At 66.7% G+C, this 54,495-nt stretch carries 63 protein-coding genes and 1 pseudogene (2 of these 64 cut by a window edge); 31 read left to right on the top strand and 33 right to left on the bottom strand.

The window, feature by feature from the left end:
* On the top strand, positions 1–434 hold the 3' end of the coding sequence (locus A5764_RS26615; RefSeq protein WP_067119712.1) for an NAD-dependent epimerase/dehydratase family protein. 1,711 nt of this gene lie to the left of the window's left edge; only the last 434 of its 2,145 coding nucleotides appear in the window; its start codon lies off the left edge, out of view; its stop codon occupies positions 432–434.
* Here A5764_RS26615 and A5764_RS26610 read toward each other — a convergent pair.
* The 8 genes from A5764_RS26610 to A5764_RS26575 all read right to left on the bottom strand — a co-directional run bounded on the left by A5764_RS26610 (position 431) and on the right by A5764_RS26575 (position 8,335).
* Positions 431–1,672: an NAD(P)/FAD-dependent oxidoreductase gene (locus A5764_RS26610; protein WP_067119710.1), complete on the bottom strand. Its 1,242-nt coding sequence runs from the start codon at positions 1,670–1,672 to the stop codon at positions 431–433. The genes A5764_RS26615 and A5764_RS26610 overlap by 4 nt on opposite strands.
* A gap of 24 nt (positions 1,673–1,696) precedes the next feature.
* Entirely contained in the window at positions 1,697–2,422 is a 726-nt protein-coding gene (locus A5764_RS26605) for a DUF72 domain-containing protein (protein WP_067119708.1), read from the bottom strand.
* Between the two features lie 7 nt (positions 2,423–2,429).
* On the bottom strand, positions 2,430–3,056 hold the full coding sequence (locus tag A5764_RS26600; RefSeq protein WP_067119705.1) for an endonuclease: 627 nt from the start codon (positions 3,054–3,056) through the stop codon (positions 2,430–2,432).
* Positions 3,057–3,100: 44 nt separating this feature from the next.
* Positions 3,101–3,433: a TfoX/Sxy family protein gene (locus A5764_RS26595; RefSeq protein ID WP_067119701.1), complete on the bottom strand. Its 333-nt coding sequence runs from the start codon at positions 3,431–3,433 to the stop codon at positions 3,101–3,103.
* A gap of 1 nt (position 3,434) precedes the next feature.
* Positions 3,435–3,842, bottom strand: a complete 408-nt coding sequence (locus tag A5764_RS26590; RefSeq protein WP_231989834.1) for a nitroreductase family deazaflavin-dependent oxidoreductase — start codon at positions 3,840–3,842, stop codon at positions 3,435–3,437.
* Positions 3,843–3,910: 68 nt separating this feature from the next.
* Positions 3,911–4,339 carry a hypothetical protein gene (locus A5764_RS26585; protein ID WP_067119696.1) on the bottom strand — a complete coding sequence of 143 codons (429 nt, stop codon included), beginning with the start codon at positions 4,337–4,339 and terminating at the stop codon, positions 3,911–3,913.
* A gap of 261 nt (positions 4,340–4,600) precedes the next feature.
* Positions 4,601–6,940, bottom strand: coding sequence for an endopeptidase La (gene lon / locus A5764_RS26580; RefSeq protein ID WP_067119693.1), 2,340 nt, complete (start codon positions 6,938–6,940; stop codon positions 4,601–4,603).
* A 159-nt stretch (positions 6,941–7,099) separates the two neighbouring features.
* Entirely contained in the window at positions 7,100–8,335 is a 1,236-nt protein-coding gene (locus A5764_RS26575) for an alpha-hydroxy acid oxidase (protein WP_067119690.1), read from the bottom strand.
* A gap of 18 nt (positions 8,336–8,353) precedes the next feature.
* Between A5764_RS26575 and A5764_RS26570 the strand changes: the two genes are divergently transcribed.
* Positions 8,354–8,779, top strand: coding sequence for a DUF1810 domain-containing protein (locus tag A5764_RS26570; RefSeq protein ID WP_067119684.1), 426 nt, complete (start codon positions 8,354–8,356; stop codon positions 8,777–8,779).
* On the opposite strand, the gene A5764_RS26565 is transcribed toward A5764_RS26570, so the two are convergent.
* The 3 genes from A5764_RS26565 to A5764_RS26555 are packed head-to-tail and all read right to left on the bottom strand — an operon-like array spanning position 8,776 to position 11,251.
* Complete coding sequence (locus A5764_RS26565; protein ID WP_067119681.1) at positions 8,776–10,107, bottom strand: alpha-amylase family protein; 1,332 nt, start codon at positions 10,105–10,107, stop codon at positions 8,776–8,778. The genes A5764_RS26570 and A5764_RS26565 overlap by 4 nt on opposite strands.
* A 10-nt stretch (positions 10,108–10,117) precedes the next feature.
* The gene (locus A5764_RS26560) at positions 10,118–10,654 is read right to left on the bottom strand and encodes an alkyl hydroperoxide reductase (RefSeq protein WP_067119676.1); all 537 of its coding nucleotides are present in this window, start codon (positions 10,652–10,654) and stop codon (positions 10,118–10,120) included.
* A gap of 9 nt (positions 10,655–10,663) precedes the next feature.
* Positions 10,664–11,251: a peroxiredoxin gene (locus tag A5764_RS26555; RefSeq protein ID WP_067119674.1), complete on the bottom strand. Its 588-nt coding sequence runs from the start codon at positions 11,249–11,251 to the stop codon at positions 10,664–10,666.
* A gap of 103 nt (positions 11,252–11,354) precedes the next feature.
* Here A5764_RS26555 and A5764_RS26550 point away from each other — a divergent pair, with 103 nt between their 5' ends.
* From A5764_RS26550 to A5764_RS26535, 4 genes are read left to right on the top strand one after another with little or no spacing between them, the layout of a single operon-like run.
* A complete protein-coding gene (locus A5764_RS26550) occupies positions 11,355–12,299 on the top strand; it encodes a hydrogen peroxide-inducible genes activator (protein ID WP_067119670.1) in 945 nt (314 codons plus the stop codon).
* A gap of 26 nt (positions 12,300–12,325) precedes the next feature.
* Positions 12,326–13,027: an EthD domain-containing protein gene (locus A5764_RS26545; RefSeq protein WP_067119662.1), complete on the top strand. Its 702-nt coding sequence runs from the start codon at positions 12,326–12,328 to the stop codon at positions 13,025–13,027.
* A 9-nt stretch (positions 13,028–13,036) separates the two neighbouring features.
* Complete coding sequence (locus tag A5764_RS26540; RefSeq protein ID WP_067119661.1) at positions 13,037–13,480, top strand: PPOX class F420-dependent oxidoreductase; 444 nt, start codon at positions 13,037–13,039, stop codon at positions 13,478–13,480.
* An 18-nt stretch (positions 13,481–13,498) separates the two neighbouring features.
* Positions 13,499–14,251, top strand: a complete 753-nt coding sequence (locus A5764_RS26535; RefSeq protein WP_067119660.1) for an enoyl-CoA hydratase/isomerase family protein — start codon at positions 13,499–13,501, stop codon at positions 14,249–14,251.
* On the opposite strand, the gene A5764_RS26530 is transcribed toward A5764_RS26535, so the two are convergent.
* A complete protein-coding gene (locus tag A5764_RS26530) occupies positions 14,248–14,433 on the bottom strand; it encodes a bacterioferritin-associated ferredoxin (RefSeq protein WP_067119803.1) in 186 nt (61 codons plus the stop codon). The two genes, A5764_RS26535 and A5764_RS26530, sit on opposite strands and share 4 nt — an antisense overlap.
* Positions 14,434–14,679: 246 nt before the next feature.
* On the opposite strand from A5764_RS26530, the gene bfr reads away from it, so the two are divergent.
* From bfr to A5764_RS26515, 3 genes are all read left to right on the top strand, one after another.
* The gene (gene bfr, locus A5764_RS26525; RefSeq protein ID WP_067119801.1) at positions 14,680–15,159 is read left to right on the top strand and encodes a bacterioferritin; all 480 of its coding nucleotides are present in this window, start codon (positions 14,680–14,682) and stop codon (positions 15,157–15,159) included.
* Between the two features lie 71 nt (positions 15,160–15,230).
* Positions 15,231–17,312: an MDR family MFS transporter gene (locus A5764_RS26520; protein WP_067119658.1), complete on the top strand. Its 2,082-nt coding sequence runs from the start codon at positions 15,231–15,233 to the stop codon at positions 17,310–17,312.
* 44 nt (positions 17,313–17,356) lie between these two features.
* Positions 17,357–17,851, top strand: coding sequence for a carboxymuconolactone decarboxylase family protein (locus A5764_RS26515; RefSeq protein WP_067119657.1), 495 nt, complete (start codon positions 17,357–17,359; stop codon positions 17,849–17,851).
* A gap of 56 nt (positions 17,852–17,907) precedes the next feature.
* Here A5764_RS26515 and A5764_RS26510 read toward each other — a convergent pair whose 3' ends face one another.
* Positions 17,908–18,921 carry an NAD(P)-dependent alcohol dehydrogenase gene (locus A5764_RS26510; protein WP_197501738.1) on the bottom strand — a complete coding sequence of 338 codons (1,014 nt, stop codon included), beginning with the start codon at positions 18,919–18,921 and terminating at the stop codon, positions 17,908–17,910.
* 450 nt (positions 18,922–19,371) lie between these two features.
* Here A5764_RS26510 and A5764_RS26505 point away from each other — a divergent pair, with 450 nt between their 5' ends.
* The 6 genes from A5764_RS26505 (at position 19,372) to A5764_RS29040 (ending at position 26,215) form a co-directional block, all read left to right on the top strand.
* Positions 19,372–20,253: a TIGR03854 family LLM class F420-dependent oxidoreductase gene (locus A5764_RS26505; RefSeq protein WP_067119651.1), complete on the top strand. Its 882-nt coding sequence runs from the start codon at positions 19,372–19,374 to the stop codon at positions 20,251–20,253.
* Between the two features lie 30 nt (positions 20,254–20,283).
* Entirely contained in the window at positions 20,284–21,636 is a 1,353-nt protein-coding gene (locus tag A5764_RS26500; RefSeq protein WP_067119647.1) for a glutamine synthetase family protein, read from the top strand.
* 11 nt (positions 21,637–21,647) lie between these two features.
* Positions 21,648–22,766, top strand: coding sequence for an amidohydrolase family protein (locus A5764_RS26495; RefSeq protein WP_067119798.1), 1,119 nt, complete (start codon positions 21,648–21,650; stop codon positions 22,764–22,766).
* 31 nt (positions 22,767–22,797) lie between these two features.
* Positions 22,798–23,631, top strand: a complete 834-nt coding sequence (locus tag A5764_RS26490) for a lysophospholipid acyltransferase family protein (protein ID WP_067119644.1) — start codon at positions 22,798–22,800, stop codon at positions 23,629–23,631.
* A complete protein-coding gene (locus tag A5764_RS26485) occupies positions 23,631–24,065 on the top strand; it encodes an SRPBCC family protein (protein WP_067119641.1) in 435 nt (144 codons plus the stop codon). The genes A5764_RS26490 and A5764_RS26485 overlap by 1 nt, the downstream gene beginning before the upstream one ends.
* A gap of 131 nt (positions 24,066–24,196) precedes the next feature.
* The gene (locus A5764_RS29040; RefSeq protein ID WP_197501737.1) at positions 24,197–26,215 is read left to right on the top strand and encodes an adenylate/guanylate cyclase domain-containing protein; all 2,019 of its coding nucleotides are present in this window, start codon (positions 24,197–24,199) and stop codon (positions 26,213–26,215) included.
* A 125-nt stretch (positions 26,216–26,340) separates the two neighbouring features.
* On the opposite strand, the gene A5764_RS26475 is transcribed toward A5764_RS29040, so the two are convergent.
* Positions 26,341–27,885, bottom strand: coding sequence for a serine/threonine-protein kinase (locus A5764_RS26475; protein ID WP_369807371.1), 1,545 nt, complete (start codon positions 27,883–27,885; stop codon positions 26,341–26,343).
* Positions 27,886–28,072: 187 nt separating this feature from the next.
* On the opposite strand from A5764_RS26475, the pseudogene A5764_RS29615 reads away from it, so the two are divergent.
* Positions 28,073–28,419 (top strand): annotated as a pseudogene (locus A5764_RS29615) (protein kinase); the annotation flags it as partial.
* Positions 28,420–28,518 carry a helix-turn-helix domain-containing protein gene (locus A5764_RS30205; RefSeq protein ID WP_369807372.1) on the top strand — a complete coding sequence of 33 codons (99 nt, stop codon included), beginning with the start codon at positions 28,420–28,422 and terminating at the stop codon, positions 28,516–28,518.
* A gap of 66 nt (positions 28,519–28,584) precedes the next feature.
* On the opposite strand, the gene A5764_RS26470 is transcribed toward A5764_RS30205, so the two are convergent.
* Entirely contained in the window at positions 28,585–29,160 is a 576-nt protein-coding gene (locus A5764_RS26470; RefSeq protein WP_067119633.1) for a TetR/AcrR family transcriptional regulator, read from the bottom strand.
* Positions 29,161–29,242: 82 nt separating this feature from the next.
* Here A5764_RS26470 and A5764_RS26465 point away from each other — a divergent pair, with 82 nt between their 5' ends.
* A complete protein-coding gene (locus A5764_RS26465) occupies positions 29,243–30,148 on the top strand; it encodes an SDR family oxidoreductase (RefSeq protein WP_067119630.1) in 906 nt (301 codons plus the stop codon).
* Between the two features lie 46 nt (positions 30,149–30,194).
* On the opposite strand, the gene A5764_RS26460 is transcribed toward A5764_RS26465, so the two are convergent.
* Positions 30,195–30,830 (bottom strand): TetR/AcrR family transcriptional regulator, encoded by a 636-nt coding sequence (locus A5764_RS26460; protein ID WP_197501736.1) that lies wholly within the window; start codon positions 30,828–30,830, stop codon positions 30,195–30,197.
* Between the two features lie 175 nt (positions 30,831–31,005).
* Here A5764_RS26460 and A5764_RS27930 point away from each other — a divergent pair, with 175 nt between their 5' ends.
* Positions 31,006–31,263, top strand: coding sequence for a hypothetical protein (locus tag A5764_RS27930; protein WP_082951928.1), 258 nt, complete (start codon positions 31,006–31,008; stop codon positions 31,261–31,263).
* Positions 31,264–31,306: 43 nt separating this feature from the next.
* On the opposite strand, the gene A5764_RS26455 is transcribed toward A5764_RS27930, so the two are convergent.
* Positions 31,307–31,900, bottom strand: a complete 594-nt coding sequence (locus tag A5764_RS26455) for a TetR/AcrR family transcriptional regulator (RefSeq protein ID WP_067119622.1) — start codon at positions 31,898–31,900, stop codon at positions 31,307–31,309.
* Between the two features lie 192 nt (positions 31,901–32,092).
* Between A5764_RS26455 and A5764_RS26450 the strand changes: the two genes are divergently transcribed.
* On the top strand, positions 32,093–33,307 hold the full coding sequence (locus tag A5764_RS26450; protein WP_067119619.1) for a cytochrome P450: 1,215 nt from the start codon (positions 32,093–32,095) through the stop codon (positions 33,305–33,307).
* Positions 33,308–33,655: 348 nt separating this feature from the next.
* Here A5764_RS26450 and A5764_RS26445 read toward each other — a convergent pair whose 3' ends face one another.
* Positions 33,656–34,099, bottom strand: coding sequence for a nuclear transport factor 2 family protein (locus A5764_RS26445; protein ID WP_067119616.1), 444 nt, complete (start codon positions 34,097–34,099; stop codon positions 33,656–33,658).
* 79 nt (positions 34,100–34,178) lie between these two features.
* Here A5764_RS26445 and A5764_RS26440 point away from each other — a divergent pair, with 79 nt between their 5' ends.
* Both A5764_RS26440 and A5764_RS26435 read left to right on the top strand, forming a co-directional pair.
* The gene (locus tag A5764_RS26440; protein ID WP_067119614.1) at positions 34,179–35,090 is read left to right on the top strand and encodes a dienelactone hydrolase family protein; all 912 of its coding nucleotides are present in this window, start codon (positions 34,179–34,181) and stop codon (positions 35,088–35,090) included.
* A gap of 60 nt (positions 35,091–35,150) precedes the next feature.
* Positions 35,151–35,333 carry a hypothetical protein gene (locus A5764_RS26435; RefSeq protein ID WP_067119612.1) on the top strand — a complete coding sequence of 61 codons (183 nt, stop codon included), beginning with the start codon at positions 35,151–35,153 and terminating at the stop codon, positions 35,331–35,333.
* 15 nt (positions 35,334–35,348) lie between these two features.
* Here the strand turns inward: A5764_RS26435 and A5764_RS26430 are convergent, their stop codons facing one another.
* From A5764_RS26430 to A5764_RS26405, 6 genes are all read right to left on the bottom strand, one after another.
* Positions 35,349–36,671 (bottom strand): cytochrome P450, encoded by a 1,323-nt coding sequence (locus A5764_RS26430; protein WP_067119603.1) that lies wholly within the window; start codon positions 36,669–36,671, stop codon positions 35,349–35,351.
* Positions 36,672–36,830: 159 nt separating this feature from the next.
* Complete coding sequence (locus tag A5764_RS26425) at positions 36,831–37,250, bottom strand: lipoprotein LpqH (RefSeq protein ID WP_067119599.1); 420 nt, start codon at positions 37,248–37,250, stop codon at positions 36,831–36,833.
* 12 nt (positions 37,251–37,262) lie between these two features.
* Positions 37,263–38,096 carry an SDR family oxidoreductase gene (locus A5764_RS26420; RefSeq protein WP_067119598.1) on the bottom strand — a complete coding sequence of 278 codons (834 nt, stop codon included), beginning with the start codon at positions 38,094–38,096 and terminating at the stop codon, positions 37,263–37,265.
* A gap of 19 nt (positions 38,097–38,115) precedes the next feature.
* Positions 38,116–38,589, bottom strand: coding sequence for an SRPBCC family protein (locus tag A5764_RS26415; RefSeq protein ID WP_197501742.1), 474 nt, complete (start codon positions 38,587–38,589; stop codon positions 38,116–38,118).
* A gap of 29 nt (positions 38,590–38,618) precedes the next feature.
* A complete protein-coding gene (gene rpfC, locus A5764_RS26410; RefSeq protein ID WP_082951926.1) occupies positions 38,619–39,053 on the bottom strand; it encodes a resuscitation-promoting factor RpfC in 435 nt (144 codons plus the stop codon).
* A gap of 121 nt (positions 39,054–39,174) precedes the next feature.
* A complete protein-coding gene (locus A5764_RS26405) occupies positions 39,175–39,753 on the bottom strand; it encodes a chorismate mutase (RefSeq protein ID WP_082951934.1) in 579 nt (192 codons plus the stop codon).
* A 41-nt stretch (positions 39,754–39,794) separates the two neighbouring features.
* Here A5764_RS26405 and A5764_RS26400 point away from each other — a divergent pair, with 41 nt between their 5' ends.
* On the top strand, positions 39,795–40,373 hold the full coding sequence (locus A5764_RS26400) for a hypothetical protein (RefSeq protein ID WP_197501735.1): 579 nt from the start codon (positions 39,795–39,797) through the stop codon (positions 40,371–40,373).
* 71 nt (positions 40,374–40,444) lie between these two features.
* Here the strand turns inward: A5764_RS26400 and ag85B are convergent, their stop codons facing one another.
* Complete coding sequence (ag85B, locus tag A5764_RS26395; RefSeq protein WP_067119594.1) at positions 40,445–41,437, bottom strand: diacylglycerol acyltransferase/mycolyltransferase Ag85B; 993 nt, start codon at positions 41,435–41,437, stop codon at positions 40,445–40,447.
* Between the two features lie 687 nt (positions 41,438–42,124).
* On the opposite strand from ag85B, the gene A5764_RS26390 reads away from it, so the two are divergent.
* Positions 42,125–43,243: a hypothetical protein gene (locus tag A5764_RS26390; RefSeq protein ID WP_067119591.1), complete on the top strand. Its 1,119-nt coding sequence runs from the start codon at positions 42,125–42,127 to the stop codon at positions 43,241–43,243.
* A 16-nt stretch (positions 43,244–43,259) separates the two neighbouring features.
* On the opposite strand, the gene A5764_RS26385 is transcribed toward A5764_RS26390, so the two are convergent.
* From A5764_RS26385 to A5764_RS26375, 3 genes are read right to left on the bottom strand one after another with little or no spacing between them, the layout of a single operon-like run.
* Positions 43,260–43,808, bottom strand: a complete 549-nt coding sequence (locus A5764_RS26385) for a YceI family protein (RefSeq protein WP_082951925.1) — start codon at positions 43,806–43,808, stop codon at positions 43,260–43,262.
* 13 nt (positions 43,809–43,821) lie between these two features.
* Positions 43,822–44,835, bottom strand: a complete 1,014-nt coding sequence (locus A5764_RS26380) for an alcohol dehydrogenase (RefSeq protein ID WP_067119588.1) — start codon at positions 44,833–44,835, stop codon at positions 43,822–43,824.
* Between the two features lie 9 nt (positions 44,836–44,844).
* Positions 44,845–46,149 (bottom strand): cytochrome P450, encoded by a 1,305-nt coding sequence (locus A5764_RS26375; RefSeq protein WP_067119584.1) that lies wholly within the window; start codon positions 46,147–46,149, stop codon positions 44,845–44,847.
* A 194-nt stretch (positions 46,150–46,343) separates the two neighbouring features.
* Between A5764_RS26375 and A5764_RS26370 the strand changes: the two genes are divergently transcribed.
* The 4 genes from A5764_RS26370 (at position 46,344) to A5764_RS26355 (ending at position 48,003) form a co-directional block, all read left to right on the top strand.
* Positions 46,344–46,931, top strand: a complete 588-nt coding sequence (locus A5764_RS26370) for a dihydrofolate reductase family protein (protein WP_067119787.1) — start codon at positions 46,344–46,346, stop codon at positions 46,929–46,931.
* A gap of 89 nt (positions 46,932–47,020) precedes the next feature.
* The gene (locus tag A5764_RS26365; protein ID WP_067119784.1) at positions 47,021–47,425 is read left to right on the top strand and encodes a hypothetical protein; all 405 of its coding nucleotides are present in this window, start codon (positions 47,021–47,023) and stop codon (positions 47,423–47,425) included.
* Positions 47,426–47,436: 11 nt separating this feature from the next.
* On the top strand, positions 47,437–47,724 hold the full coding sequence (locus A5764_RS26360; protein ID WP_067119581.1) for a hypothetical protein: 288 nt from the start codon (positions 47,437–47,439) through the stop codon (positions 47,722–47,724).
* Positions 47,725–47,781: 57 nt separating this feature from the next.
* A complete protein-coding gene (locus A5764_RS26355) occupies positions 47,782–48,003 on the top strand; it encodes a hypothetical protein (protein WP_067119578.1) in 222 nt (73 codons plus the stop codon).
* 40 nt (positions 48,004–48,043) lie between these two features.
* Here the strand turns inward: A5764_RS26355 and A5764_RS26350 are convergent, their stop codons facing one another.
* Both A5764_RS26350 and A5764_RS26345 read right to left on the bottom strand, forming a co-directional pair.
* Positions 48,044–49,174, bottom strand: coding sequence for a nitronate monooxygenase (locus tag A5764_RS26350; RefSeq protein WP_067119575.1), 1,131 nt, complete (start codon positions 49,172–49,174; stop codon positions 48,044–48,046).
* 115 nt (positions 49,175–49,289) lie between these two features.
* Positions 49,290–49,748 (bottom strand): hypothetical protein, encoded by a 459-nt coding sequence (locus A5764_RS26345; protein WP_067119572.1) that lies wholly within the window; start codon positions 49,746–49,748, stop codon positions 49,290–49,292.
* Between the two features lie 129 nt (positions 49,749–49,877).
* On the opposite strand from A5764_RS26345, the gene A5764_RS26340 reads away from it, so the two are divergent.
* Positions 49,878–50,123: a DUF222 domain-containing protein gene (locus A5764_RS26340; protein WP_067119569.1), complete on the top strand. Its 246-nt coding sequence runs from the start codon at positions 49,878–49,880 to the stop codon at positions 50,121–50,123.
* A gap of 7 nt (positions 50,124–50,130) precedes the next feature.
* On the opposite strand, the gene A5764_RS26335 is transcribed toward A5764_RS26340, so the two are convergent.
* A complete protein-coding gene (locus A5764_RS26335) occupies positions 50,131–50,631 on the bottom strand; it encodes a universal stress protein (RefSeq protein WP_067119566.1) in 501 nt (166 codons plus the stop codon).
* 121 nt (positions 50,632–50,752) lie between these two features.
* On the bottom strand, positions 50,753–51,001 hold the full coding sequence (locus tag A5764_RS26330) for a hypothetical protein (protein ID WP_067119564.1): 249 nt from the start codon (positions 50,999–51,001) through the stop codon (positions 50,753–50,755).
* Positions 51,002–51,116: 115 nt separating this feature from the next.
* Between A5764_RS26330 and A5764_RS26325 the strand changes: the two genes are divergently transcribed.
* Both A5764_RS26325 and A5764_RS26320 read left to right on the top strand, forming a co-directional pair.
* Complete coding sequence (locus tag A5764_RS26325) at positions 51,117–53,057, top strand: NAD(P)/FAD-dependent oxidoreductase (RefSeq protein ID WP_067119561.1); 1,941 nt, start codon at positions 51,117–51,119, stop codon at positions 53,055–53,057.
* 6 nt (positions 53,058–53,063) lie between these two features.
* Entirely contained in the window at positions 53,064–54,089 is a 1,026-nt protein-coding gene (locus A5764_RS26320; protein WP_067119559.1) for an alcohol dehydrogenase catalytic domain-containing protein, read from the top strand.
* Here the strand turns inward: A5764_RS26320 and A5764_RS26315 are convergent.
* Positions 54,086–54,495, bottom strand: partial view of an HAD-IB family hydrolase gene (locus A5764_RS26315; protein ID WP_067119782.1) — the 3' portion only. Its footprint extends 376 nt past the window's final position; only the last 410 of its 786 coding nucleotides appear in the window; its start codon lies off the right edge, out of view; the stop codon is at positions 54,086–54,088. The genes A5764_RS26320 and A5764_RS26315 overlap by 4 nt on opposite strands.

The raw sequence follows: 54,495 nt of genomic DNA, 5'->3' as shown, positions 1-54,495 counted from the left end.
CCAGTCAGGTGTTCGGTGACGATCCGGGGATGTTGCTCACGGCGGCCGCCGAGGCCTCCGAGGCCTCCGAGGCCGCCGAAGCTTCCGAAGCCTCGGTGGCCGATGCCGTGCCGCCGCCGTCGCTGGCGCGCCGGCTGGCCGCCAACGCCCGCGGTTCGCGCGAGCTGGCCCACGACACCACCATGCGTTTCACCCACGAGCTGCGGATGACGCTGCGCGAGTTGGGATCTCGTCGGGTCGGGGCCGAACTTTTCGACGTCGTCGACGACGTGTACTACCTGACCTGTGACGAGCTGGTCACCATGCCCGCCGACGCGCGGCTGCGGATCAAGCGTCGACGCGCCGAACGGGAACGCCTGCAGGCGCAGCGCCCGCCCGATGTCATCGACGGAACGTGGACGCCCGTCGGCGCGAGCGCCAAGACCGGGGCCTAACCGGCCCTCCCCGGCAAGTCGGCCAGCGGCGATGCCGGGTCGGCCAGCTTGTCGACGTCGACGGGGGCCCTCGAGCGGATCAGGGCCTTGACGTCGTCGAGGACATCCCAGATGTTGACGTTCATCCCGGCCAGCACCCGATTCTCGGCGTCGAGCCAGAACGCGACGAATTCGCGTCCGTCGACGTCGCCGCGGAACACCACCCGCTCGGAGCCGGGCGCGTGTCCGGCGTATTCCATTCCCAGGTCGTATTGATCGGTGAAGAAGTAGGGCAGCTCGGCGTATTCACCTGGCCTGCCGAGCATCCCGGCCGCCGCGACCGCGGGCTGTTTGAGCGCGTTGGCCCAGTGCTCGGTGCGGATGCGGGTGCGCAACAGCGGGTGTTCGGCGGCGGCGATGTCGCCGACGGCGTAGATGTCGGGATCGCTGGTGCGTAACGACGCATCGACGAGCACCCCGCCGTCACCCATCGCCAACCCTGCCCCTTCGGCGAGTTCGACGTTCGGCTTGGCGCCGACGGCCACCAGCACCGCGTCGGCGGTGACGGCCGACCCGTCGCGCAGGCGCAGACCGGTGGCCGAGCCGTTCGTCGTCGTGATCTCGTCCACCTGCGCCTGCAGCCGCAGGTCCACGCCGTGCTCGCGATGCAGGTTGGCAAACACCTCGCCGACGGTTTCCCCGAGCGCCGCCGCCAGGGGTTGTTCGGCCGCCTCGACCACGGTCACGTCGACGCCGCGCTGGCGGGCCGCGGCAGCCACCTCCAGGCCGATCCAGCCGGCGCCCACCACGGCCAGCGAAGACCCTTCGGTGAGAACGGAATTCAGTGCCACGGCGTCGTCGTAGGTGCGCAGGTAGTGCACCCCGTCGGCGCCGGAACCCGGGATCGGTGGGCGCCGGGCGGCCGATCCCGTGGCCAACAGAAGCTTGTCGTAGGCCACCGTGGTGCCGTCGGCGAGCCCGACGGTGTGTGCCCCGGCGTCCAAGGACGTCACCCGCGCGCCGAGCCTCAGGTCGGCATGATTCTCGCGATACCAGTCGGTGTCGTGCACGGTGAATTCGGCGAGCGACTTCTTGCCGGCCAGATACTCCTTGGACAGCGGCGGACGCTCGTAGGGCGGATGGTTCTCGTCGGTGAACAGGATGATGTCGCCGTTAAAGCCATTGTCGCACAAGGATTCTACCGCTTTGGCTCCAGCGAGGCCGCCACCGACGATGACGAAAGTGGTCGAGCTGGCCATGATCGCCAGCCTACTCGCGGCCGCTCAGCTCAACAGTTCTTGCAACGTCAGCGCATTGCGGACGGCGTGGCCGCCGAGATCGTTGTTGAAATACATCCACACGTCCCTGCCCTCGCCATCCCATTCGGTGATCCGGTCGGCCCAGCGTCGCAGGTGGTCGCTGGAGTAGCTGCCTGCGTAGATCGCGTCCTGGTCGGGACCGTGCATCCGGACGTACACCAGGTCGGTGGTGGCGCGCGGGACGCAGGCCAGTCCGGCGCCGCTCATCACCACGTAGGCGGCGCGGCGGCGTTCCAGCAGCTGGTAGACGGCGGGGTCGTTCCAGGACGGGTGGCGCAGCTCGACGGCCACCCGGATCCACTCCGGCACGAGCCGCAGGAAGTGGTCCAGCCGCGCGTCGTCCCGCTGTTGTTCGGGGTGCAATTGGACCAGCAGCACGCCGCGGCGATCGCCCAGCAGTTGCCAGCAGCGCTCGAACCGTTCGATCCAGGGCTCGGGGGAGGACAGCCGGCGGTAGTGGGTCAGTCCGCGATGCGCCTTGACCGACATCTTGAATCCCTCCGGCAGCTGTTCGCGCCACCCGGCGAAGGTCGAATCCTTGGGCCACCGGTAAAAACTCGCGTTGAGCTCAACGGTGTCGAAAACCTCGATGAAGCGGGCCAACCGGCGCGCCGAGGGCAGACCGGGCGGATACAACACGTCCGCCCAGTGGTTGTAGGACCACCCCGAGGTCCCGATCCGGACGGTCAACGGCGGATCAACCGGCCACCCGCCGGCGCACGTCGTCGTCCAGGGAGGCCCTGACCAGCGCGGCGGCCAGTCGCGCATTTGCCTGCGGCGCAAGCGCTCCCAGCTTCGCCGGTTGGCTGGGCAACCCCAAACATTTTGCCGCGGCGGTGGCGCGGTCGTCGAAATAAGGGCGCACCCACGTCCAGACGTCTTGCACTTCGCGCAGATAGATGTCGGCGCCGGTGTCGCCAATTCCCTTGAATTTCTTCAGCATCCGTTTCGCGTGGGCGACGTCGTGCCGGCTGCGGTCGGCAATCTGGCGCAGATCGCCCGAGTAGTCGTCGCGGACCCGTTCGGCCATGTCGGTGAGGCGGGTGGCCGAACTTTCGTCGTAACGCGCGTAGCTGGCGCGGCCGAAAGCGCTGATCATGGTGCGCCGGTCGGATGCCAGCACGGCTTTCGGCGTGCGCAGCCCGGCCTTGAAGATTTCCCGGGCGGCGCCCATCGCGATGGCGGCGTCGATCGGCTTGCTGGCGAGCATGCACAGCACCAGCAACTGGAAGAGCGGCATCGGCTTGTCATTGATCTTGATGCCCGCCTCGGCCGCGTAGGTGGTGCCGGCGACGTCGAGCAGTCGTCGCACACGCTGGTCCATACCGCACCTCGTACCCGCGGCGCCCCGCGGCTAACCCGGGGGCGTCATTTGTGCGGAAGGCTGCGGGCGTAGCCCACCCCACGAGTGACCCAGCCCTGCAGCTGGCGCTTGGTTGCCACGCCGTCGGCGTCAACGCGTAACCAGCCGCGGGTTTCCCGGCCCGCCATCACCATCGGGCTGACGTGGGCGCGACCCAACAGCTTCTCGGTGTCGTCCGGCGGCACCCGCACCATCAGGCCGCCCTGGCCGCTGACCGCCACGGACATGTTGCCGTTGATCAGGAACGCCAGACCCCCGAACATCCGCTTTTCCTCGATACCCCGCTCGACGCCGAGCAGTTCGCGGATCCGGTTGGCCAGCTCTTCGTCGTAGGCCATGTCAGTCGAGATCGATCCGAATGGTCAGCAGGTCGCTGCCCATCAGACGAACGATCGCGCTGTTCAGCCGTGGTAGGTTCCCGAGCCGCTGCAGCGGGTCGTCGTCGGGCAACAGGTGGGCGGTTCCGGTGCGCCACCGACCGCCGATGCGCACCCTGACGGCCGGGTTCGCCTTGATGTTGTGAACGTAGTCCGAATGTTCGCCGTGCTCGGAGACCATCCAGAACTGGTTGTCCACCATGCGGCCGCCGACCGCGGTGCGCCGTGGCTTCCCGCTTTTGCGGCCCACGGTCTCCAGGCTGACCCCCGGCATTTGGCGACCCACCGGATTGACGAGAAGCCGTTGAACGCGGTGGACCACTTGCCGTTTCAAACTCACCGCTCTATTGAACGCCGAGCCCGAACGCAGGGAAATACCGGGTCACGCGCAAACGAGAACAGCCGCCCCGAGGGAGGCGGCTGTCTCGTTGTGCCGTGTTAGCCGGCGTACGCGACGAATTGCCCGTTGATAAAGACGCCCCACTGGTTTACCGCCGGGTTGAAGACGACCGGATAGTCGCCATCGGGGTAACCCTGCGGGTTATGCCAGGTGGGCGGGAGCCCATAGCGGGCCGGCTCGTTGTAGTGGCCCGGCGGCGGGGCGCCGTGCTGGCCGGGCGGAAGCGGGGAGCCCGGACCATTGCAGTTGGCGCCCGGTCCAGGGTTACAAATGGGCTGTCCCGGCACGTACCCCGGCCCCGGCTGCTGGTCCGGTCCCGGCACATTCGGGCCAGGCACATTCGGGCCCGGTCCCGGCACGTTCGGGCCATTCGGATCGGCTTGCGCGAAACCGGCGCCGATCCCCAGTGCCGCGGATCCCAGAGCGCCGGCCATCGCCGCGGTAGCAGCGAGTTTGTTCAACTTCATGTGAACTCCTTGTCGAACGGTTGGACTGCCCCGCAAGGAGCAGAACAGCCTCGGACCTTTATGTCCCTTGATGTGCGGTTGGCCCCCGCCCCCGGCCCAGGCTGTAGGGATGACCCCCCGACCTCTCGTGGCTACCCGGGCTGTCGGAGACGAAAACGGGTTCGTCCCAATTTCTTCGCAGCAATTTCCAAGGCGTTCGACATGTGACCAACAGGATTGATGTCGGTCGGCCGACCGGGGAGGCCGGCCGACCGACGGCTATCAGGCGGCGGCCGAAGCGGTCTGCGTGACCGGCTCCAGCGCCTGAGCGACGATCTCGGCAACGTCGGTCATCGGCTTCACCTCTAGCGCGTCGAGCACCTCCGCCGGAACGTCGTCCAGATCCGGCTCGTTGCGCGACGGGATGAAAACCGTTGAGAGCCCGGCACGCTGGGCGGCAAGCAGCTTCTGCTTGACGCCGCCGATCGGCAGCACCCGCCCGTTCAGCGTGACCTCGCCGGTCATGCCGACGTCCGAGCGGACCTGACGTCCGGTGGCCATCGACACCAGCGCGGTCACCATCGTGACACCGGCCGACGGGCCGTCCTTGGGCACGGCTCCCGCGGGCACATGCACGTGGATGCGCCGATCCAGCGGGTTCGGGTCTTTGGTATCAATGCCCAGGTCCGCGGCATGCGAGCGCACGTAGGACAGCGCGATCTGCGCCGACTCCTTCATCACGTCGCCCAGCTGGCCCGTCAGCTGCAACCCCGGCTCGCCGTCGGTGGCCCCGGCCTCGATGTAGAGCACGTCGCCGCCCAGGCCGGTGACGGCCAGGCCGGTGGCCACGCCGGGCACCGCAGTGCGTTCGGCTGACTCCGGGGTGAATCGGGGACGGCCCAGGTAGGCGACCAGATCGGGCTCGTCGATGACGAGCGGACCCGCTGCCCCGTCCGATCCGGGGGCGAGCTTGGTGGTCACCTTGCGCAGCGCCTTGGCGAGCAGCCGCTCGAACTGGCGCACGCCCGGCTCGCGGGTGTACTCGGCGGCGATCTTGCGCAGCGCCGCCTCGGTGATGGTGACCTCGTCGTCGTTCAACGCCGCCCGCTCGCGCTGCCGGGGCAGCAGGTAGTCGCGGGCGATGGCCACCTTGTCGTCCTCGGTGTAGCCGTCGATCTGCACCAGCTCCATGCGGTCCAGCAACGCCGACGGGATGTTCTCGATCACGTTGGCGGTGGCCAGGAACACCACGTCGGACAGGTCCAGGTCCAGATCCAGGTAGTGGTCGCGGAAGGTGTGGTTCTGCGCGGGGTCGAGCACCTCGAGCAGCGCCGCGCTCGGGTCGCCGCGATAGTCGGAGCCGACCTTGTCGATTTCGTCCAGCAGCACAACGGGATTCATCGACCCCGCCTCGCCGATGGCCCGCACGATGCGGCCCGGCAGCGCGCCCACGTAGGTGCGCCGGTGCCCGCGGATCTCGGCCTCGTCGCGCACACCGCCCAGGGCGACGCGCACGAACTTGCGGCCCAGCGCCCGGGCCACGCTTTCACCCAGCGATGTCTTGCCGACACCGGGCGGACCGGCCAGCACCATCACGGCGCCCGAGCCACGGCCGCCGACGACCTGCAGTCCTCGCTGGGCGCGGCGGGTGCGCACGGCCAGGTATTCGACGATGCGGTCCTTGACGTCGCCGAGCCCGTGGTGGTCGGCGTCCAGGATTTCCCGCGCCGCCTTCAGGTCCGTCGAGTCCTCGGTCCGGACGTTCCAGGGCAGGTCGAGCACGGTGTCCAGCCAGGTCCGGATCCAGCCGCTTTCCGGGCTCTGGTCGCTGGCCCGTTCCAGCTTGCCGACCTCGCGCAGCGCGGCCTCGCGCACCTTCTCGGGCAGGTCCGCGTCCTCGACGCGGGCCCGGTAGTCGTCGGATCCGTCGGGCTCGCCCTCGCCCAGCTCCTTGCGGATGGCGGCCAGCTGTTGGCGCAGCAGGAATTCCTTCTGCGTCTTCTCCATCCCCTCGCGCACGTCCTCGGCGATCTTCTCGTTGACCTCGACCTCGGCGAGGTGGCCGCTGGTCCAGTCGATCAGCACCCGTAGCCGCTCGGCGACATCGACCGTCTCCAGCAGCTGCCGCTTCTCCACGTCGGTCAGGTAGGACGCATATCCCGACGTGTCCGCCAGCGCCGACGGGTCGGTCAGGCTGTTGACGTAGTCGACGATCTGCCAGGCCTCGCGCCGTTGCAGCATGGCCAGCAGCAGCTTCTTGTACTCCGCCGCCAGGGCCTTGACCTCGTCGGTCGGTTGCGTCTCGGGCACCTCGGTCACCTCGACCCACAGCGCCGCGCCGGGCCCGGAGGCCCCCGCCCCGATGTGCGCCCGGCGCTCGCCGCGCACCACGGCGGCGCTGCCGCCGCCGGCGATCCGCCCGACCTGCAAGATCTTCGCGATCACACCGTGCGACGGGTACCGGTCGTCCAGCCGCGGGGCGATCAGCAGCTGCCCGGACTCGCTGGCCTGCGCGGCGTCGATTGCCGCCCGGGCGGCGTCGTCCAGCGCAATCGGGACCACCATTCCGGGCAACACGATCGTCCCGGTGAACAACACGGGCACTGACTTGGCTTCAGCCATCAATCCTCCAAAACTTGAGTCTGATGCGCTTAACCCAGCCCGGTACCGATTTGTTCCCGAGGGTGCAGCCGATCAGCTCTGGGAAGAATCTCGGCCGTCGAGATTGCCGCCATGGTCGTGCTCAACACCCCAACCACAGCCCTCAGCGCAATTTCGGCGCTAACGCATAGGCCCCAGCCGCCGCAGCTGGGTCACGTGCTTGGGGGACAGCTCCTCCAGGCAGGTGACACCCAGCAGCCGCATGGTCCGGATCAGCCCCTCCTGCAGGATTTCGATCGCGCGGGTCACGCCCGCCTCGCCGCCGGCCATCAGCCCGTACAGGTAGGCCCGCCCGACCAGCGTGCACCGGGCCCCCAGCGCGATCGCGGCCACGATGTCGGCGCCCGACATGATGCCGGTATCCACCAAAATCTCGGTGTCTTTGCCCAGCTCGCGCGCCGCCTCGGGCAACAGGTGGAAGGGCACCGGGGCCCGATCCAATTGCCGGCCACCGTGATTGGACAACACGATGCCGTCGACGCCGCGGTCGACGACGGCGCGGGCATCCTCGAGCGTCTGGATTCCCTTGACGACCAGCTTGCCGGGCCACTGCGCCTTGATCCACTCCAAGTCGTCAAAGGTCAGACTGGGGTCGAACATGGTGCTCAGATACTCGGCCACGGTGCCCGGCCAGCGATCCAGCGACGCAAAAGCCAGCGGTTCGGTGGTCAACAGATCGAACCACCACTTCGGGTGCGGCACCGCGTCCAGGACGGTTCGCAGGGTCAGCGTCGGCGGGATCGTCATACCGTTGCGGTTGTCGCGCAGCCGCGCGCCCGAGACCGGCACGTCGACGGTGGCCAGCAGGGTGTCGAACCCCGCGTCGGCCGCGCGCTTCACCAGCTCCATCGAGCGGTCGCGGTCGCGCCACATGTAAAGCTGAAACCACTTTCGCCCCTGGGGGACAGCGGTCACCAGGTCCTCGATCGCGATGGTGCCCAGGGTGGAGAGCGAGAAGGGGATTCCGGCGTTCGCCGCCGCCCGCGCGCCCGCGATCTCGCCCTCGGTGTGCATCAACCGGGTGAAGCCGGTGGGCGCGATCCCGAACGGCAGGACGACCGGTTGGCCCAGCACGTTCCAGCCGGCGGTCACGTTGGTGACGTCACGCAGGATCGTCGGATGAAACTCGATGTCGCGGAAGGCCTGTCGGGCGCGCATGATCGACAGCTCGTCCTCGGCGGCGCCGTCGGTGTAGTCGAACGCCGCCTTGGGTGTGCGCCGTTTGGCGATGCGTCGCAGGTCTTCGATGGTGAACGCGGCGTCGAGGCGACGTTTGGTCGCGTTGAACTGCGGGCGTTTGAACTGGATCAGCGGCGCCAGGTCGCGCACTTTGGGCACTCGTCGTTTGACCGCCATACGTGCCACCGTAGTCATATGGAATCGTTCGATCTGAAGCGCTTCGTGGATGCGCAGGAACCGGTCTACCACAACGTCGTCGACGAGCTGCGCCACGGGCGAAAACGCAGTCACTGGATGTGGTTTGTGTTCCCGCAGCTGCGCGGGCTGGGCAGCAGCCCGACTGCGGAACGCTACGGCATCTCCTCGCTCGAGGAGGCCCGCGCGTACCTGCGCCATGACGTGCTCGGACCGCGATTGCGCGAGTGCACACGCCTGGTCAACCAGATCGAAGGCCGTTCGGCCGCCGAGATCTTCGGTTCGCCCGACGATCTGAAGCTGCGCTCGTCGATGACGCTGTTCGCCCGTGCCACCGATGACAACGCGGACTTCCTCGCGCTGCTCGACAAGTACTACGCCGGCCAGCAGGATCAGCTGACCCTGAAACTGCTGGCGGGTTCCTAGGCGGGGCTCAGTATCCGCCAGCCGTGGGGCTCGACGACCAGGGTGTCCACCACCTCGGCCGGCGGTGCGCCCGACCCGCCGACGACATGTGCGCGCGGCTGGCCCAACTCCGACAGCACCAGGCGCCGCGGCTTGTCGTCGATGTTGAGCGCGACCAGCAGCGCGTTGTCGCCGCTGCGGCTCTCATAGACGTAGTGCCGATTGTCCAGGTGCACCGCGGTGGTGGACGCCGCGTGCAGCCACGGGTGGCGACGGCGCAGCCCGATGAGGTACTGGTGCAGCGCCCACACATCCGCGCCGAACGCGTCGGTTTCCATTGGGGGAGTGCCGAACTCGGGGCGCACGGCGTCGTCGCCGCCGCGCCGCTCTTCCTTGACGCCGCGAAACCCGAGCTCGTCGCCGGCGTACACGCAGGGCACGCCCCCGACCGTCAGCAGGATCACCAGCGCGTGGGCCACATGCTCGGGGCGTTCCAGCCGGCTGGCGATGCGGGTGACGTCGTGGTTGCCGATGAAGGTCAGCGGAGCGAAGCCGCTCAGCAAGGCGTTGTGCCGCTGCATCGCCCAGTCCAGCTCGAAGAAGTTGCCGTCGTTGAGGCCGCTCCAGATCGCCTTCCACAGCTCGTACTGGGTGGCCGAGTCGAAGGTGGCCGCCTTGACGACCGAGGCGTAGTCGCCGTGGATCAGCTCGCCGACGAACCACGCGTCCGGGTGCCGCTCGCGCACCCTAGGTAGCACCGAGGCCCAAAACTGTTGCGGGACAGCGTAAGCGGCATCCAGACGCCAGCCGGCGGCGCCGCGTCGCAACCAGTGCGTCATCACGTCGACGGCATAGTCGATGACCTCGGGGTTGTCGTGGTTGAGGGTGATGAGCTCGGAGTGGCCCTCGAAGGTGTGGAAATGGCCGGGGCGGCCGCGAAACCAGCGCGCCGCCGCCTCGTCGTTCGGCACCTCGCGGTAGCGCGGGAAGTCCACGCCGACGTGATTGAACACGCCGTCGAGCAGTATGCGTAGGCCGCGGCGATGCGCCTCAGCGACGAGGTGGTCGAAGTCGGCGTCGTCGCCGAGCCGGGGATCGATGCGGTAGTGGTCGGTGGTGTCGTAACCGTGTGTACGCGAGGCGAAGATGGGTCCCAGCGCGAGGCCGGAGGCCCCCAGCGCGAGGGCGTGGTCGAGCCAGTCGACGAGCCGCCGCAGCCGATGTTCGCTCGGCTGCGGCGGCTGTTGCGACGGCCCGGACGCGGGAAACGCGCCGACGAATCCCAGCGGGTAGACCTGCCACCAGATCGCGTGCTCGATCCAGGCGGGGCCGGTCACCACAGGACTCACGACGCTGCGATCAGCCGACTGCGGCCGGCGTCTGGACGGTCATGATCGCTTGCGCCACACCGGAAACGATCGCCGCGGCCTTGAGCGCCTCGAAAATGCTTTCCCGATCCACGCCCGCCTCACGCAGCGTGTGCTCGTGGGCGACCATGCAGTGCGAGCACCCGTTGATCGACGACACCGCGAAAGACCACAGTTCGAAATTGGCCTTGTCCACACCGGGGTTGGCGATGATGTTCATCCGCAATCCCGGCCGCAGGTCGTCGTAGGCGCCCTCCAGGAAACCGCGGCCACGGTAGAACACGTTGTTCATGCCCATGATGGACGCGGCACCCAGCGCCGCCTGGTACGCCTCGGCCGACAGATAGTCGGCCGCCTCGGCGCCGATCTCGGCCAGCACCTGGATATTCCGCGTGGCCGCGGCGCTGGCCAGCAGCGTGCCCCAGAGCTGCTCCTCGTTCAGCACGGTGCTGCGGGTGATCGAGCCGAGGTTGAGTTTCAGGTCCTTGGCGTACTCGGGCAGCGCGTCCTTGAGGTTCTCCACACTCATTTCGCCCTCCTACGCAGAAGCCTTGAGCAGCTCACCTGCGTCGATCGTCGGGTCGCCCTTGCGCCAGTTGCACGCGCACAGTTCGTCGGACTGCAGCGCGTCCAGGACGCGCAGCACCTCATCGACATTACGTCCCACGGAGCCGGCGGTCGCCGACACGAACTGGATCTCGTTGTTCGGGTCGACGATGAAGGTCACCCGGTCGGCCACGCCGTCGGCATTGAGCACGCCGGTGGCCAGCGAAAGCTCCCGCTTGATGTCCGAAAGCATCGGGAACGGCAGCTTCTTCAGGTCCTCGTGCTGCGCGCGCCACTGGAAGTGCACGAACTCGCTGTCGATCGAGACACCGAGGATCTGCGTGTCGCGGTCCTCGAACTCGTCGTTGAGCTTGCCGAACGCCGCGATCTCCGTCGGGCACACGAAGGTGAAGTCCTTGGGCCAGAAGAACACCACGCGCCACTTCCCGGGGTGGTCTTCGCTGGTGATGGTGGTGAAGTAGTCGCCGGGCTGCTTGGCGTCGACCTTCGACAGGTCGCCGCCGATCAGCGCGGTGAGCTGGTAGTCGGGGAACTGGTCGCCGATTGTCAGCAGGGACATATCGCTCCTTTTCTGGATCCACTCAAGATTAGCTTTACTGTCACCATGATGCCGTGGAGCGACGCCTGAAGTAAAGGTGATACATCACACTATACTTATAGGTATGACCGATAAGAGCTATCAGCCCACTATCGCGGGGCTCCGCGCGTTCGTCGCGGTCGCCGAAAAGCAGCACTTCAGTAGTGCCGCAACCACTCTCGGCGTCAGTCAGTCGACACTGTCGCAGGCGCTGGCGGCGCTCGAGACCGGGCTGGGCACGCAGTTGCTCGAGCGATCGACGCGGCGTGTCTTCTTGACGCCGGAGGGCCAGCAGCTCCTCCCGCACGCCCTCGCCGTCGTCGAAGCGGCGGAGGCGTTCACCGCCGCCGCCGCCGGCGCCTCCGATCCGCTGCAGGCCAGCATGCGGCTGGGGCTGATTCCCACCGTGGCGCCCTACGTGCTGCCGACACTGCTGGCCGGGCTGGCCTCCGAACTGCCTGCACTGACCCTGCGGGTCATCGAGGACCAGACCGAACGACTGCTCGCGCTCCTGCGCGAAGGTGCACTGGACGCCGCGCTGATTGCGCTTCCCGCCTCTGAGATGCCGGCGGCGGGGGTGAACGCGATCCCCATCTACGACGAGGATTTCGTGCTCGCGCTGCCGCCCGGGCATCCGCTGTCGGGCAAGCGCCGGGTGCCGGCCACGGCGCTCGCTTCGCTGCCGCTGCTGTTGCTCGACGAGGGCCACTGCCTGCGCGACCAGGCGCTGGACGTCTGCCAGAAGGCCGGTGTGCGCGCGGAGCTGGCCACCACCCGAGCCGCGTCGCTGGCAACCGCGGTGCAGTGCGTGACGGGCGGGCTGGGCGTGACGCTGATTCCGCAGAGCGCGGTGCCGGTCGAGGCCGCGCGCAGCCGGCTCGGGCTCGCGCAGTTCGCCACGCCCCGCCCGGGACGACGCATCGGTCTGGTGTTTCGCTCCTCGAGCGGCCGCGACGAGTCCTACCGGCAGCTCGCCGCGACGATCGGCAAGTTGATCGGCGCCGAACACCAGGTTCGCCCGGTCAAATAGCCGAACCCCGGCGGTAGGTTCTGCCTATGGAAAAGGTCATCGCCGTGCTGAGGCGCGCCGACGCGAACGACGACTGGTGTGCCCGGCAACGGGGTCCCGTCGCCGACGCGCTCCTGGAGCTGGGGGTGCCGGGGCTCGCGGTCAACGTGCGCGACGACGCCGTGCGCCACTCTCTGATGACCCTGACGACGCTGGATCCGCCGGTCGCCGCGGTGGTCAGCCTGTGGACCCAGCAGTGCTACGGCGACCAGACGTCGGCGGCGCTGACCCTGCTCGACGGCGAATGCGAACGCCTGGCCGCCTACCTGGTGACCGAGTCGGTACCGCTCGCCGCGCCGGTGACCGAAGCAGGTTGCCGCACAACGGGTTTGGCTAACATCGCGTTGCTGCGCCGGCCCGCCGAATTGGACGAGGCGACCTGGCTGACCCGCTGGCAGCGCGACCACACCTCGGTGGCCATCGAGACTCAGTCGACGTTCGGTTACACCCAGAACTTGGTGGTGCGAAGCCTCACGCCGGACGCGCCGGGAATCGCGGGCATCGTCGAAGAGTTATTCCCGGCGGAGGCGATCACCGACTTGAAGGCATTCTTCGGTGCCGCCGACGACGACGATCTACAGAGCCGGATAGAACAGATGGTCGCCAGCACAACCGCATTCGGCGCCAATCAGAACATCGACACGGTGCCCACCAGCCGCTACGTCTTCAAGACGCCGTTCAAGGATTGAGGGATTCCCATGACAACACTCGATGACGCGGTGGCGCTGGCCAAGGGAGAAAGCGGTCTGGCGGTGATCTCCACCGTGCGCGCGGACGGAACCGTCCAGGCTTCATTGGTCAACGTCGGGCTGCTGCCGCACCCGGCAACCGGTGATCCGGCGCTGGCGTTCACCACGTACGGCAAGGTCAAGCTGGCGAACCTGCGGGCCCGCCCGCAGCTGGCCGTCACGTTCAAGAGCGGCTGGCAGTGGGCCACCGTCGAAGGCCGCGCGGAGCTGGCGGGTCCGGATGACGCCCAGCCCTGGCTGAAAGACGCGGACCAGTTGCGGCTCCTGCTGCGTGAGGTGTTCACCGCCGCGGGCGGCACGCACGACGACTGGAACACCTACGACCAGGTGATGGCCAAGGAGCGGCGCGCCGTGGTGCTGATCGCGCCGACCCGCGTCTACAGCAACGGCTGATCTCGTTACGCTGCACCCGTGATCCTGCAGATCGACGACGAAAATCGGGTGCGCACCCTGACGCTGAACCGGCCGCAGGCGCTCAACGCCTTCAACGAAGCCCTCTACGACGCCACGGCGGAAGCGCTGCTGGCCGCCGCCGACGATCCACAGGTCGCCGTCGTCCTGCTGACCGGCGCGGGCCGCGGCTTCAGCGCGGGCACCGACCTGGCCGAGATGCAGGCACGCATCACCGACCCGGACTTCACGCCGGGAAAGCACGGCTTCACCGGGCTCATCGACGCGCTCAGCGCGTTTCCCAAGCCGCTGATCTGTGCCGTCAACGGCGTCGGCGTGGGGATCGGCGCCACCATCCTCGGCTACGCCGACCTGGCGTTCATGTCGTCGACCGCGCGCCTGAAGTGCCCGTTCACCAGCCTTGGTGTGGCGCCCGAGGCCGCTTCGTCGTATCTGCTGCCGCAGCTGGTGGGCCGGCAAAACGCGGCGTGGTTGTTGATGTCCTCGGAATGGGTCGACGCCGACGAGGCCTTGCGGATGGGCCTGGTGTGGCGCGTCTGCGAGCCCGAGCAGCTGCTGCCCGAGGCTCGTCGGCACGCCGAAGTGCTTGCCGCCCGGCCGGTTTCGAGCCTCATGGCCGTCAAGCACACGATGATGTCACCGGTCCGTCCGGAGATCGCCGCGGCGAGCGCGCGGGAAAATGCCCACTTCGCCGAGCTGATGGGCGCCCAGGCCAACGCCGCGGCCCTGGCGGATTTCAACAAACGACGCTAGCGCGAGGAAGTGGGCTCGAGTTCGCGCGCGGCGGCGATGATTGCGCGCAGCGTGCGACGGCAACGCCCGCAGTCGGCACCGGCCCCGCACGCGGCGGCCACCTCTTTGGAAGTGCACGCGCCCCGCGCGACGGCCTCGCACACCGTCTGGTTGGTCGCCCCGACGCACAGGCACACGTACATCAGCACACCCCCCGCGAGCTGACGAAGACCGGGACAAGCCGCATATTAGTGGAGTCTAACCTAAGTAGGTTAGCGATGCCTAAGCCCTGGTCGTGTGACTCAGGCGACACGCTGAGCACAGCATTACCTTGCTGGAAGATTCCAAACCGGCATGGCAAAGTGCTGCTACGGCCTGCCCTCGTGCGCTTCAGCCCAGCGCATCCGACCGCGGCCAGACGTGACAGCCTTCATACCGTAGGAGTGATCGTGCAAGGTGACCCGGAAGTTCTGCGACTGCTCAACGAGCAGTTGACCAGCGAGCTCACCGCCATCAATCAGTACTTCCTGCATTCCAAGATGCAGGACAACTGGGGCTTCACCGAGCTGGCCGAGCACACCCGCGCCGAGTCCTTCGACGAAATGCGCCACGCCGAGGAGATCACCGACCGCATCCTGTTGCTCGACGGGCTACCGAATTACCAGCGCCTTTTCTCGGTGCGCATCGGTCAGACGCTGCGCGAGCAGTTCGAGGCCGACCTGGCCATCGAGTACGAGGTGATGGAGCGCCTCAAACCCGGCATCATCATGTGCCGCGAGAAGCAGGACAGCACCAGCGCCGTCCTGCTGGAGAAGATTGTCGCCGACGAGGAAAACCACATCGACTACCTGGAGACCCAGTTGGAGTTGATGGAAAAGCTGGGGGAGGAACTGTACTCGGCGCAGTGCGTGTCGCGGCCCCCGAGCTGACACCCACGCACTGATTGCCGCCGCCTCGACCTGGGCACCCGTATGGATCGTAGGCCGACGGAAAGGCAGGCATGACGAGCGCGACACCATCGGCGATCCCGGCCAGCCCGACCGCCGAGTCCGCACCCGACAACGTCGCGGTCGATCCGCAGCGGCGGAATTTCATCTTCGTGGCGGTCTTGCTCGGCATGCTGATGGCCGCACTGGACCAGACGATCGTGGCGACCGCGCTGCCGACCATCGTCGCCAATCTCGGCGGGGCGGGCCATCAGTCGTGGGTGGTCACCAGCTACCTATTGGCCTCGACCATCGTGACGGCGCTCGTCGGCAAGTTCGGTGACCTCTTCGGCCGCAAGAGGGTGTTCCAGGCGGCCGTCGTGTTCTTCGTCGCCGGGTCGGTGCTATGTGGACTTTCGGGTTCGATGGGCATGCTGGTGGCGGCGCGCGCGTTGCAGGGCATCGGTGGCGGTGGGCTCATGGTGACCGCCACGGCGTTGATCGGCGAGGTGATTCCGCTGCGGGATCGCGGCCGCTACCAGGGCGCGATGGGCGCGGTGTTCGGAGTCACCACGGTGATCGGGCCGTTGCTCGGGGGGTATTTCACCGATCACTTGACGTGGCGCTGGGCGTTCTGGATCAACGTGCCGATTTCGATTGTGGTTTTCTTCGTTGCCGCGGCGGCCATCCCGGCGCTCAGCCAGCGCACCAAACCGGTCATCGACTACATCGGGATCCTGTTCGTCGGCCTCGGCGCCTCGGGGCTGACGCTGGCCACCAGCTGGGGCGGCACCACGTATCCATGGGGCTCGGCGACGATCGTCGGGCTGTTCGCCGGTTCCGCGGTGGCCCTGGGGATCTTCGTCTGGGTGGAGAGCCGCGCCGCCGCGCCGATTCTGCCGACCCGGCTGTTCGGCAGTCCGGTATTCACTGTGTGCTGCGTGTTGTCGTTCGTGGTCGGGTTCGCGATGTTGGGCGCGCTGACGTTCCTGCCCACATACATGCAGTTCGTCGACGGCGTCTCGGCGACCACGTCGGGCCTGCGCACGCTTCCGATGGTGGTGGGCATGCTGACCACCTCGATGGGCAGTGGTGTTCTGGTCGGCCGCACCGGGAGGTACAAGGTCTTTCCCGTCGTGGGCACTGCGGTGATGGCGGTGGCGTTTTTCCTGATGTCGCGAATGGACCCGTCGACGTCGGCCCTGGTGCAGTCGCTGTTCCTGGTCGTCCTTGGCGCCGGGATCGGGATGTGCATGCAGACGCTGGTCCTCATCGTGCAGAACACGTCGAGCTTCGACGACCTGGGTGTCGCCACCTCCGGGGTCACCTTTTTCCGCACCATCGGCAGTTCGTTCGGCGCGGCGATATTCGGTTCGCTGTTCACCAACTTCCTGCACAGCAGGATCGGTCCGGCCATGGTCGCCAGCCGGGCGCCCGCGGCCGCGGCCGCTTCGCCGGAGGCCCTGCACCGGCTGCCGCATGCGGTGGCGGCCCCGATCGTGGCCGCCTACGCCGACTCGCTCACCCGGGTGTTCCTCTGGGCGGTGCCGGTCGCGCTGGTCGGGTTTGTCGTGGCGCTGTTTCTGCGCGAAGTGCCGCTGCGGGGCATCGGCAACAACCGCGGCGACATCGGCGAGGCGTTCGCCATGCCCACGAGCCAAACGCCCGACGAGATGCTGGAGACCGCAATCGGCCGGCTGTTGCGAGGCGCTCCCGGCATGCGGCTGCGCAGCATCGCGATGCGACCCGATTGCCGGCTCGACGTCGCGGGCCTGTGGGGCGTGCTGCGGATCAACCGCTTCCGGCAGATGAACGGGGCGGCGCGGCTCACCGACATGGGCGACTACCTGCGGATCCCATTCGAGGTGCTAGAGCCAACCTTCTCCCGGCTCGTTGCAACCGGCTACGCGCAGCGCGACGGCGACGAAATGTGGCTCACACCGGCGGGCACGCAACAGGTCGATTACGTGTACTCGCTACTGCTGGCCTGGCTCGTCGACAAGCTGTCCCGGTCACCCAGCTTCGAGGGCCGCCCGGACCACCGACAGGTGGAAGCCGCACTCGAACGCGTCGCGCATCGCGTTCTGGCCCAACGTGATTGGCATGACGAGCCGCCGACGGTGGCTATTCACGCGGCCGCCGGCGCCCGAGGCTAGGAACCGTTCGCCGAAAACCCTGGGCGCGGGCGTAGCATCGCGCCATGAGCCGTATCGGAACGTTCGCCGACGACGACATCTACAGCTGGGCGACGAAGTCGCCCGACCTCGGCGGCGCGATCGCCAACTTCAGCCAGGCGGTCTACACCAAGAACCGGCTGCCCATGCGCACCCGCGAGTTGGCCCGGGCGGTGATCGCCCACGACAACGAATGCACCGTGTGCGTGAACACCCGCGACGCCGACGGGCCCGCCGCCGGCGTCGACGAGGAGCTCTATGAGCACGCGCTGGACTGGCGCACCTGGCCGGGGTACAGCGAACAGGAGCGCCTGGCGGCCGAGTTCGCGCACCGCTTCGGCACCGAGCACACGAAGTTGCGCGACGATGAAGACTTCTGGAGCCGGTGCAACGAACACTTCTCCGAAGAGCTGCTCGCCGACCTGGCGATGTCCTGCGCGCTGTGGGTCGGCATGGGACGGATGCTCAGGACACTCGACATCGGCCAGGCCTGCAAGCTGACCCTGCCCAGCCGCGCCTAGCCGCGCGCACCCCTTTCTCGACTCACCGCGACGGCGGGCGGCCTGTGCGCACCGCCTCAGTTGACCCTGATGACCAGCTTGCCGAGGTGCTTTCCGTCGCGCAGTCGCTCGAATGCCGCCCTCGCCTCGGAGAATTCGAAGACGTGGTCGATCACAGGTGTGAGCCCGGCGGTGGTGACGGCCCGCACGAGGCTTTGAAGATCTGTTCGGTCCCCGACCGTGATGGACCGCGTTGTTGCGCCGGTGCCCTTGAGCAAGAAATAGTCGATGCCGGGATTGTCCTCGCTCAGGAAGCCGATCAAGGTCACCTCTCCGCCCACGGCGACCGCCCGCAACGACTGCTCAATAGTGGCCGGTCCGCCAACTTCGACGACGCGGTCGACGCCGCGACCTTCGGTCAATTGGCGCACCTGTTGGCCCCAGTCGGGGTCGGTGCGGTAATTGATGACATCGTCAGCGCCCAGCGATTGCAACACCTGCGCCTTGGCAGTGCTTGAGGTCGTCGCGATGACGCGAGCCCCGAGCAGTTTCGCGAGCTGCACGGCGAAGACCGATACCCCGCCCGAACCGAGCGTCAATACGGTTTGGCCGGCGCGTATCGGCGCGGGACCGCCTAGCGCATTCCAGGCGGTGACACCGGCACAGGGCAGCGTGGCGGCTTGTTCGTCCGGCAGAGCAGGTGGCACGGCGACGACCGATTCCTGCGATACCACTTTGTATTCGGTGAGCCATCCGTCCTGCCCGCTGCCGTAGCTGTCGGAGTCCGCGCTCGCCGGCATTGGCCCACCGAACCACCTGGGCTGAAACGTCCCTACCACCCGGTCGCCGGGGCGGTAGTCACCGACGCCTTCGCCCACTTCGACGACTTCGGCGACGGCGTCGCTGCACGGCACCAGACCGGTTTTGGCGTCACGCACGTAGCGGCCTAGCGGGATCGCTATGTCGCGGTAATTCAGCGAGACCGCTTTGATCCGCAGCAGGACTTCTCCTCGTTGCGGCGACGGAAGGGGTTCGTCGTGCAATCGGAGACCGTCTAGCCCGTCGTGGTTGTCGAATCGGTATACGCGCATAGCGATAGTCCTTTCAGTCGGATGAGGAGCTGTCAGCAGGTGTCAGCAGGAACGACCGCCGCCGCCTGCACACGGACGCGCACCTGCCCACGCCCCGCGTGGGGCTCCGGCAAGTCCAAGACACGCAAGACTTGAGAACCACCGAATTCGGTATAGCCGATCGCTTTCATCCCCCACCACAACCAGTGATGCGCGCTCCTATTCCCGCGCATCGGCGTTTTCCACCCGACAACGAACATGAAAAGGGCAGGGAAATAAGGGGTTTAGAATCGCTCTGCTCACAACCTTCCCTCGTGCGATTGGACCGCCTTCTTCGCCGAATTGATTGACGCCTTCGATCTCCATGAGGTCGTTGGACGTTGCAGCGCTGAGGAGTGTCGCGGGCACAAACGGCGGCACCGCGGTGTTGCGACAGGTACGTAAAACTCGGAGGGACACGGAGGCGCAGCGTTGAAGATTCGCTTCGGCGTCGGGCTGGGCGCGGACACCGCTCCGGATCAGCTCGCCGGCATCGTCGATCACCTGGAATCCAGCGGGGTCGACTCGATCTGGTTCTCCGAGCTGGTGTACTCCCCGGCGGTCGACCCGATGGTCGGCATGGCCTACGCGCTGGCCCGGACGACCCGGCTGAAGGCGGGCACTTCGGTGGCCGTGCTCCCCGGGCGGCACCCGGTACTGGTGGCCAAACAGTTGGCCTCGCTGGCCGCCGTCGCGCCTAAGCGGGTCCTTCCCGCGTTCGGTCTGCGGTCGGCGATTCCGGCCGAGCGCGAGGTGTTCGTGGTCCCGGACGGTGAGCGGGCGGCGGTCTTCGACGAGGCGTTGCGGGTGCTGCGCTCGGCCCTGGTGGACGACTCGGCCAACTACACCGGCCGGTATTACAGCGTGACCGCGGCCGCGGTGGCTCCGCGGCCGGTGCCCCCGCTCGACATCTGGTTGGGCGGCTCGGCGCCCGCCGCGTTTCGGCGCATCGGCGCGCTGGGGGACGGCTGGCTGGGCAGCTTCCTCACCCCGGCCGAGGCGCGGGCGGGCCGGCACGCGATCGAACGCGCCGCGGCCGAAGCCGGCCGGCAGATCGAGCCCGATCACTTCGGAATCTCGCTGGCCGTCACCGACGGCGAGGTGCCCCCGGAGCTGGCCGCGGGGGGGGGGCGGCGCCGCCCGGACCTCGATCCCGGCGAGCTGATCGCCGCCGGCTGGGATCGGCTGCACCGGCAACTCGACGCCTACGTCGACGCGGGGCTGACGAAGTTTGTCATCCGGCCGGCGGGCGGAGGGCCCCTCGATGGCTTCATCGATCGCTTCGTCACCGAGCTGGTCGCCCGCCAGAACTGATCGGGCTTGTCGGGGCTGCAGAATGACTGCATGACAGCCACGCCGCTCGCCGCCGCCGCGATCGCCCAGCTGGAGGCCGAAGGCGTCGACACGGTCATCGGCACCACCGTGAATCCCGCCGGCCTGACGCAGGCCAAGACCGTGCCGATCCGGCGGACCAACACCTTTGCCGACCCCGGCCTGGGCGCCAGCCCCGTGTGGCATGCCTTCGCCATTGACCAGACCGGCACCGCGTTCACCGACGAAGTCGGTGTGATCGGCGATCAGCGCCTGCGCATCGACCTGTCGGCGTTGCGCATGATCGGCGACGGCATGGCGTGGGCGCCCGCCTCATTCTTCGAGCAGGACGGCACACCCGTCGCTGCGTGCGCCCGGGGAACGCTGCTCCGGATCGAGGCCGCGCTCGAAGAAGCCGGCATCGAGGCGGCCATCGGCCACGAGATCGAGTTCATTCTTGTCGACCCGCAGGGGGACCGGCTGCCGGCCACGCTGTGGGCACAGTACGGCCTCGCCGGCGTGCTCGAGCACGAGGGCTTCGTGCGCGACGTCAACGTCGCCGCGACGGCGGCCGGCGTCGGGGTCGAGCAGTTTCATCCCGAGTACGGGGCCAACCAGTTCGAGATCTCGTTGTCGCCTTTGGCGCCGGTGGCGGCCGCCGACCAGCTGGCATTGACCCGGCTCATCATCGGCCGGGCCGCCCGCCGCCACGGGCTGCGCGTCAGCCTGTCGCCGGCGCCCTTCGCCGACAGCGTGGGTTCCGGTGCGCACCAACACTTCTCGCTGCGAACGCCGGAAGGCCCGCTGTTTTCCGACGGAGCCGGTGTCGGGGGCATGACGGCGGCGGGGGAGAGCGCGATGGCGGGCGTGATCGTCGGACTGCCCGAGGCCCAGGGCATCCTGTGCGGATCGATCGTGTCGGGACTGCGGATGCGCCCCGGCAACTGGGCCGGGGCCTACGCGTGCTGGGGGACCGAGAACCGGGAGGCGGCGGTGCGCTTCATCACCGGCGGCCCGGGCAGCCCGCACGGCGGCAACGTCGAAGTGAAAATCGTTGACCCGTCGGCGAATCCGTATCTGGCGTCGGCGGCGATCCTCGGGCTCGCGCTGGACGGGATCAAGCGCCAAGCCACGCTGCCGCCGGAAACCACCATCGACCCGGCGAAGCTGTCCGACTCGGATCGCGACGACGCCGGCATCCTCCGGCTGTCGCAGGCTCAGGCGGAAGTCATTGTCGCACTCGATGGTTCGGAGCTGCTGCGGGCCATCCTGGGGGATCCCGCGGTCGACATGGTGGTCGCGGTCCGCCGCCTCGAGCACGAGCGCTACGGCGACCTGGGCCCGGAGGAACTGGCCGACAAGTTCCGCATGGCCTGGAGCCTGTGACCGAGCGTGTGATGGCGTCCGATTCTTCCGCCCTGGCAGGACACATCGACAATGTGGCGTTGATCGACCAGCACGTCCACGGATGCTGGTTGGCGCCGGGGGACCGCCGGCGCTTCGAGAACGCCCTCAACGAGGCGAACACCGATCCGCTCGTGGGCTCGGGTTTCGACTCCCAGCTCGGCTTCGCCGTCCGCGCCCATTGCGCGCCCGTGCTGGGCTTACCGAAACATGCTGATCCGCAATCCTATTGGGAAAAGCGCCGGCAATACAGCGAGACCGAGCTGGCGCGGCTGTTGTTACCCGCCGCCAAGGTGAGCGACTGGCTGGTGGACACCGGAATCGGCTCTGAGACCGGGGACACGGCCGGCGTGACCGGCATGGCCGAGTTCTCCGGCGCCCGGGCTCACGAGGTCGTACGCCTGGAACAGGTCGCCGAGCAGGCCGCGCGGGCGCCGGGCGACTACGCCTCGGCGTTCCAAGAGATCCTGCACCGGCGCGCGGCCACCGCGGTGGGCACCAAGTCCATCCTGGCGTACCGCGGCGGGTTCGACGGCGACCTCACCGAGCCGTCGCCGTCGCAGGTGACCGACGCCGCGACGCGCTGGCGCGACAGCGGCGGGACCCGGTTGCGGGATCGGGTGCTGCTGCGTTTCGGGCTGCACCAGGCGCTGCGGCTCGGCAAGCCGCTGCAGTTCCACGTCGGCTTCGGCGACCGCGACTGCGATCTGGCCAAGGCGAACCCGCTTTACCTGCTCGACTTCGTGCGGCAGTCCGCCGACACCCCGATCGTGCTGCTGCACTGCTATCCCTACGAGCGCGAAGCCGGATACCTGGCGCAGGCGTTCAACAACGTCTACCTCGACGGCGGGTTGAGCGTGAACTACCTGGGCGCGCGGTCGCCGGCGTTCCTCGCCCGACTGCTGGAGATGGCGCCCTTCGGCAAGATCCTGTACTCGTCGGACGGGTTCGGTCCCGCGGAATTGCACTTTCTGGGAACGGCCTTGTGGCGCAAGGGAATTCACCGCGTCCTGCGTGAATTCGTCGCCGACGGCGAGTGGAGCGAGGGCGACGCCATCCGGGTGGTCGACCTGATCGCACGCCACAACGCCGCCCGCATCTATGGCGTTTGACGTCGGGTGACACCGGGGTATACCGCCGGTTATGGCTAGCGTGGGCGGCATCTTGGAATGGGCCCGCAATCAGGTCGTGTCGCGGGTGCCCAAAGCCGATCTCGATCAGCGGGATCCCGACTACATCCGTGACCAGCTGCCGGGAACCTGGCTGCTGGCGTCGCTGTACTTCCGGGCGGACGTGCGGGGCCTGGACCGGATTCCCGCCGAGGGGCCGGTGCTCCTGGTCGGCAACCACAGCGGCGGCAACGTTCCGCCCGACACGTTCGTGTTCACCCTCGCGTTCTGTTCCTACTTCGGCGTCGAGCGGCCCTTCTACCAGTTGGCCCACAACCTCGTCGTCTCGGCGCCGCCGCTGGGCTGGCTGCGCAAGTTCGGCACCGTCGCCGCAAACCATGAGAACGCCCGGTTGGCGCTGGAGTCCGGGGCGGCGCTGCTGGTATACCCCGGCGGCGACTATGAGGTCTTCCGGCCGTCCTGGGAGCGCCACCAGGTCGACTTCGGCGGGCGCATGGGCTACGTGCGGCTGGCCCGGGAGGCCGGTGTGCCGATCGTCCCGGTCGCCAGCGTCGGTGGTCAGGAGAGCGCGTTGTTCCTCGACCGCGGGCAGTGGCTCGCCAAACTGCTGATGGCCGATAAGTTGCTGCGGCTCAAGAGCATTCCGATATCACTGGCACTGCCGTGGGGCCTGAACATCAGCGACCTGGCCGGGCACATCCCGCTGCCCACCAAGATCGTGATCGAGGTGCAGGACCCGATCGAGGTCGACGGCGACGACCAGGCGGTGCACGACAAGGTGATGGCCAGCCTGCAGGGCGGCGTCGACCGGCTGGCCGCCGAGCGTCGATTCCCGGTGATCGGCTGATGCGCGTCGAACGCAGCTGCGTCATCAACGCCGACCGCGACGCGGTCTGGAAGATCGTCAGCGACCCCGATTGCTACCCGTCGTTCATGACGAACCTGGAACGCTGGGAGTCGTCGAACGACCAGCCGCGCGGCATGGGTGCGCGCTACACCGTGCACTGGAAGATCGGCTCGGTGCCCGTCGGCGGGCTGATCGAGGTCGTCGAATTCGACGAAAACCGCGACATTGCCTGGGTGGGCATCACCGGCATCTCGCTACGTGGGCGGTTCCGGCTGCGTGACTGCGCGGACGGCCGGACCAAGGTGACATTCCGGCTGTCGTATCAGGCGCCCGGCGGAATACTCGGCTACATCGCCGACCGCGTCGCCGTCCGCCAGGTGGGGCGCACGCTGTCCGCCGATCTGAAGTGCCTCAAGAGGCTGGCCGAGTCCTAGTCGTTCTACCGGCCTACAGGTACTGCGTTTGGCAGGACAACCCGGCCGCAGGGGCCACCCCGTACTGACAACGTCAGTAGTCGAACCGTCGGCGCCCAACTCGGCTGGCTTGGATGTGTTCCACTGGGGCGATGGGTTTTTCGGTGCGGGCCGCCGCTTCGCGCCCCGGGTCAAGACTCCGCACGGCGAACTGGCTGATGCACATGGCGCTGCCGATGCTCGCCCTGTGGCTATTGCTGGGCGAACCCAAAGTCGATCTGGAGTGGGATAACCGGGCCGCGCACTTCGTCTTGGTCCTGTCTGCGGCTTTGGTGAGTGTGGTGTTGGGCGCCCTGATCGGCCGGGCGGCCCGCGCCCGCGACGACGCCCGCCTCTGGCTGGTGTCGCTCGTCTTTGTCACGACCGCCGGCTTTTTCGCGGTGCACGCCCTGTTCACGCCGGACGTTCTAATGGACACCTCCGACGCGGAGTTCATGCTGCCGACCCGAATGGGCCTGGTGTTGGCGGGGGCCGTGGCGCTGGCCTCGGCGATCACCTTCACCCCTGCCCGTAGCGCCCGACTCTGGTCATTGCGCCGGCCGCTGTTGATCCTGCTCGGTGCGCTGATGGCGTCCTGCGCGGTGGCGATCCTGTCCGGGGTTTTGGACCGGCTCCAGGATCAGGAGCTGGTGGAGGGTACCGAGCAGGTCGCCGCACTGATCGGCGGCGCGCTGTTCGCGGTGGCGACGGTGGCATATTTTCCGATCTATCGGCGCCGCCCCGCGGTCGTCGTCATGTCGGTGCTCACCGCGTTCATGCTGCTGGCCGAGGCGTCGGTGGCCTTGGCGTTCGGGATGAGCTGGCACGCCTCGTGGTGGTTGTGGCACGTGCTCATGACGATCGCCTTCTGCTTCATCGCCTACAGCGCGCGGGTTCAGTTCCACAAGCAGGGCACGGCCAGGGGGCTGTTCGATTCGCTTGCCACCCAGCAGACCATCGCCGACCTGCGCCGCGATTACGCCGCCGCGTTAGAGGCAACGGTTGACATGCTGCAGCGCCGCGAGCGCGGCGAGAAAGTGGCGCCCGGCGCGGTCACCGCCCGGCTCGCCGACCGGTTCGAGCTCTCCGAGCAGCAGGTTGCCGTCCTCAAGCGCGGTGCGGAAGCGCTCGGCGCCGAACGCGAGCGCGTGCGCAAGCTGCGCAGGCTGGTCGCGGTCGGCCAGGAGTCCAGCGTCATCCAGGACGAGGATGCTTTGCTGCAACGGGTGATGGCGGCCATCGCCGACGCCTTCCCCGGAGACCGATTCCGGCTGGGCCTCCTGCGATCCGGCGAGGTCAGCTTTGCCAACGACGAGGCCTGCCAGCGCGCCCCCTCCGGGTCCCTCGTGCTTTCCCTGATGGTCAAAGGCCAGGTCGCCGGCGCGATCGAGGCACACCGGCCGGACGGCTCCTTCACCGATGCCGATGTCGCGCTGCTGCGCTCGTTCACCATGCAGTGCTCGATCGCTTTGGAGAACGCCCGGCTCTATCGCCACCTGGACGGCCTGTTCCGCAGCTACATGTCGCCCGCGGTGGCCACCGCGCTACTTGCCGATCCCGACCAGGCGGGACTGGGTGGCGCGATCGCCGAGGTGACGGTGCTAATGGCCGACCTCCACGGCTTCACCCCGTTTACCGAGGCGACCTCTCCGGACCAGGTGGTCACCATGCTCAACACCTACTACGGCGCGGTCGTCCCGGCCATCCTGGAGACCGGCGGTACGGTCCTGCAATTCCTCGGCGACGGGGTGATCGCGATCTGGGGCGCACCGGTGCGCCAGCACGATCACGCGTTGCGGGCCGCGCGCGCCGGGCTCGCGCTGCACGCCGTCGTCGAGGAAGCGGCGGTGGGGCACCCCGACTGGCCGCGCTTTCGGGTCGGAATCAACACCGGGCCGGCGCTGGTGGGCAACGTCGGCGCGCCGGAAATGCGCAATTTCACCGCGATCGGCGACACGATAAACGTGGCGGCGCGTCTGGAAAACCTGGCTCAGCCCGGCCAGGTGGTACTGGGCCCCACCACGGCGGCGGCACTGGGCGCGGCCGCCCGGGTGAGCCAACACTGCTGGGCGAAGGTCAAGGGCAAGCGCGACCTGGTCCGGGTCTGTGTGTTGAACGGGCTAGCGAATTAGACCAGCCCGCTCGCGTCGAAGACCCAGCTGGTATCCCGCGGTCGCCAGCGCCTCGAAGTGATTGGGCGGAGCGAAAGTCTGGCGGGCAATTCGGTCCCTCGTAGCGTCAGGCGTTTGCACCACTATCAATAGAGATAAACTCGCGCACCGTGGCCGCCGGTACACGTGATCCAGTTGTCAGAACCGTAAGCCGCGCACTGCATTAGGAAATTTGATCCGTCGCACACGGCTCCGGCAACAGTGTTGCAGTCGACGGCACCCGGCGCCGATACCGTGCGTAGTTGCCGACTGGCGTTCCCATACTCGTTCCAATACGACTTCAGCACGCTGCCGGCGAAGTAGCACGATGTTTCCGGTGTACCCCGGCCAGCGTGGCTGCCCCACCCGGTGTTGTTGTTTAGCGACCAACCATAGTCGCAGCTTTCATGACTGGCGCTGGTGTCCGGGCCGCTGATTAGCGGCGGGCGTGCGGGAGCTGCGGGTGGAGGCGGAGATGCAGGTACTGGCGGTGGGAGTGCTTGCACCGATGTTGGGCCCTGGCCTTGTTCGGAGTTCGGCGCCGCTGTTATCGGGCCGGTCGTCGGCGTCCGGGGGGTGGATGGAGGGTTGTTCTGGTGGGCGAGCAATCCGATGATGACGCCGATGCCGCCCAGTAGGAGCGCCGCAGCGACAATGATTACCGTCGGCACCAGCCACGGGCGAGCCTGGTTAGGGGTCTGTTCGGCGGCTTGCCATGCCGGGCGGGTGGGTCCTCCGTCATATGGTCCCGCGCCGGCAGGGCCAGTCCGGGCCTGTTCACCGGCCGCAAATGGTCCGAAGCTGCGCCCCGACGAAGACTTTCCTGTTAGCGCGCGTTGTGCGGCGCGACCCAGAGCCCCGGCACTGCCGTAGCGGTCGTCGGGATCTTTGGCCATTCCGCGGGCGATGACATCATCGAAGGCTGGGGGCACGTGGGGATTGACGACGCTGGGTTGCGGCGGGGGTGCCGACATGTGGGCGGCGATCAATTGCTCCACGCCAGGAGCGGTGAACGGCGGCTGGCCGGTGACCGCCTCGAAAAGCACAGCGGCCAACGAATACACGTCCACGGACGAAGTCGTCGGCCGGTCTTCGAACCGCTCTGGTGCCATGTAGGCGAATGACCCTATCGCCGAGCCCGCGACGGTCAGCCGAGTGTCATCGAGGTTTTGCGCGATCCCAAAGTCGATGAGGTAGGCGAAGTCTTCGGTCGAGGTGACCAGAATGTTCTGCGGTTTGACGTCGCGGTGAATCATTCCCTGGGCGTGCGCAGCGTCCAGGGCGACCGCGATCTGCCGGACAATTGCGACCGCCCGGTCGGGTTCGAGCGGACCACGCTTCAGTAACTCGTGAAGGTCTTGGCCGCGGACCAGACGCATGTCGATGAACAGACTGCCGTCCGTTTCGCCCCAGTCGTAGATCGGGATGACGTGCGGCTCTTCGAGCATCGCGGCGGCATGAGACTCGCGCTGAAATCTATTACGGAAGCGCTCGTCATTGGAGAGTTCTTGGCGCAAGATCTTTAGCGCGACGGTGCGGTCCTTGCTGGTGTCATACGCCTCGTACACCTCACCCATGCCGCCCTGTCCGAGCAGCCGGTTGAGCTTGTACTTGCCGAACATGCACCCCGTGCGGACATTTGCTGCAACCACGACACACGACACCCTTTCCGCTTCCGAGTAGAAGTATCCGACGCCCGTGCCGAACGCGGGCCAGTATGCAAAGACTCACCGCGTCGGCCGGCCCCGAACCCATTAGCGAGGCTGTGGCAGTCTGACTAATGGATTTTGAATTGAGGCCGCCTACGGCAGCGGTACTATCCGCCGCGTCACCCTGTATGCCATCGTCGCAGCTGTTGCCGAAGCACTCGACTACGCCCATAAACGTCGGCTGTTGCACCGCGATGTCAAACCCGCCAAAATACTGGTCACCGAGCCCGAGGATGGCAAGCGACGAATACTGTTGGCGGACTTCGGCATTGCGCGACCACTTGATGACATCAGCGGCCTTAGCGCGACTAATTCACCGTGGGCAAAGTTGCCTACGCTGCGCCTGAACAGTTGATGGGCGAAGGGGTCGACGGCCGCGCCGATCAGTACACACTGGCCGCCACCGTCCACCACCTTTTGATGGGATCGCAGCTATTACCCTCACTCCAATCCGCCGTCGTGGCTCTGGCACAGCGGATGCACGCCAGTGGCGAGTCAGCAGACACCATCGCAGCGACTCTTGGAGTGAGCAGAGCAACTGTGTACCGCGTGGTTGCCGAGGCATCGAACAACTGACGGGCGCGGCGTTCGGGCGGACCGGACGGGGCGATGTGCCGCATCGCGTCGCGCCGGTCGGAGTGCCTAGCTGAGGTGTACTGCGGCGGCGTGGAGTCGGCGCAGCACCCGGCGTGCAATGGCGGGGAACTCCTCGGCGTTGTCTGGCTCGGCCCAGTCGGCGATTGTCTGCGAGAACGCGAGGGTGGCGAGTTCGGCTGCGACTGTCGTGGCGGGGTCCTGGACACCGCGTGATCGCAATGCCGCTGCTACGGCGTCGGTGATGCCGCGTCGCTTAAGCAACTCGCGTTCGCGGAGTTCGGGGTTCGAATCGACCACAGAGATTCGTCGCGGCGCGAGGTCGCGGCGATCCGGGGTGAACCAGAGTGCGGCAATGTCAGCGAACCCCGTCTCGATCGCCTCCAAGGCTGTCTGCTCGGGTGGCGCGTTCTCGATGCCGTCGGCCAGGCGTGACGCCAGCCCGTCTTGTCCGCCGAACAAGATTCCGCGCTTGTCGCCGAAGTGCCGGAAAAACGTGCTTCGCGTCAGCCCCGCGGCCGCCGCGATCTGTTCGACGGTGGTGTCGTCGTAGCCCTGCTCGGCGAACAGCTCGATCGCAGCTCTTTCGAGCCTGGCGCTCGCATCCGGCTCCCAACGTGGCACGCGATCATCATAGCTTGATGGTACTTCGTCTCATCATGTGTAGGCTGATGCAACATAGTTCCATCACTCACGAGGAGTTGTTATGCGCGTTTTCGTCACCGGTGCCACCGGCCACATCGGGTCCGCCCTGGTACCCGAGCTGATCACGGCTGGTCACCACGTGACTGCCATGGCACGATCCGACAAGTCCGCGACCACCGCAGAACATCAGGGTGCCACGGTGCAGCGCGGAGACCTCGAAGACCTTGACGGGCTGCGTAACGCGGCACGCGAGGCCGACGGCGTCATCCACCTTGCCTTCCGGGAGGACGCGATGCGCAGCGGAGACTTCGCGGGCGCTATCGCGAGCGACCTCGCGGCGATCCAGGCGCTGGGCGAGGCGCTCGAAGGTACCGGCAAGGCATTCGTTGGTGCCTCGGTCATGCTTCCCCTCGCAGGTAAGGGGCGCGCAGCCACGGAAGAGGACTCGAATGCCTCGGGTCCGCGCGTCGATGCCGAAAACTACGAGGTCGCGCTGGCCGAACGTGGGGTCTGTTCCAGCGTCGTCCGCTTATCACCGATTACTCATAGCCCTGATCTCGACCGGCACGGATTTGCAACGGTGCTCATCGCCACGGCCCGCCGCACCGGCGTTTCGGCCTACATCGGCGACGGCGCGAACCGATGGTCCGCCGCGCATACCCGCGACACCGCACATCTGTTCCGACTGGCCCTGGAGGAGGCGCCCGCCGGTGCCCGGCTGCACGCGGTCGGGGAAGAGGGATTGACGACTAAGGCGATCGCCTCCGCGATCGGCGAGCATCTCAACCTGCCCGTCGCCAGCATCCCCCCGGAAGAAGCAGAAGCCCACTTCGGGTTCCTCGGGCAGTTGTTCCAGCTCGACGCACCGGCATCGAGCGCGATTACCCAGCGGCTGGTCGAATGGCGGCCGACCCAGCCCGGTCTTCTCGATGATCTCCGCAACGACCGGTATTACCACGCTGAATAATTCGGCGCGCTCGACCCGGCGAGATCAGTGGTGATGGACCGGTTCGTCAACAAGCCTCACCTCGATGGTCAACTCTTAACGCTGCGGCGAAAAGCGGCCAAGTCAAGGCAGCCATTTCCGCCGGTGTGCCCGGGCAGTCTCGCTGCACCCAGTCGATGGCCACGCCGAAGAACGCTCCGGCGCTAAACGCAGCAAACACGTCATGTGGGGTTTCTGCGTCGCCCGCGGTAACGGCGACGCCATCACAGGTGTCGCCCGGAAGCGCGCTGTGGTGCAGGGCTGCGATTGCCCGTCGGCGGAGGTGATCGATGATGCGCGCGCTTCCCTCCGAGCCCAGCAGACTGCGGTAGAGATTGGCATGTTCGGCGAAGTGGGCGAAAAAGTTCCGCAATACCTCGGTGCCGCCATCGGCATCGCGCAGAACGTCGTCCGGGTTGGGTAGCGAAGCCATCAAGGCGTCGATCATCGCCGTGCAGGCGGCTTCCGCCAGCTCATGGACGTCTTGGTAGTGGTCATAGAACGTCGAGCGGCTGACGTCCGCCCGTTCGGTGACATCGGCGACCGTGATGCGCGGCAGATCTTGCTTTTGAACCAGGTCCATTAGGGCGCTTTGCAAAGTCGCCCGGGTCCGACGCACACGTCGATCGCCCGACTTGCCATTGCTGACTTCGTTGGATATCACCCGTGGATTGTACGACGACATGTGTCGTCTACCACACAGGCGTAGCCGTTGAGGATAAAACCCGACATCTGAGGAGTTTCCTACATATGAACGATAGCCTGCACCCGCAGGCGGGCCCGGGGCCTGCGGCCGTCTGCCAGCCGCTGGTCATCCGGGCAGCGAAAGGAAACCCAAAATGAGGAAACTGGTCAGCGGTGTAACGATCGCCAGCGCATTCGTCGTAGGCGGAATTGGGCTCGCGGCACCGGCGAGCGCGGACGGGCCGTGCGGCGGCGCGGTTGTATTGGGCAACGGCGGAGGCCGCTGTGACTACGACCATGCGGCCGATGGCAGCTTTATGCGCTGCGACACGGTATACGTGCTCGGTTTCGGCGGCACGAACTGCTACCGGGTTTACCCGCCGCCACCGGGAGATGCGCCGCCGGCAGCGTGAATAGCGACAGCACACACGCCGCTCCGCGAAGGGACCGGTCAGACTAAGGCCGTCGCGTCAAAAACCCAGCTGGTTCCGCGACCGACTCGCCTACGTAGGGCGGGCCGAGGTATCGCCGCACCATGATCGCCTCGGCATCGCGATCTTTCAGCGGCCAGTACCACAGCGCCAGGAAGACGCGGACTAGCCACTGAGCAGCCAGATGGTCAGGTGGATCATCTAACCCGACCATTTCGGTTGCAAAGCTTTTAACGATGGCCGAATCAGTCAGCCACTCGTTGCCGGGGGGACCGGTCATTGACCGCATGACTTGCGCAAGTGGGTCAGCACGCAAGCGCTCTAAGGCGACGACTGTGGCAGCGACAATGCGCTCAGCACCAGTTAACCCTGTGATGGCTTCGCGGACCGAGTCGAGGATGCGCTCCGCTTGCCGGCTCATGACTGCATCGCGGATCGCCGCCTTACCCCCGGCATGGCGGTAGATAGTCGCCGGTGAACAGTGCACGGCGGCGGCCAGGGCGTCGATGCTGAATGCGTCGTAACCGTGCCGCGACATGAGGTCGGTGGCAGCTGCATAGATTCGTTCCACACCTTCACTGCGGCGGTCCCGACCGACGAGCCAGTCGCTACTTGCCACAGTCACTCGCTCCCTTGCCGCGAAGCCACAAAATTAGTTTTATCACCGTGAGAAGAACTCAGCACTTCTCTCAGGAGGCGGTGCTGGTCAGTCTCGTGGACTGAGAACTGGATTCAAGACCTTGGCGAATGGGCTCTGCAAGTTCGCCGTGCGGTGTTGACTCAGTTCACGAGCCAAGTTCAGCCTCGGTCTATGACCGCCGTTGTGGACCCGACCGATTTCTTCGGCAGCGAGGCAGTCCAGGACCCCAACCCCCTGTATGACCAGATGCGGAGTCGCGCCGGAGTAAACCGCATCGGTGAATCCACGTTTTACGCTGTCTGCGGCTGGGATGCCATTGTGGAGGCCGTTAATCGCGTAGAGGATTTCTCATCAAACCTGACCGCGACGATGGTGTATCACGACGACGGGACCGTCACGCCATTTGACATGGGCTCCCTCGGCGAACCGATGCATGCGTTGGCAACTGCGGACGATCCATTGCACGCAGTGCACCGGAAGTTGCTGCTGCCCCACCTCTCAGCCAGGCGTGTGCGTGTCATTGAAGATTTCGCCGAAGCCACTGCTCAGCAACTGTGGTCCGAATCGTTAGTCGACGGGCAGATCGAATGGATGAGCGGCATGGCCAATCGGCTCCCGATGATGGTGGTCGCGCGATTGCTCGGGCTACCGGAGACGGATGTCGACAAGCTGATCCGGCTCGGGTATGCCACCACTACCTTGCTCGACGGGCTTGTCAGTCCACTCCAACTTAAAGCCGCTGGCCTAGCGGCCCTGGAACTGTCCGGATACGTCCTGGAACACTTTGAGAAGGCCATTGAACGTCCTCGCGCAGGACTCATCGGTGATCTAGCCGCCCGAAACAAATCGGGTGAGTTAGAACAGTTTCCGGCGCTCGCCATCATGCTGACGTTGTTTAGCGCAGCGGGCGAATCGACCGCATCGTTGCTGGGCAGCGCAGCGTGGATTCTGGCCGAGCAGCCACTGGTCCAGGAGCAACTGCGCGCCGACCCCGAACTGCTAAGTGTTTTCATCGAAGAAGCGTTGCGCTATGAGTCGCCGTTTCGCGGTCACTACCGGCATGTAGTGAGAGACACCGCCTTGGCCGGCGTCGAGGTGCCCGCTAATTCGCGCCTGTTGTTGATGTGGGGAGCGGCGAACCGCGATCCCCAACACTTCGACACACCTAATGAGTTCCGGCTAGACCGTAGTGGCGCAAAGGGCCATGTGGCGTTCGGTAAGGGCGCGCACTTTTGCGTTGGGGCCGCGCTCGCACGCTTAGAAGCACGGATTGTCTTGCGGATGCTGCTTGAGCAGACAAGATGGATCGACGCCGCCGCCGTTGGGCGGTGGTTGCCAAGCATTTTGGTCCGTCGACTTGAACTGCTACAACTCAACATCCGATGACATCGCCGCATGTCGACAATTCGACGAGTGCACGAACCGAGGGACCAGCCATGTGGTCGGTGTAGAGGGCGGGGCTCCGCCGTCGAGGAGGGCGACGACCCAATACTGAACGTTGGGCTTCGTCAACTCTGGGGGAGCACCGGTGCGCTCACACCACGATAGGAACGACTTCACTCCGGTGGTGTAGGGGGGGTGAGCGTAGCGGGGGAACGGTTCGCAGCGCGTAAAGCCGGCTGCCACGAGGGCAGCAGCCCGGCAAGGTCCGGCAAAGATTCCTTCACACGAATAGCGACGTGATGCTATGTAGGCGAGGAGCTAGGGCGGTAAACGCGCAGTTAGAACTTTCTGTCAGACCAAATGTGTCGCGTCATATACCCAGCTCACATCGGCATTTGCTAGGTTCTCGAAGTGGTTGGGCGGCGCGAAGCTGACCAGGCTGTTCATGTCCCAATAGTCTTTCCACACAGTGACTTTCCCGTCGATCACCTTGTGCACGGTGGCGAATCGCAGCACGCCCTGGTCGCCGGACGCGAAAGTCCAAGTCTCCGAGTGCTCGTAGATGGCGTCAGGGCCGTTGGACACCAGCAGGCCGTCGTGGTTCTCGTAGCCCGCCAGCGGTTCGAGCCCCATCTTGAGCCGTTTCACGATGTCCTCGGGACCGCGGGCCGACAACGCGGGGACCGGCATGTCGACGTAGAGACAGTCCTCTGCCAAAAACGTCTTGACCGCATCCCAGTCCCGCCGCGAAAGCGCCTGCCACAGCCCGAGTACGACGTCATCGACCGCGATCATAGAAACCTCTGTCATAGCGGCAAATAAACTCGGTTGGCGGCCGGGTGTCAACCACAGGTTCGCGGCGGATACTCGCAACGTGACCCCGCTGCAGCGCTACATCGCCGAGGAAATTGCGACCGACCACGTTGACGGGCTGTTGACCAGACGGGAAACCTTGCGACGGCTGGCCCTGCTGGGGATGGGCACCGCGGCCGCCTCCACGCTGATCGCGGCCTGCGCGAACCGGGAGAAAGCTGCGGAAACCACCACGCCCGTCCCCGAAAGCCCAAGCGGCACAGCGCAACCGCCCGGCATGACCGCCGCACTGCCGACGGCGCCGATCGCCTGGGCCGGCCCGCAGGGCCAGCTGCAAGGCGCGTGGGCGCAGCCGGCCAGCCCCAGGGGTGCCGTCCTCGTCATCCACGAGAACAAGGGCCTGAACGACTGGGTGCGGTCGGTGGCCGGCCGGCTGGCGGGCGCCGGGTATGCGGCCCTGGCCATCGACCTGCTGTCGGAGGAGGGCGGGACCGCCGGCTTCCAAGATCCGGCGCAGGCCACCGCCGCGTTGGGCAAGGTCGCGCCGGAGCGATTCACCCACGACCTGAATTCCGGTGTGGCCGAACTGAAGTTGCGCGCTCCCGGCCAGAAGGTCGGCGTCGTCGGCTTCTGCTTCGGCGGCGGGCTGGTGTGGCAACTGCTGGCCTCCGGAGCCCTGGGGGTGTCCGCCGCGGTCCCGTTCTACGGTCCGTTGCCCGACAACCCCGACTTCAAAGGATCCAAGGCCGCGGTGCTGGCGATCTACGCGGCGCTGGACTCCCGGGTCACCGGATCGCAGCCGGCCGCCAAAGCGGCCCTCGATCGCGCCGGTCTGGTCAACGAGATCGTCGTCGAACCCAACGCCGATCATGCGTTCTTCAACGACAGCGGCCCCCGGTATAACGCCACCGCGGCGGCCGACGCGTGGCAACGGCTGCTGGATTGGTTCGGGCGTTATCTGGCCGGGCAATGAAAGCCGATATGCCGGTTCACTTCGTAGGTTTTGACCGCCGCTTTGCCGCATACTGGCGACGTGACATCGCAGCGCGACAACCCCGACGAGGGCGGAAGCGATCGGGTCGACGGACTGCTGACCCGGCGCGAGGCCATGCGACGGCTGGCTCTCGTCGCCGTGACCGCGAGTCCCACCGCGCTCATCTCCGCCTGTTCCGGCGGCAGGTACTGGCCCACCCGGCGACGGCGGCGTCGCCGCTAGGGCCGGGGTTAACCCCTAGACCTCGGCCGGGGCCATCGACCGCGCCGGGCCCAAAGCCACCGGCAGCGTCGACCACCCGCGCAGCACCCTCGTGTCGCGCCGGCTTCCGGAACCGGCCGCGCGCACCTCGGGGAAACGGTCGAAGAACGTCCGCAGCCCGACCTCTCCCTCGGCGCGCGCGAGGGCGGCCCCCAGGCAGAAGTGCCGGCCGCCAGAGAACGCGAGATGCCGCCCGGCATTTGGCCTTTCGATGTCGAAGCGGTGCGGATCTGGAAACACCGACGGATCCCGGTTGGCGGCGGCCAGATAGATCACCACCAGTTCGCCGCGTTGCACCCGCACCCCCGCCACGTCCACATCCTTGACCGCCACCCGCGCGGTGAGCTGCACCGGCGAGTCCAGCCGCAGGATCTCTTCGACGGCGTTGGGCCATAACTCGGGACGTCGGCGCAACGTGTCCAGGTGCTCGGGCGCATCCAGCAACATGCGAATCCCGTTGCCCAGCAGGTTCACCGTGGTCTCGAACCCGGCGGCCAGCACCAGGCCGGCGATCGCCTGCAGCTCGTCGGCGTCGAGACGTGTTTCGGGGGAGCCGCTTTCGGCCATCTGGATAAGCTGGCTCATCAGATTGTCGCTCGGCGCACGCCGCAACTCCCGCAGGTGCTCGGCGAGCCAAAAGTTGAATCCGGCGATTCCCTGCTGCACGGTGCGGTACTGCCGCCACGGCAAGCCGATGTCGAGGCTGGGCGCGGCCAGTTCCCCGAACTCCAGGACGCGCCGACGGTCTTGGTCGGGCACCCCCAAGATGTCGCTGATGATCGCCACCGGCAGCTGGGAGCAATACTCTCCGACAATGTTGACCACGCCGGACCGGTCGGCCAGCCGATCCAACAGGCCGGTCGCGGTCCGCTCGACCCCGACGCGTAAGGCGGCGACCGCCCTGGGCGTGAAGACCGCCGACACCGTCTTGCGGTAGCGGGTGTGGTCCGGCGGCTCGACGGCCAGCAGCGACGGCGCACGCAGCGGATGCAAGAAGCGGTCGCGGGTGCGGCTCTCCAGCCAGCGCAGGGGCGCAAGCAGATTCGAGCCCATGTTCACCACGCGGAAGTCGTCGGACCGTAGCAGCTCGTGGGCCAGCGCGTGGTCAGTCGTCAGATAGTTGACGCGGCCCTTGACCAGCGGCCCGAAGGCCCGCAGTTCGTCGTAGAACGGAACCGGGTCGGTCGCCACCGTCGGATCGGCGATCAGCCGGGCCTGCAGGTCACCGCGTCGCATACCGATCGCCGCGACGCCGCGGACAAAGCCGTGCATCGCAAGCCAGTGCAGTCTCTCCTTCACGAGTCCTCCATCGGTTCGGCTGGTCTTCACCAGCGTAGGCCGGAGGCGGCGAGGCCCATGGTGGCGACCCGCTGCGCCCGGCTAGGCCGCGCTTGCGATCACCACTAGCCCGATGGTGGCGACCCGCTGCGCCCGGCCACGCCGCGCTTGCGATCACCACTAGCACTCGGCGGTTATCTTGAAGTCCGTGGTCACCACTTTGTCGGGGTTCCTGTCGTTGATGCCGTACGCGCTGCCGGAGATGGTGTAGGCCCTGTTGGTGACGTCGGCGCGCGCGTCTCCCACCCCGCCCAACCAAAAGCTGCCGGTGAACCCGTCGATGTTGCGGATCTTCACCCACTGCGGGATCGCGCGATAGCCGCTGAGCAACACCACCGCCTCGACCTCGCCGTTCTGCTCGCGGATGTCGATGGTCCGGTACGACTGGTCCTGGCTGCAATCGGGGGGACGCGTCGTGTGGGTGGCGCCGTCGACGGTCAGGCGCGCGGCCTTGCGGGGCACCGTCTCGGGCCGGCCGCACCCCGCCACGCCCGCCCCGGCGATGAGGACGAAAGCTATTGCGAGCCAACGGTTTCGCACCGTGTGTCTCCTTTACTGCCGCTTAGGCATCAGCCCGGGTAGGGATTTGACGATGCGACCCCGCACGAACTCCGGGCTCAGGCCCTTGAGCAGGTCGATCACGCGAATGCTCTTGGGCACGTACCAGTGCAAGCGTTTCGGGTTGTGGTAGGCCTGCCACGCCGCCTCGGCCACGCTGACCGCGGGCATCAGCCGGAACATGCCCTTCTTCGGAGCGCCGGCCCGCAGCTCGTCGGCCGACATCGCCGGCCCGCCGTCGCCGGAGTGGTTGGTGGTCGTGGTGAGGATGGCGGTGTCGATCAGGCCCGGCAGCACGTCGGCCACCCGCACCCCATGGCGCTGCCATTCCACGCTCAGCGCCTCGGTCAACCCCTTGACGGCATGCTTGGTCGACGAATACACGGCGATGCGCGGCATGCCGTAGGTGCCCGACGACGACGATGTGGAGAACATCAGGCTGCCGGGATTCTTCTTGAGATAGGGCAGGGCGGCGTAGGCACCCGTCAGGACCGCCTTGAAGTTCACCTCGACGACGCGCATCGCGGCTTCGTAGGGCACGTCCTCGAACCAGCCTGACTCGCCGATGCCGGCGTTGTTCCACATCATGTCGAGCCCGCCGCCGGTGTTGCCGGCGCAGAAGTCGGCGAGCGCCCCGTCCAGGGCGGCCTTGTCCGTCACATCGACGGCGCGGGTCCACAGCCGGTCGTCACCCAGTTCCCGCTGCAGCGTCGCCAGGCCGTCGTCGTTGCGGTCCACCGCGCCGACCCGCCACCCCTTGGCGTGAAAGAGCTTCGCGCCCTCGCGACCCATTCCGCTGCCCGCGCCGGTGATGAAGACCGATTTCACGGGCCATCAAGCCTTTCCGTCAGCCAGCCTCGACCACATCTTTGATTCGGTTCAGCGTCTTGGTCATATCACGAACGTTGCGCCGCCTGCGCAGGAAGCCACCGAACAACCAGTACACGCCGAGCCACGGTGCCGGGTTGAGCCGGAACGACTCCGTCACGTCGGTGCCGCCGCCGCCGGGTGCCAGTCGATAATGCCAGTTGTTCACCGCCCTGTCGCCGAGCATCACCGCGAAGCCGAACTCGCGGCCGGGCTCGCAGGCGGTCACCTTGCACGTCGTCCAGTAGACGGGCCCGATCTCGTTGCGCCGGACGTGGCCGCGGAATTTCACGCCCAGGGCCGGACCCGTCGCGTCGCCCAGCCACTCGGCCTCAAACACTTCCGGGGAGAAGCGTCCGGTGTTGCGAACGTCCGCGATCAGATCCCAGATCTTGTCCGCGGGCGCCGCCATATGAACAGTGGCCGAACCTTCCATGGCCTGATCCAAACACAGCTACGTGCTTGGTCATAGACCAATATTCGTTAATGCGGCGCGGCCGCCTGAATCAGCCCATTGATCATCTGCTTGATCCCCTGAGCCGGGTGCGAATACCACGCGATCGGAAGACCCGATTCGGCGCCGCACTTCGGCCAGGCCTCCACGCCCTCCTGCGCGAAGACCCGGTTGGCCACGGCGATCTGCTGCTCGCGGGAGGCGGCCGCCGGGTTGCCGACGCCGCCGTACTGGGCCCAGGTACCCGGCTTGAATTGCAGCCCACCGTATTCGCCGTTTCCGGTGTTGGCGTGCCAGTTGCCGCCGGACTCGCACTGCGCGATTGCGTCCCAGTTGGGGGCTGTGGCAACGCCTGTGGGGGCGGCGTTGGCGACGCCGGTGGCTGACGTCAGCGAGGCTGCAACGATCCCGCCGACCATGGCGTACTTGACGAGAGGCTTGCAGAGTTTTCTCATGCCAGACATTTCGGCGGGCGTGTCCGAAGTGTTACCTATTCGAAAATGTCGCGAGATACTCGCTCTATCAGCGAGATTGGCTCGTTACCAGGCGAATGCGAGCTTTAGAAATTGGTGAGAAATAAATAAATTAGCCCTGGCAATACGACTGGGTCGCGAAAGCGAGGGCTTGTTGGTACAGGCCGTCGAGTTGCCGGGCAGCAACGACCTCGCCCCTGGCGGCCTCGAGCTCCGCGGCGCACCCCGGCGAATGCAACAGGTCCCAGTCGGCCGCGATCGCGGTCAGCATCGTCTGGTTGAGGCCGTCGATGGTGGACCGCGACGCCGATAGGTCAGGCGCGCCCGGCACGGCCGCGGGGTTCAGCTTCCACTGCGTGAACCGGCCGTATTCGACCGCCTCGGTGGCGTTGATCTGGTCGCCGAAGATCCGGGTGACGTAACCGGGGTCGATGTGCTCGGCGGTCGCGTCAGCGCCCAGCTTGGTGAGTTCCTGCTGCACGCGCACGGGATCCTCGATGGAACCGTGCGTGTTCCACTTGAACGCGGCCACCGGCTCGGCGAGCTGCAGCCGCTGAGCGGCGGCGTCCACCAACCCGGTCAACGGGCCGGCGGGATCGGCACGCGCCTGCGGCGCCACCATCGTGGTCGCGAGCGCGGCCAGCAGAACGCAGGCCCGGCGGCCGCGCGGTGGCCGGTGGGTGCCGGTCATGACCATGATTCTGGCCCCCTCCCGGGTTAGCCTGGCCGCTGATGTCTCGGACTGCCCACTGGTTTCGCTCGACGCACGTTCGCGCGCTGACCGCGGCCGCGCTGGGGGCATGCCTGCTACTGGGCGGCGTCATCATCTCGGTGGACCGGCTGCACACGACGCCGGCCGATGTGCTCGACCATCCCGCCGATCCGGTCACCGACGAGCAATCCGCGGCTCAGGTGGTCGAGTCGGCCAAACAGATCGTCACCATGACCGGGCTGCGGACGGCGTCGGCGGGCTACACGCTGATGTCGTGCAAAGACCGCGACGACCCGCCGTACCAAGGCGCGGTGTACGTGACCTTCACGCTGCCGGCCTCCGCACCCGCCGACGCCTACTTCACGGAGATCGCGGCGACGCTCGTCGACCATGGCTGGGCCGAGGCTCTACCGCCCGGCGATCGCGCGTTGGCCAAAACCCTGTCCAAGGACGCCGTCACCGTGATGGTTTCCCGCCAAAGCGACGCCCCTGGTATGGGTGTCCTGCGCATCTATGGTCAGTGCCGCAACATGAACGATCACCGCAAGGACGCGACCAGCTGGGTCGATATCACCGATCAATTGCCCAGAACCGGCTAAGGGGCACTAACGCGCTACTGCGCCCGACGGTGTGCCGTCAGGCGCAGTAGCGATGCTGAAGCGAGCGGGAGTTATCCGCCGCCACCCGGGCTGGCACCCAGGGTGCCCTGCAGGTCGGGCTTCATGGCGTTGAGCTGTGCTCCCCAGTACTCCCAGCTGTGCGTGCCGTTGGCGTTGAAGTTGAACACCGCATTGTGGCCGCCGGCCCCGTTGTAGGCGTCCTGGAACTTCAGGTTGCTGCTGCGCACGAAGTTCTCCAGGAACTCGGCGGGCATGTTGGCCCCACCCAGTTCCGACGGCGTCCCGTTACCGCAGTAGATCCAGAGTCGGGTGTTGTTACCGACCAGCTTGCCGACCTGAATCGTCGGGTCGTTGCGCTGCCACGCCGGGTCGCTCGACGGACCCCACATGGCGTCGGGCTTGTAACCGCCGGCATCACCCATCGCGAGACCGATCAGGGAGGGCCCCATTCCCTGGGAGGGGTCCATCAGGGCCGACAGCGAGCCGGCGTAGATGAACTGCGCCGGGTGGTAGGCGGCCAGGATCAGCGCCGAGGAGCCGGACATGGAGATGCCGACCGCAGCGCTGCCGTTGGACTTGACGCTCTTCTCGGAGGCCAGGTAGCTGGGCAGCTCGCTGGTCAGGAAGGTTTCCCACTTGTACGTGGAGCAGCCGGCCTTACCGCAGGCCGGACCGTACCAGTCGGCGTAGAAGCTGGACTGCCCGCCGACCGGCATGACGATCGACAGGCCCGACTTGTAGTACCACTCGAACGCGGGCGTGTTGATGTCCCAGCCGTTGTAGTCGTCCTGGGCCCGCAGGCCGTCGAGCAGATATACGGCAGGAGAGCCGCTGCCTCCGCTCTGGAACTGGACCTTGATGTTGCGTCCCATTCCAGCTGACGGCACCTGCAGGTATTCCACGGGAAGGCCGGGCCGCGAGAACGCCCCCGCGGTCGCCGCTCCGCCGGCAAGACCGATCAGGCCCGGCAGGGTGACAGCCGCTGCCGCACCGACCAAAAGCCGGCGCCCCCAGGCCCGGATCTTCTCGCTCACGTCTGTCATACCTGCGCCCCTTGTCGCTAGTGTCGTGCTCACGGCAGGAATTTACCGTGTAAATGCGTCAAATGTCGATTGAGACGCGGGGTTATCTCAGTCTTGTATCGGTTTCTTCTCCGAATTTCGCTACTCGGGTAACGGGACCTCGCGCCCCGATGAACGCGTCGCGGCGGCCCGCCGAGCAGAAAACGCCAGGCGGGGGCCGTGCGCGTGTAGCCCCCGACAAGCGGCAGAGCGCTTCAAAATCGAAATGGCCGAGCCGATATCGACAACCTGCGCAGCGGCGGCGCGGGAGAGCGGTCGGCCATCCGTTCGATTGGCGGCCCCGAACCGTCGATGACGATGACGATGACGAAAGAATTTCCCGGCGCCGAAAACGAAGGTCCGCGGTCCGGCGCGTAAAGCCTTGCCGGACATCCAACATCGGCGCGTCACCTGCACCTTTGGGCGACCGGGTGCATCGGATGGGTCGCCTGGCCAGGCGCTTTCGCCGCATCGGCCCGCGAGTTTGACGACTATTCCACACCGGTGCAGCCGAACCCGCTCCGACCGCGTAGGCTCACACGGAGCAAGCCGATGGAGACCACATCCCGGTCTTTTCCGGCTCTCACGAACCGCCACACCAGCGAGCTTCATGCTGCGTGATATAGCGGCTGAGGGCGACGGAGGTCCGGGAACGATTGAGGTGCAAGTTTGGATACGGTACTGGGGCTATCACTGACGCCGACCACCGTCGGCTGGGTCCTCGCTGAAGGGCACGACGCTGACGGCACGATCCTGGACCACCAAGAAATGGGTGTGCGCGCCGGGCGTGGCGTGCCCGCCGTCAGTACCGCCGGGCAAGTGACGGACGAGGTGCTACGGGTGGACGCGCTGGCGGCCGCCAGCGATCACCATCTGCGGCTCGTCGGGCTGACGTGGAGCGACGACGCCGCCGCGCAGGCGGCGCTGGTGGTTGAGGCGTTGACCGATGCAGGCTTCGACAACGTGGTGCCAGTCCGCTTGCTCGATGCGGTCGAGACCCTGGCCGAGGCCATCGCCCCCGTCATCGGTTACCAGCAGACCGCGGTGTGCGTCCTCGAACACGAGTCGGCGACGGTCGTCATGGTCGACACCCGTGAGGGCGAGACGCAAACGGCCACCAAGCAGGTGCGCGGCGGCCTCGACGGCCTGAGCTGCTGGCTGCGCGGGATGTTCGATCGAGACGGATGGCGTCCCGGCGGGGTGGTTGTCGTCGGTCCCGACAGCGAGATCAATGGCTTCTCCTGGCAGCTCGAAAAGGCCTTGCCGGTACCGGTTTTCGCGCAGACCATGGCCCAGGTGACGATCGCGCGGGGCGCGGCGCTGGCCGCGGCATCGAGCACCGAGTTCACCGACGATCAGCTGGTGGCGCATGTCAGCGAACCCGCCGCCGCACCCGCGTCGTCGCCGCCACGGAAGTTGTCCTACGCCGGCGCCGCAGTGGCCGCCGGCGCGATCACCTTCGTCTCCTCGCTCGCGCTCGCGGTGGGTATTCAGCTGGGCCCGGCCAGCGCGCCGTCGCCGGCAAAGCACGTGGTGCACGCGCCGGCACCGCAGGTCGCCGAGGCCGTTGCGCCCGCCGTTGCCCCGCCACCGGAGGCCACGCCACCCGCGCGTCCATCGAAGGCGCCCACGAGCGAGCCGGCTCCCGACGCGGCGACGGCCGCGGACCAGGACGGCGCCGGCGGCGAGCAGCAGTCGGATCCGAATGCCCGGCAGCCTTATCTGACAAGGGTTCTCGAGCACATACCCGGCGACGCCGGCGATTCGGCGCACTCGCCGACGCCCTAGGAGCGGCCGCCCGAGTTCAGTCGCCCTTGGCGTGAACCGCGGTGAAGGACACCGCTACGCTGTCGGCGACCTGCACCGAGCCCATCAGCAGTGAGTACGGCTTGACGCCGTAATCTGTTTGCCGAACGCTGGATTCGGCCGACATCCGCCACGCGTCACCGAGATCCTCTATGCGCAGGTCGATTACGTGCTTCCGGGATTTCCCGCGGATGTGCAGCGTGCCGGCGAGGCGGTACCCGTCGTCGATCCTGTCGATAAGGTCTGTGGCGAAACGTATTTCGGGATAGCGGCCGGCGTCCAGCGACTTCAACGCGTTCGACTTCACCACCGCCTTTTCCGGCCCGGACAGTCCCTTTACCCCGCCCTCGCCGCGCATCACCTCGAACGAATCGATCTCGACGGCCAGCTCCGCGGTGACCGGTTCGCCGCCGGCCCAGTCGACCGTGGCGTGCCAGCGCCGCATCGCAATGGTGAGCCGATGGCCCATGCGTGCCGCCCGGCCCGTGACGCCGGTGCGAATCATCAACTCACCGTGGGACGCGTCCAGGGTCCACCGGTCGGTCACAGGCCGACTGTAGTCACATCGTCAGAACGGTGCGGTAGTGCGCCCGCCCCTGCTCCAATGCCGCATAACCCTCGGCCGCCTGCGACAGCGGCAATTCTTCGGTCCACGTCCGCACACCCGACAAGACCGCGAAATGCATGGTGTCTTCGACGTCTTTGGCCGTGCCGGAGGGATGGCCCACGATGCTGAGCCCGGGGGTTATCAGCTGCGCGGGGCTGATGGGCAGCGGGTCGGGGGTCACGCCGATCGTGATCAACTCACCCTGGGGCAGCAGGCCGCCGACCGTGTCGGCCATGGCCTGGGAGTTGCCGGCGGTCGCCAGGACCACCGCCGCCCCGCCCAGCGCCCGCAGCGCTTCGGAGACGTCGCCGGCGGTGGAATCGATGTAGTGGTGGGCGCCCAACTCGCGGGCATCGTCGGCTTTACCGGTGCCGCGGGCGATGGCGATGGTCTCGAACCCCATCGCGCGCGCGAACTGCACGCCGAGGTGGCCGAGACCGCCGACGCCGAGAATCGCCACCCGGTCACCGGGCAACGCCTTCGTGTGGCGCAGCGCGTTATAGGTTGTGACCCCGGCGCACCCCAGGGGCGCGGCTTCGACATCGGACAGTTCCGACGGAATCCGGGCCATAGCGCTGGCCGGCACCGTCACCGATTCCGCATAGCCACCGGGATACTGCCAACTCGGGACCTTCCCATTCACGCAGTGAATGAAAATGCCTTTGCGGCAAGGGTCGCACCGGTAGCAGCATCCCCCGAACCAGCCGACGCCGACACGGTCACCCACCGCGAAATCTTCGACGCCCTCGCCGAGTTCGGCTATCGTCCCGGCGATTTCGTGCCCGGGAGTCAGCGGCCAGGAAATGTTCGGGAAGCCACCGTGAACGAAGGCGCGGTCGGTTCCGCATATGCCGCACGCGGTGACCGTCAGGCGCACCTCGTCGCGACCGGGCGTCCGCGTTTCGACCTCGGCGAGCTCCAGCGGGCCGCCCGCGGACTGTATCCGGACGGCTTGATGAGTGGGCATTGACTTAACTTAATGTGCGACAGGGCATTTCGCCACCCCGTCGGCGTGGTAGTCAACCTGCCAGTGCTTGATCCCGTTGAGCCAGCCCGACCGTAGCCGTTCCGGCTTGCCGATCGACTCCAAATCCGGCATCACGTCGGCGATCGCGTTGAACATCAGGTCGATCGTCATGCGCGCCAGGTTGGCACCGACGCAGTAGTGCGCGCCCGTGCCGCCGAATCCCACGTGCGGGTTGGGATCGCGCAGGATGTTGAAGGCGAACGGGTCGTCGAACACCTCCTCGTCGAAATTGGCCGAGCGGTAGAACATCACCACCCGCTGGCCCTTCTTGATCTGCACCCCGGACAGCTCATAGTCCTCGAGCGCCGTGCGCTGGAACGACGTGACCGGCGTGGCCCACCGGACGATCTCGTCGGCCGCGGTGGCGGGACGCTCCTTCTTGAACAGCTCCCACTGGTCGGGGAAGTCGGTGAAAGCCATCATGCCCTGGGTGATCGAGTTGCGAGTGGTCTCGTTGCCGGCGACGGCCAGCAAGATGACGAAGAAGCCGAACTCGTCGTCGGAGAGCTTGTGGCCGTCGATGTCGGCCTGGATCAGCTTGGTGACCAGGTCCTCGCCCGGGTTCTTCGCCCTATCGGCGGCCATCTGCATGCCGTACATGATCAGTTCGACGGAGGCGGTGATGGCGTCGTTGCTCGCGAACTCGGGGTCCTGGTCGCCGACCATCTCGTTGGACCAGTGGAAGAGTTTCTTGCGGTCTTCCTGCGGCACGCCCATCAGGCCCGCGATGGCCTGCAACGGCAGCTCGCACGACACCTGTTCGACGAAGTCTCCCGAGCCCTCGGCGGCGGCGGTCTCGACGATGCGGCGGGCGCGCTCGCGAAGGTCGTCGCGCAGCCGCTCGACCGCCCTGGGGGTGAAGGCGCGCGAGATGATCTTGCGCAGCCGGGTGTGTTGCGGCGCGTCCATGTTCAGCAGGACGAACTTGCCGCGCTCGACCTGCTCGCCGACCGTGCCGTCCCTGTAGCGCGGCAGCGCCGTCTTCTGCAGGCTGGAGAAGACGTCGCTGCGCAGCGAGATCTCCTTGACGTCCTTGTGCTTGGTCACCACCCAGAAGCCGCCGTCGTCGAATCCTCCCGCGCCGAGGGGCTGCTCGTTCCACCAGATCGGTGCGCTTCGGCGCATCTCGGCCAGTTCTTCCACCGGCAGCCGTTCGGCGTAGATGTCCGGGTCGGTGAAGTCGAACCCGGGAGGCAGATTCGGAGCCGGCTTGGCTGTTGGCTCGACGGTTGGCTTCGGTGTTGACTTCGACATTGGCAAGCCCACTCCTTCGATACGAAGTCGTCTAGTCGTCCTTCTTGTGCCAAATAAACCACTGCTACACCACGGTTGGGAAGGATTGGAGCAATATCGCGAGCCCGAATTGCAACATGTTCAGCGGCGATGAGTTTGCAGCGCGACGCCGGTCTGTATGGAAGGCCACGCACCACGAACGAAAAGGCGGCACCATGCGCATCCTTCTGAGCCATTTCATGAGCCTCGACGGGGTCGTCCAAGCGCCGGGCGGCCAGGGCGAGGACCCCGACGGGGGATTCGCACACGGCGGCTGGTCGATGCAGTACTTCGAACCCGAAACCATGGGGCCCGCCGTCACCGAGACGATGGCCGACACCGACGCGCTGCTGTTCGGCCGTCGCACCTGGCAGACGATGGCCGCCGCCTGGCCCGGCCGCGCCGGCGACCCCTTCGCCGACCGCATGAACGAGATCCCCAAATACGTGGCATCCCGCACGCTGAGCCAAGACGACCTCAACTGGGCGGGCTCGACTCTGCTATCCGCCGACGACGCGATCGGCGCGATACGTGAGCTGCGGGCCCGCGACGGTAAGGCGATACAGCTGATGGGCAGCCCGTCGTTGGCCGCGCAGCTGATCGAACACGACCTCGTCGACGAATACCGGCTGATGATCGAGCCGATCCTGCTCGGCGGCGGCAAACGCCTCTTCCCCTGCGGCGGCCAGGCCCACGCCCTCGAGCTGGCCTCCGCCACGACCACCGGGACGGGCGTCCTCATCTGCACCTACCGGCGCCGGTGATCTTGTGGCCCGCGGCACAATCGATATGCTTTGGTCCCAGGTCACCGTGCATCGAGGCCCGGTGACGCTGACGCGAAGGGGTGGAGCGCATGGTTCGCGAACTACTCGCCGTCGCCGCGATCGCGGGTGGCACCGTCGGCATGGCGCCTGGTGCCGCTGCCCAACCGCGTTACGACGGTGACGTGCCGAACATGAATTACGACGCCTCGCTGGGCGCGCCGTGCGACAACTACGAGCGCTTCATCTTCGGGCGCGGCACCAGCGGCCAGGCCGAGGCCTGTCACTTCCCGCCGCCCAACCAGTTCCCACCCGCCACCATCGGGTACTGGGTGATGTCCTACCCGTTGTACGGGGTGCAGCAGGCCGGCGCCAAGTGCCCCGGCCCGCAGTCCGCCGCACAGTCGGATCGCGGGCTTCCCATGCTGTGCCTGGGAGACCAAGGCTGGCAAGAGGGATGGTTCACCGGAGCAGGGTTCTTCCCGCCCTCGTCGTGACGGGCCGGCCGATGAATGACGCCCGGCCCGCCGCCCAGATCCCGCGCTGGCTGCGCTTCGTCCTGGCATCCGATCGTGCCGGCTCGGCCTGGTACATCGGGGCAGGCTTCTTTTTCGCGCCGGTGCTCGCCGTGCTGTCGCCGTGGCCGACGGTCACCGCCGTGCTGTGGGGAGTGATCGCCTTGGCCGGGCTTTGGCTGGGCCTGCTCGGCATCGCGATGGCCGTCGGACTGGCACGGATATTGCGCTCCGGCGCCGAGATTCCCGAAGACTATTGGCGCACCTTGGTGAACTACTGACGCCCGCTCGGCGCGTCTAGAGTCGTATCAAAGGCGCTGCAACGAAAGGACACTCCGATGGGCTTCAATCCCAAAGACGCGGTCGACGCGGCCAAGGACATCGCGACCAACGCCGTCGAAAAGGCTTCGGACATCGTCGAACACGCCGGCGACATCATCCGCGGTGATCTCGCCGGTGGTGCCAGCGGCATCGTTCAGAACTCCATCGACATCGGCACGTACGCGGTGGATCGGGCCAAAGAGGTGTTGACCGGCCGGGATGAATTAGACGACGAATAGCCGACCAATCGCCGACGACTAGCCGACGAATAGCCGTCGATCAGACGGCCGCGGCGGCGTTCAGCTCGTCCAGCCTGTTGGTGGCTTCCAGGTACTCCTGCACCCACCGCTCGATGACCGTCGACGTCTTCTCCACCTTGCTGAACTGCCCGACCACCTGACCGACCGGATTGAACGCGACGTCGACGGTCTCGTTCGGGTACTTGTTGGTGGCCCGCACGGCCATGCCAGAAACCATGTACTGCAACGGCATTCCGAGCGGCTTCGGGTTGTCGGGCTGCTCCCACGCCTCGGTCCAGTCGTTGCGCAGCATACGGGCCGGCTTCCCGGTGAAGGAACGGCTGCGCACGGTGTCCCGGCTGGACGCCTTGGCGTACGCCTGTTGCTGAACCGGGGTGTTGGAGGCCTCCTCGACCATCAGCCACTGCGAGCCGGTCCACGCCCCTTGGGCGCCGAGCGCCAGTGCCGCCGCGATCTGCTGGCCGCTGCCGATGCCACCCGCCGCCAGCACCGGCACCGGGGCGATTTCCTTAACGACCTGCGGCCACAACACGATTGAGCCCACCTCGCCGCAGTGGCCACCGGCCTCGCCGCCCTGGGCGATGACGATGTCCACGCCAGCGTCGGCGTGCTTGCGGGCCTGCGACGGCGAGCCGCACAGGGCCGCCACCTTGCGACCGGAGTCGTGGATGTGCTTGATCATGTCGGGCGGGGGAGTGCCCAGCGCATTGGCGATCATCCGCACCTTCGGATGCTTCAGCGCCATTTCGACCTGCGGGGTGGCCGTCGCCTCCGTCCAGCCCAGCAACTGCAAGGTGTCCTCGTCGGCGTTTTCCACGGGAACACCGTGATCCGCGAGGATCTTCTTGGCGAAGTCGAGGTGCTCCTGGGGCACCATCTTGCGCAGCGTTTCCGCCAGCTCCTCGGCGGAAAGGTGCGAGTCCATTCCCTCGTACTTGTTCGGGATCACGATGTCGACGCCGTAGGGGTGGTCGCCGATGTTCTCGTCGATCCAATTGAGCTCGATCTCCAGCTGCTCAGGCGTGAAGCCGACCGCGCCGAGCACGCCGAAACCACCGGCCTTGCTGACAGCGACCACGACATCGCGGCAGTGGGTGAAGGCGAAGATCGGAAACTCGATACCGAGGTCGTCGCAGATCGCGGTGTGCATGCCTACTCCTGGAAAGCTTGACCGACGCTAAAAGAATTGGAACGTGTTCTAGTTTAGTACGGACGGCGCTGACGTGGCCAGCCGCCCCCCATCGGCGCGTCGGCACTACGAGGTGTCAGAGAGTGTGCGCCGTCCACATGACGAGGAATGCGACCATACAGCCGGCACAGGCCAGGTGATCCCGGCAGATGGCCCGTGCCAGACGAGTCTGCTCGGCCGTGCTGTCCGCACGGCGTCCCAGCCGGACCGCGTTGGGTACCGTGCGCGCCAGCGCCAGCAGTATCGGGACGCCCGCGAGCGCGGCCGACGTCGCCAGTAGCCACGCGGGCTCGTGAGCCCGCACCACCTCGACGGCGAGCGAGCCCAGCAAGACGAGCATGACCACCGCGATCAGCCGGCTCATCGGCCGCGATGTGGTCGTCGCACGAAGGTAGTAACCGGCGATCGAAGCCAGCACCGGCTCGGGCAATTCCCCACGCGCGCTTCGATGTTCGAGGACCTGGGCGTCGAAAATCAGGTCCATCCACAAGATGGCGAACAGGAATCCGCTGCAGGCCGTCAGTAAGGGCGCCACGACTTATTGTTTCGCAAGCGGGGACGTCGCCGCCTGAAACCACTTGCGCCACATTGGCTTCAGTAGTGTCACGGGGCGATCTTTGTCGGTCGGTGGGGAAGTGTGTTTCGAACATGCGATCGAGTACCCGTGAGGAGATTCAGGCGGATTTCGACGCGTTGCGCCCGAATCATCGGGCATTCGTATGACGCGTTGACCACCCCGGAGCGGCTGGGGTTGCTGGAACGGCTCGAGCACGAGACGCGCCGGCTACCGGTGCCCGGCCACGCGCTGATCAATCAACTGGTGCAGCAGGCCACGCCGGCAGAGTTGGGCGGCAGGCTACCCCACGTGTTGGCTGACCGGTTGCGTATCACGGGCTGCAACGCTCCCTAATGATGCCTCAGTCGGTGGTGTGGACGAGCAGTACATCGGTCTTCGCTCTGCGCAAGACGTTTCCGGGCACCGAGCCAAGCCACTTGTCGGTGCGCGTACCTAGTCCCACGTTGCCAACCACCAACAGATCGGCCTTAACCTCCTTGGCGAGGCGGAACAGCGCATGTACCGGATCACCCCTAATCGGTCGCGCCTCGATATCCTTCGCCCCAGCCGCCCTGGCCCGGTCCCGGGCCTCCCGCAGGATCGCATCGATGGCGGCCATCCCGTGCACCTTGTAGTCCCCCTCGCTCCCGAGGACGACCTCGGCGCGGCCATCAATCACACGATCCGGGCGGGCTGGTCTTCCCCAGCCTCCCTTGTCACCCTTCTCCATATAAGACAAGTGCGCCATCGCGATGATCAACTTCGCATGATTTTTCGCGGCGAACGCGGCTGCGTGGTCCACCGCACGGAACGACGTGTCGGAGCCATCAGTGCCGACCACCAGGGTCTGATAGGCGCTCATTTCTCTGCCAGTATGCGCGTTTACGTGGTCGCTGTGTAGTGGCCTCTTCCTGGGCGTCATGAATCATCCGCTCGCTCAGGCGCACGAGGGTAGTGGGGTCAGTTTGAAGCTTGGGTCTCACTCACATGTACAAGCCGCGCTTGATCGGCTCCTGACTGTGCTTGGTTGAAGGGGTCACCGAAATCCAGGCATGCGCCCCGTAGTACGTCACCTCGACGCCGCTGATTGTCGAGTCCGGTTGCCCATCTGATTCAGGAGTTACCGCTTTGCTCACCTTCAGCACACCATTAGCCAGCATCTCGGCGGCGTCCCAAATTTCCGTCGTACCGTCGACTAGGCGGACGGTAATCTGCTCAAGCTCATCTTCCATAGGTCCCTAGCGATTCCCTTGATCCGCTGCGCCGCCGCGCGGTAGCGTAGTGCTGCCAATTACGAAACGGCTAGTAGCGTAATTGGCGGCACCGCTTACGGAAGGAATCGGCTTGATGCGCAGCCGTTACGCCGGCCGTCCCTTCACCATACCGACACCCGAGATAGCCGCCGCGCTCGAAGACGTCAGCATCCCCACGCTGCTGCTCTCGCTTGTCCACATCACCGGCGACCCGCGGTTCATTCGCGACTTCAAGCCGATGGGCATCTTCCTCAACGAGGTCCAGGGGTTCATGTCGGAGGAGGACAAGGCCCGAGCCCGCGCGGCGGCGCTACCGGTGCTCGCCGACTACCGCGACCGCGGCTGCCCGGAGCCCGAACCGCTGAGCCCGGAACTCATTCGGGAAATGATGGACTGGGCCGCCTGCGAGCACGTGCCCGACGACTACCTGCCGCTGATCCTGGAAGAGATGGACCTCCACGGCGTCGACCCGCGCCGGCCGGCCGCCGTCGCGCCGGAATCCGCCGCCGAGCTGCCGGTCGTCGTGATCGGCTGCGGCGAGTCCGGCATCCTGGCCGGGATCCGCCTCGAGCAGGCCAACATCCCGTTCACGATCGTCGAAAAGAACGCAGGACCCGGCGGGACATGGTGGGAGAACAGTTATCCCGGCGCCCGCGTCGACGTCGCCAACCATTTCTATTGCTACAGCTTCGAACCCAACAACGACTGGACTCACTTCTTCGCCGAGCAACACGAGCTGCAGGACTATTTCACCCAGGTGATGAACAAGCACGCCCTGGCCGAGCACATACGGTGGAACACCGAGGCCGTCTCGGCCGAATGGAACGATAACGACGGAGTCTGGAGCGTCTCGCTGCGCGGCGGCGACGGCCAGCCCAGCACGATCCGCGCCCGGGCCCTCATCACTGCGGTCGGTCAGCTGAACCGGCCGAACATCCCCCGGTTCGACGGCGCCGACACCTTCGACGGACCCACGTTTCACTCCGCGGCCTGGGACCACTCCGTCGGCCTGACCGGCAAGCGGGTCGCGCTCATCGGCGCCGGAGCCAGCGGCTTTCAGATCGCACCCGCGATCGCCGATCGAGTCGAGCGGCTCACCGTCTTTCAGCGGACCGCCCAGTGGATGTTCCCGAACGCGATGTACCACGACGAGGTCGGCGACGGCGTGCACTGGGCGATGCGTCACCTGCCCTTCTACGGAAGGTGGTACCGGTTCCTGGTCCTGTGGCCCGGCGCCGACAAGGGCCTGGACGCCGCGGAGGGCGATCCGAACTACACCGATCAGGATTACGCCGTCAGCGACATCAACGCCGCCGCGCGAATGATGTTCTCGCAGTGGATCACCAGCCAGGTCGGCGACGGCTCGAACTCCCAAGAGCTGTTGGCCAAGGTGTTGCCCGACTATCCCGCCACGGGCAAGCGGACGCTGCAGGACAACGGCAGCTGGCTGCAGACACTGCAACGCGACAATGTCGAGTTGGTGCGCACCCCGATCCAGAAGATCACCCCGCGCGGCGTGCTCACCGAAGACGGCAGCACTTACGATGCCGACGTCATCGTCTACGCCACCGGGTTCCGGCACACCGATGTGCTGTGGCCGCTGAAAGTGACCGGCCACAACGGGATTGACCTACACCAGATGTGGGGGAGCCGCCCCTACGCCTACCTCGGCATCACGGTGCCGGGATTCCCCAACTTCTTCATCGTCTACGGGCCCGGAACCCATCTCGCCCATGGCGGGAGCCTGATCTTCCAGTCCGAACTTCAGATGCGCTATATCGACCAGTGCCTCAGGCGGCTGGCCGAAGAGAAGCTGCATTCGATCGAACCGAAGGCCGAAGCCGCCACCGAGTGGCATCAGCGGACGCAAACCCAGATCAAGAAGATGGTGTGGTCGCACCCAGCGGTCACACACTCCTACTTCAAGAACGCCGACGGGGAGATCCACACCGTCAGCCCGTGGCGACTCAACCAATATTGGGCCGCGGTGCATGAGCCGGACTGGTCGCAATTCGTTGTCAGACAAAGGAAGTGACCGACCATGCGAACGGTAGTCCTCGACGGGCCGCGGAACATCGGCGTCGACACCCGGCCCGATCCGGCGCTTCCGGGTCCGGACGGAGCGATCGTCGCCGTCAGCGCCGCCGGGATCTGCGGATCGGACCTGCATTTCTACGAGGGCGACTATCCGCTCGTCGAGCCGATTACGATCGGGCACGAGGCGGTGGGCACCGTCGTCGAGGTCGGGCCCGAGGTGCGCACCGTCAAGGCCGGTGACCCGGTCATGGTGTCGTCGGTGACCGGCTGCGGCGCCTGCCCGGGATGCGCCACCCGCGACCCGGTCATGTGCTTCAACGGGTTTCAGATCTTCGGCGGCGGCGTGCTGCCCGGCGCGCAGGCCGATCTGCTCGCCGTGCCGGCGGCCGACTTCCAGCTGCTCAAGACGCCGGAGGGAATCGGCACCGAGCAGGCGCTGCTGCTCACCGACAACCTGGCCACCGGCTGGGCGGCGGCCCAGCGAGCCGACATCCCGTCCGGTGGGACGGTGGCGGTGATCGGCCTCGGAGCGGTCGGCCTGTGCGCCCTGCGCTGCGCGCTTTTCCAAGGCGCTGCAACAGTTTTGGCCGTCGACCGGGTCGACGGCCGGCTGAACCGTGCGGCCCAGTGGGGAGCGACGCCGATCAAGGCGCCGGCGGTGGAGGCGATCCTGGTCGCCACCGAAGGACGCGGCGCCGATTCGGTCATCGACGCGGTCGGCACGGACGCCTCGATGACCGACGCGCTCAATGCGGTACGTCCCGGCGGTACCGTCTCGGTGGTCGGCGTGCACGATATGAATCCGTTTCCGCTCAATGCCTTAGGCTGCCTGATTCGCAGCATCACGCTGCGCATGACCACGGCGCCGGTGCAACGCACCTGGCCGCAGTTGATCCCGCTGCTACAGTCCGGCCGGCTCGACGTCGACGGCATCTTCACCACGACCCTGCCCTTGGACGAAGCGGCCAAAGGCTACGCGACCGCGGGGTCGCGGTCGGGCGACGACGTGAAAGTCCTACTGACACCCTAGTTTCGGTCGCGGCGCACGTGGTGGGCAAGATAACGCAGCGCGCGTCCCGGGCCGCGCCGGCCCGAGGCGAGGCACATCACCGGCCACCCGTGCGCGGCGGCCGCCGCGGCGAGCCCCGAGCGCGGGTTCACCGGCCGCGGACACCCGACGAGCGACATCGACGCCGCATCCTCGTCGCCGTCGGCGTAGAAGTAACTGTGCTGCATCGCAACGCCATTGTCGGCGCAGAATCGTTGCACGGCGGCGGCCTTGGTCGCGCCCCACACAATAGGTTTGACGATTCCACCGGTCAGCCGCCCGTGCTCGTCGAGTTCGAACCGGTTGCACTGCACGTTCGAAATGCCCAAAAACCTTGCCACGGGAAGCGCCTGGATGGACAGCGCCGACGAACTCATCACGACGGTAT

The organism is Mycobacterium sp. 852002-51057_SCH5723018 (genome assembly GCF_001667035.1).
Lineage (GTDB): Bacteria > Actinomycetota > Actinomycetes > Mycobacteriales > Mycobacteriaceae > Mycobacterium.
Note: the sequence above shows the minus strand (reverse complement) of the source record. Positions and strands in the feature narration are given on the sequence as shown.

Excerpts from the sequence above, each read along its gene's own strand:
- A5764_RS26550 (WP_067119670.1), top strand. The coding sequence starts at position 11,355 with ATGACCGATAAGAGCTATCAGCCCACTATCGCGGGGCTCCGCGCGTTC.
- A5764_RS26320 (WP_067119559.1), top strand. The coding sequence starts at position 53,064 with ATGCGAACGGTAGTCCTCGACGGGCCGCGGAACATCGGCGTCGACACC.
- A5764_RS26400 (WP_197501735.1), top strand. The coding sequence starts at position 39,795 with ATGTCTCGGACTGCCCACTGGTTTCGCTCGACGCACGTTCGCGCGCTG.
- A5764_RS26365 (WP_067119784.1), top strand. The coding sequence starts at position 47,021 with ATGGTTCGCGAACTACTCGCCGTCGCCGCGATCGCGGGTGGCACCGTC.
- A5764_RS26495 (WP_067119798.1), top strand. The coding sequence starts at position 21,648 with ATGGCGTCCGATTCTTCCGCCCTGGCAGGACACATCGACAATGTGGCG.
- A5764_RS29040 (WP_197501737.1), top strand. The coding sequence starts at position 24,197 with ATGGGTTTTTCGGTGCGGGCCGCCGCTTCGCGCCCCGGGTCAAGACTC.
- A5764_RS26555 (WP_067119674.1), bottom strand. The coding sequence starts at position 11,251 with ATGTCCCTGCTGACAATCGGCGACCAGTTCCCCGACTACCAGCTCACC.
- A5764_RS26600 (WP_067119705.1), bottom strand. The coding sequence starts at position 3,056 with ATGGACCAGCGTGTGCGACGACTGCTCGACGTCGCCGGCACCACCTAC.
- A5764_RS26325 (WP_067119561.1), top strand. The coding sequence starts at position 51,117 with ATGCGCAGCCGTTACGCCGGCCGTCCCTTCACCATACCGACACCCGAG.
- A5764_RS26465 (WP_067119630.1), top strand. The coding sequence starts at position 29,243 with ATGCGCGTTTTCGTCACCGGTGCCACCGGCCACATCGGGTCCGCCCTG.
- A5764_RS26575 (WP_067119690.1), bottom strand. The coding sequence starts at position 8,335 with ATGGCGGTCAAACGACGAGTGCCCAAAGTGCGCGACCTGGCGCCGCTG.
- A5764_RS26610 (WP_067119710.1), bottom strand. The coding sequence starts at position 1,672 with ATGGCCAGCTCGACCACTTTCGTCATCGTCGGTGGCGGCCTCGCTGGA.
- A5764_RS26375 (WP_067119584.1), bottom strand. The coding sequence starts at position 46,149 with ATGTCGAAGTCAACACCGAAGCCAACCGTCGAGCCAACAGCCAAGCCG.
- A5764_RS26350 (WP_067119575.1), bottom strand. The coding sequence starts at position 49,174 with ATGCACACCGCGATCTGCGACGACCTCGGTATCGAGTTTCCGATCTTC.
- A5764_RS26530 (WP_067119803.1), bottom strand. The coding sequence starts at position 14,433 with ATGTACGTGTGCCTGTGCGTCGGGGCGACCAACCAGACGGTGTGCGAG.
- A5764_RS26540 (WP_067119661.1), top strand. The coding sequence starts at position 13,037 with ATGACAACACTCGATGACGCGGTGGCGCTGGCCAAGGGAGAAAGCGGT.
- A5764_RS26520 (WP_067119658.1), top strand. The coding sequence starts at position 15,231 with ATGACGAGCGCGACACCATCGGCGATCCCGGCCAGCCCGACCGCCGAG.
- A5764_RS26380 (WP_067119588.1), bottom strand. The coding sequence starts at position 44,835 with ATGCCCACTCATCAAGCCGTCCGGATACAGTCCGCGGGCGGCCCGCTG.
- A5764_RS26330 (WP_067119564.1), bottom strand. The coding sequence starts at position 51,001 with ATGGAAGATGAGCTTGAGCAGATTACCGTCCGCCTAGTCGACGGTACG.
- A5764_RS26445 (WP_067119616.1), bottom strand. The coding sequence starts at position 34,099 with ATGATCGCGGTCGATGACGTCGTACTCGGGCTGTGGCAGGCGCTTTCG.
- A5764_RS27930 (WP_082951928.1), top strand. The coding sequence starts at position 31,006 with ATGAGGAAACTGGTCAGCGGTGTAACGATCGCCAGCGCATTCGTCGTA.
- A5764_RS26515 (WP_067119657.1), top strand. The coding sequence starts at position 17,357 with ATGAGCCGTATCGGAACGTTCGCCGACGACGACATCTACAGCTGGGCG.
- A5764_RS26335 (WP_067119566.1), bottom strand. The coding sequence starts at position 50,631 with ATGAGCGCCTATCAGACCCTGGTGGTCGGCACTGATGGCTCCGACACG.
- A5764_RS26510 (WP_197501738.1), bottom strand. The coding sequence starts at position 18,921 with ATGCGCGTATACCGATTCGACAACCACGACGGGCTAGACGGTCTCCGA.
- A5764_RS30205 (WP_369807372.1), top strand. The coding sequence starts at position 28,420 with ATGCACGCCAGTGGCGAGTCAGCAGACACCATCGCAGCGACTCTTGGA.
- A5764_RS26405 (WP_082951934.1), bottom strand. The coding sequence starts at position 39,753 with ATGACCGGCACCCACCGGCCACCGCGCGGCCGCCGGGCCTGCGTTCTG.
- A5764_RS26360 (WP_067119581.1), top strand. The coding sequence starts at position 47,437 with ATGAATGACGCCCGGCCCGCCGCCCAGATCCCGCGCTGGCTGCGCTTC.
- A5764_RS26595 (WP_067119701.1), bottom strand. The coding sequence starts at position 3,433 with ATGGCCTACGACGAAGAGCTGGCCAACCGGATCCGCGAACTGCTCGGC.
- A5764_RS26560 (WP_067119676.1), bottom strand. The coding sequence starts at position 10,654 with ATGAGTGTGGAGAACCTCAAGGACGCGCTGCCCGAGTACGCCAAGGAC.
- A5764_RS26450 (WP_067119619.1), top strand. The coding sequence starts at position 32,093 with ATGACCGCCGTTGTGGACCCGACCGATTTCTTCGGCAGCGAGGCAGTC.
- A5764_RS26500 (WP_067119647.1), top strand. The coding sequence starts at position 20,284 with ATGACAGCCACGCCGCTCGCCGCCGCCGCGATCGCCCAGCTGGAGGCC.
- A5764_RS26355 (WP_067119578.1), top strand. The coding sequence starts at position 47,782 with ATGGGCTTCAATCCCAAAGACGCGGTCGACGCGGCCAAGGACATCGCG.
- A5764_RS26485 (WP_067119641.1), top strand. The coding sequence starts at position 23,631 with ATGCGCGTCGAACGCAGCTGCGTCATCAACGCCGACCGCGACGCGGTC.
- A5764_RS26570 (WP_067119684.1), top strand. The coding sequence starts at position 8,354 with ATGGAATCGTTCGATCTGAAGCGCTTCGTGGATGCGCAGGAACCGGTC.
- A5764_RS26545 (WP_067119662.1), top strand. The coding sequence starts at position 12,326 with ATGGAAAAGGTCATCGCCGTGCTGAGGCGCGCCGACGCGAACGACGAC.
- rpfC (WP_082951926.1), bottom strand. The coding sequence starts at position 39,053 with ATGTCTGGCATGAGAAAACTCTGCAAGCCTCTCGTCAAGTACGCCATG.
- A5764_RS26490 (WP_067119644.1), top strand. The coding sequence starts at position 22,798 with ATGGCTAGCGTGGGCGGCATCTTGGAATGGGCCCGCAATCAGGTCGTG.
- ag85B (WP_067119594.1), bottom strand. The coding sequence starts at position 41,437 with ATGACAGACGTGAGCGAGAAGATCCGGGCCTGGGGGCGCCGGCTTTTG.
- A5764_RS26370 (WP_067119787.1), top strand. The coding sequence starts at position 46,344 with ATGCGCATCCTTCTGAGCCATTTCATGAGCCTCGACGGGGTCGTCCAA.
- lon (WP_067119693.1), bottom strand. The coding sequence starts at position 6,940 with ATGGCTGAAGCCAAGTCAGTGCCCGTGTTGTTCACCGGGACGATCGTG.
- A5764_RS26585 (WP_067119696.1), bottom strand. The coding sequence starts at position 4,339 with ATGAAGTTGAACAAACTCGCTGCTACCGCGGCGATGGCCGGCGCTCTG.